General features: G+C 69.4%; 51 protein-coding genes and 3 pseudogenes (2 of these 54 only partly in view). 32 read left to right on the forward strand and 22 right to left on the reverse strand.

All coding sequences use genetic code 11. The features are described 5' to 3' along the window. The 13 genes from MQN93_RS03655 to MQN93_RS03715 all read left to right on the forward strand — a co-directional run. Positions 1-425 carry the 3' end of an NAD(P)/FAD-dependent oxidoreductase gene (locus MQN93_RS03655; protein WP_242708247.1) on the forward strand. Its footprint begins 727 nt before the window's first position, so the window shows 425 of its 1152 coding nt (coding positions 728-1152); its start codon lies off the left edge, out of view; it ends in the stop codon at positions 423-425. Continuing rightward, positions 422-724: a (2Fe-2S)-binding protein gene (locus tag MQN93_RS03660; RefSeq protein WP_242708248.1), complete on the forward strand. Its 303-nt coding sequence runs from the start codon at positions 422-424 to the stop codon at positions 722-724. Before MQN93_RS03655 ends, MQN93_RS03660 begins: the two co-directional genes overlap by 4 nt. Continuing rightward, positions 717-2150: an FAD/NAD(P)-dependent oxidoreductase gene (locus MQN93_RS03665; RefSeq protein ID WP_242708249.1), complete on the forward strand. Its 1434-nt coding sequence runs from the start codon at positions 717-719 to the stop codon at positions 2148-2150. Before MQN93_RS03660 ends, MQN93_RS03665 begins: the two co-directional genes overlap by 8 nt. Next, positions 2147-3037 (forward strand): dihydrodipicolinate synthase family protein, encoded by an 891-nt coding sequence (locus MQN93_RS03670; protein WP_016431509.1) that lies wholly within the window; start codon positions 2147-2149, stop codon positions 3035-3037. The genes MQN93_RS03665 and MQN93_RS03670 overlap by 4 nt, the downstream gene beginning before the upstream one ends. A gap of 3 nt (positions 3038-3040) precedes the next feature. Continuing rightward, positions 3041-4042, forward strand: a complete 1002-nt coding sequence (locus MQN93_RS03675) for a proline racemase family protein (protein WP_242708250.1) — start codon at positions 3041-3043, stop codon at positions 4040-4042. 42 nt (positions 4043-4084) lie between these two features. Then, a complete protein-coding gene (locus MQN93_RS03680) occupies positions 4085-4756 on the forward strand; it encodes a GntR family transcriptional regulator (protein ID WP_242708251.1) in 672 nt (223 codons plus the stop codon). Positions 4757-4850: 94 nt separating this feature from the next. Then, complete coding sequence (locus tag MQN93_RS03685) at positions 4851-5846, forward strand: LacI family DNA-binding transcriptional regulator (protein ID WP_242708252.1); 996 nt, start codon at positions 4851-4853, stop codon at positions 5844-5846. Between the two features lie 110 nt (positions 5847-5956). Next, positions 5957-7306 carry an ABC transporter substrate-binding protein gene (locus tag MQN93_RS03690; protein WP_242708253.1) on the forward strand — a complete coding sequence of 450 codons (1350 nt, stop codon included), beginning with the start codon at positions 5957-5959 and terminating at the stop codon, positions 7304-7306. Between the two features lie 2 nt (positions 7307-7308). Then, positions 7309-8265 (forward strand): carbohydrate ABC transporter permease, encoded by a 957-nt coding sequence (locus MQN93_RS03695; RefSeq protein ID WP_016431504.1) that lies wholly within the window; start codon positions 7309-7311, stop codon positions 8263-8265. Next, complete coding sequence (locus MQN93_RS03700; protein ID WP_242708254.1) at positions 8262-9140, forward strand: carbohydrate ABC transporter permease; 879 nt, start codon at positions 8262-8264, stop codon at positions 9138-9140. Before MQN93_RS03695 ends, MQN93_RS03700 begins: the two co-directional genes overlap by 4 nt. A gap of 30 nt (positions 9141-9170) precedes the next feature. Further along, positions 9171-10799: a glycoside hydrolase family 13 protein gene (locus tag MQN93_RS03705; protein WP_242708255.1), complete on the forward strand. Its 1629-nt coding sequence runs from the start codon at positions 9171-9173 to the stop codon at positions 10797-10799. Positions 10800-10855: 56 nt separating this feature from the next. After that, on the forward strand, positions 10856-13018 hold the full coding sequence (locus MQN93_RS03710; protein WP_242708256.1) for a discoidin domain-containing protein: 2163 nt from the start codon (positions 10856-10858) through the stop codon (positions 13016-13018). A 77-nt stretch (positions 13019-13095) separates the two neighbouring features. Then, entirely contained in the window at positions 13096-13491 is a 396-nt protein-coding gene (locus MQN93_RS03715) for a group I truncated hemoglobin (RefSeq protein WP_242708257.1), read from the forward strand. A 3-nt stretch (positions 13492-13494) separates the two neighbouring features. Here MQN93_RS03715 and MQN93_RS03720 read toward each other — a convergent pair whose 3' ends face one another. Genes MQN93_RS03720 through MQN93_RS03735 form a run of 4 tightly spaced genes read right to left on the reverse strand, consistent with a single transcriptional unit; the run spans position 13495 to position 16863 of the window. After that, positions 13495-14322, reverse strand: a complete 828-nt coding sequence (locus MQN93_RS03720) for an ABC transporter ATP-binding protein (protein ID WP_242708258.1) — start codon at positions 14320-14322, stop codon at positions 13495-13497. 20 nt (positions 14323-14342) lie between these two features. Next, positions 14343-15122, reverse strand: coding sequence for an ABC transporter permease (locus MQN93_RS03725; protein ID WP_037780891.1), 780 nt, complete (start codon positions 15120-15122; stop codon positions 14343-14345). Beyond that, positions 15122-15895, reverse strand: a complete 774-nt coding sequence (locus MQN93_RS03730; RefSeq protein WP_242708259.1) for an ABC transporter permease — start codon at positions 15893-15895, stop codon at positions 15122-15124. Before MQN93_RS03730 ends, MQN93_RS03725 begins: the two co-directional genes overlap by 1 nt. Further along, entirely contained in the window at positions 15892-16863 is a 972-nt protein-coding gene (locus MQN93_RS03735; RefSeq protein WP_016431496.1) for an ABC transporter substrate-binding protein, read from the reverse strand. The genes MQN93_RS03730 and MQN93_RS03735 overlap by 4 nt, the downstream gene beginning before the upstream one ends. A 155-nt stretch (positions 16864-17018) precedes the next feature. On the opposite strand from MQN93_RS03735, the gene MQN93_RS03740 reads away from it, so the two are divergent. Continuing rightward, positions 17019-17870 (forward strand): IclR family transcriptional regulator domain-containing protein, encoded by an 852-nt coding sequence (locus MQN93_RS03740; protein ID WP_242708260.1) that lies wholly within the window; start codon positions 17019-17021, stop codon positions 17868-17870. On the opposite strand, the gene MQN93_RS03745 is transcribed toward MQN93_RS03740, so the two are convergent. The 3 genes from MQN93_RS03745 to MQN93_RS03755 are packed head-to-tail and all read right to left on the reverse strand — an operon-like array spanning position 17785 to position 20029. Continuing rightward, complete coding sequence (locus MQN93_RS03745; RefSeq protein ID WP_242708261.1) at positions 17785-18720, reverse strand: PDR/VanB family oxidoreductase; 936 nt, start codon at positions 18718-18720, stop codon at positions 17785-17787. The genes MQN93_RS03740 and MQN93_RS03745 overlap by 86 nt on opposite strands. Continuing rightward, entirely contained in the window at positions 18717-18959 is a 243-nt protein-coding gene (locus MQN93_RS03750) for a hypothetical protein (RefSeq protein ID WP_242708262.1), read from the reverse strand. Before MQN93_RS03750 ends, MQN93_RS03745 begins: the two co-directional genes overlap by 4 nt. Beyond that, on the reverse strand, positions 18956-20029 hold the full coding sequence (locus MQN93_RS03755; RefSeq protein ID WP_242708263.1) for an aromatic ring-hydroxylating dioxygenase subunit alpha: 1074 nt from the start codon (positions 20027-20029) through the stop codon (positions 18956-18958). The genes MQN93_RS03750 and MQN93_RS03755 overlap by 4 nt, the downstream gene beginning before the upstream one ends. A gap of 1254 nt (positions 20030-21283) precedes the next feature. Here MQN93_RS03755 and MQN93_RS03760 point away from each other — a divergent pair. Next, a complete protein-coding gene (locus tag MQN93_RS03760; RefSeq protein WP_242708264.1) occupies positions 21284-21604 on the forward strand; it encodes a hypothetical protein in 321 nt (106 codons plus the stop codon). Between the two features lie 20 nt (positions 21605-21624). On the opposite strand, the gene MQN93_RS03765 is transcribed toward MQN93_RS03760, so the two are convergent. After that, entirely contained in the window at positions 21625-22155 is a 531-nt protein-coding gene (locus tag MQN93_RS03765; RefSeq protein ID WP_242708265.1) for a hypothetical protein, read from the reverse strand. A gap of 107 nt (positions 22156-22262) precedes the next feature. Between MQN93_RS03765 and MQN93_RS03770 the strand changes: the two genes are divergently transcribed. The 3 genes from MQN93_RS03770 to MQN93_RS03780 all read left to right on the forward strand — a co-directional run bounded on the left by MQN93_RS03770 (position 22263) and on the right by MQN93_RS03780 (position 23938). After that, the gene (locus tag MQN93_RS03770) at positions 22263-22670 is read left to right on the forward strand and encodes an SseB family protein (protein WP_242708266.1); all 408 of its coding nucleotides are present in this window, start codon (positions 22263-22265) and stop codon (positions 22668-22670) included. 271 nt (positions 22671-22941) lie between these two features. Continuing rightward, positions 22942-23031 (forward strand): potassium-transporting ATPase subunit F, encoded by a 90-nt coding sequence (locus MQN93_RS03775; RefSeq protein ID WP_242708267.1) that lies wholly within the window; start codon positions 22942-22944, stop codon positions 23029-23031. A 127-nt stretch (positions 23032-23158) separates the two neighbouring features. Continuing rightward, positions 23159-23938 carry a DUF4118 domain-containing protein gene (locus MQN93_RS03780; protein ID WP_308404241.1) on the forward strand — a complete coding sequence of 260 codons (780 nt, stop codon included), beginning with the start codon at positions 23159-23161 and terminating at the stop codon, positions 23936-23938. Between the two features lie 232 nt (positions 23939-24170). Here MQN93_RS03780 and MQN93_RS03785 read toward each other — a convergent pair whose 3' ends face one another. Next, on the reverse strand, positions 24171-24779 hold the full coding sequence (locus MQN93_RS03785) for a hypothetical protein (RefSeq protein ID WP_242708268.1): 609 nt from the start codon (positions 24777-24779) through the stop codon (positions 24171-24173). A 234-nt stretch (positions 24780-25013) separates the two neighbouring features. Between MQN93_RS03785 and MQN93_RS03790 the strand changes: the two genes are divergently transcribed. From MQN93_RS03790 to MQN93_RS03835, 10 genes are all read left to right on the forward strand, one after another. Continuing rightward, complete coding sequence (locus MQN93_RS03790; protein WP_242708269.1) at positions 25014-25154, forward strand: hypothetical protein; 141 nt, start codon at positions 25014-25016, stop codon at positions 25152-25154. Further along, positions 25151-25240, forward strand: coding sequence for a K(+)-transporting ATPase subunit F (gene kdpF / locus MQN93_RS03795; protein WP_033264828.1), 90 nt, complete (start codon positions 25151-25153; stop codon positions 25238-25240). The genes MQN93_RS03790 and kdpF overlap by 4 nt, the downstream gene beginning before the upstream one ends. A gap of 9 nt (positions 25241-25249) precedes the next feature. Continuing rightward, the gene (gene kdpA, locus MQN93_RS03800) at positions 25250-26911 is read left to right on the forward strand and encodes a potassium-transporting ATPase subunit KdpA (protein WP_242708270.1); all 1662 of its coding nucleotides are present in this window, start codon (positions 25250-25252) and stop codon (positions 26909-26911) included. A gap of 44 nt (positions 26912-26955) precedes the next feature. After that, a complete protein-coding gene (gene kdpB / locus MQN93_RS03805; RefSeq protein ID WP_242708271.1) occupies positions 26956-29055 on the forward strand; it encodes a potassium-transporting ATPase subunit KdpB in 2100 nt (699 codons plus the stop codon). A 5-nt stretch (positions 29056-29060) separates the two neighbouring features. Beyond that, on the forward strand, positions 29061-29672 hold the full coding sequence (gene kdpC / locus MQN93_RS03810; protein ID WP_242708272.1) for a potassium-transporting ATPase subunit KdpC: 612 nt from the start codon (positions 29061-29063) through the stop codon (positions 29670-29672). Between the two features lie 114 nt (positions 29673-29786). Next, positions 29787-30470, forward strand: coding sequence for a response regulator (locus tag MQN93_RS03815; protein WP_242708273.1), 684 nt, complete (start codon positions 29787-29789; stop codon positions 30468-30470). Between the two features lie 37 nt (positions 30471-30507). Continuing rightward, complete coding sequence (locus MQN93_RS03820; protein ID WP_242708274.1) at positions 30508-33054, forward strand: sensor histidine kinase; 2547 nt, start codon at positions 30508-30510, stop codon at positions 33052-33054. Between the two features lie 401 nt (positions 33055-33455). Beyond that, the gene (locus MQN93_RS03825; protein WP_242708275.1) at positions 33456-35354 is read left to right on the forward strand and encodes an APC family permease; all 1899 of its coding nucleotides are present in this window, start codon (positions 33456-33458) and stop codon (positions 35352-35354) included. Between the two features lie 56 nt (positions 35355-35410). Then, positions 35411-36094 carry a hypothetical protein gene (locus MQN93_RS03830; RefSeq protein WP_242708276.1) on the forward strand — a complete coding sequence of 228 codons (684 nt, stop codon included), beginning with the start codon at positions 35411-35413 and terminating at the stop codon, positions 36092-36094. Then, positions 36055-36531, forward strand: coding sequence for a CBS domain-containing protein (locus MQN93_RS03835; RefSeq protein ID WP_242708277.1), 477 nt, complete (start codon positions 36055-36057; stop codon positions 36529-36531). The genes MQN93_RS03830 and MQN93_RS03835 overlap by 40 nt, the downstream gene beginning before the upstream one ends. A 422-nt stretch (positions 36532-36953) precedes the next feature. Here the strand turns inward: MQN93_RS03835 and MQN93_RS03840 are convergent, their stop codons facing one another. The 4 genes from MQN93_RS03840 to MQN93_RS03855 all read right to left on the reverse strand — a co-directional run bounded on the left by MQN93_RS03840 (position 36954) and on the right by MQN93_RS03855 (position 44681). Further along, a complete protein-coding gene (locus tag MQN93_RS03840) occupies positions 36954-37112 on the reverse strand; it encodes a hypothetical protein (protein ID WP_242708278.1) in 159 nt (52 codons plus the stop codon). Next, positions 37113-41975, reverse strand: a complete 4863-nt coding sequence (locus MQN93_RS03845; RefSeq protein WP_242708279.1) for a DNA repair ATPase — start codon at positions 41973-41975, stop codon at positions 37113-37115. It abuts the gene before it with no gap. A 76-nt stretch (positions 41976-42051) separates the two neighbouring features. Further along, on the reverse strand, positions 42052-44130 hold the full coding sequence (locus MQN93_RS03850; protein WP_242708280.1) for a flotillin family protein: 2079 nt from the start codon (positions 44128-44130) through the stop codon (positions 42052-42054). Positions 44131-44246: 116 nt separating this feature from the next. Continuing rightward, positions 44247-44681 (reverse strand): hypothetical protein, encoded by a 435-nt coding sequence (locus MQN93_RS03855; RefSeq protein ID WP_242708281.1) that lies wholly within the window; start codon positions 44679-44681, stop codon positions 44247-44249. Between the two features lie 346 nt (positions 44682-45027). On the opposite strand from MQN93_RS03855, the gene MQN93_RS03860 reads away from it, so the two are divergent. Further along, positions 45028-46089, forward strand: coding sequence for a PucR family transcriptional regulator (locus MQN93_RS03860; RefSeq protein WP_372504256.1), 1062 nt, complete (start codon positions 45028-45030; stop codon positions 46087-46089). A gap of 12 nt (positions 46090-46101) precedes the next feature. On the opposite strand, the gene MQN93_RS03865 is transcribed toward MQN93_RS03860, so the two are convergent. From MQN93_RS03865 to MQN93_RS03875, 3 genes are all read right to left on the reverse strand, one after another. Next, a complete protein-coding gene (locus tag MQN93_RS03865) occupies positions 46102-46491 on the reverse strand; it encodes a GNAT family N-acetyltransferase (RefSeq protein WP_242708282.1) in 390 nt (129 codons plus the stop codon). A gap of 4 nt (positions 46492-46495) precedes the next feature. Then, positions 46496-47794 carry an ArsB/NhaD family transporter gene (locus tag MQN93_RS03870; protein WP_242708283.1) on the reverse strand — a complete coding sequence of 433 codons (1299 nt, stop codon included), beginning with the start codon at positions 47792-47794 and terminating at the stop codon, positions 46496-46498. An 84-nt stretch (positions 47795-47878) separates the two neighbouring features. After that, the gene (locus tag MQN93_RS03875; protein ID WP_242708284.1) at positions 47879-49120 is read right to left on the reverse strand and encodes a cation:proton antiporter; all 1242 of its coding nucleotides are present in this window, start codon (positions 49118-49120) and stop codon (positions 47879-47881) included. A 490-nt stretch (positions 49121-49610) separates the two neighbouring features. On the opposite strand from MQN93_RS03875, the gene MQN93_RS03880 reads away from it, so the two are divergent. Continuing rightward, positions 49611-50027, forward strand: coding sequence for a helix-turn-helix domain-containing protein (locus MQN93_RS03880; protein ID WP_242708516.1), 417 nt, complete (start codon positions 49611-49613; stop codon positions 50025-50027). On the opposite strand, the gene MQN93_RS03885 is transcribed toward MQN93_RS03880, so the two are convergent. The 4 genes and pseudogenes from MQN93_RS03885 to MQN93_RS03895 all read right to left on the reverse strand — a co-directional run bounded on the left by MQN93_RS03885 (position 49997) and on the right by MQN93_RS03895 (position 53964). Next, a complete protein-coding gene (locus MQN93_RS03885) occupies positions 49997-51883 on the reverse strand; it encodes an SMI1/KNR4 family protein (RefSeq protein WP_242708285.1) in 1887 nt (628 codons plus the stop codon). The two genes, MQN93_RS03880 and MQN93_RS03885, sit on opposite strands and share 31 nt — an antisense overlap. 605 nt (positions 51884-52488) lie before the next feature. Then, positions 52489-52866 (reverse strand): annotated as a pseudogene (locus MQN93_RS03890) (PucR family transcriptional regulator); the annotation flags it as partial. A gap of 69 nt (positions 52867-52935) precedes the next feature. Further along, a pseudogene (locus MQN93_RS44535) lies at positions 52936-53198 on the reverse strand (IS982 family transposase); the annotation flags it as partial. A gap of 55 nt (positions 53199-53253) precedes the next feature. Beyond that, a complete protein-coding gene (locus MQN93_RS03895) occupies positions 53254-53964 on the reverse strand; it encodes a TetR/AcrR family transcriptional regulator (RefSeq protein ID WP_242708286.1) in 711 nt (236 codons plus the stop codon). 58 nt (positions 53965-54022) lie between these two features. On the opposite strand from MQN93_RS03895, the gene MQN93_RS03900 reads away from it, so the two are divergent. Continuing rightward, positions 54023-54520 carry a cupin domain-containing protein gene (locus MQN93_RS03900; RefSeq protein ID WP_242708287.1) on the forward strand — a complete coding sequence of 166 codons (498 nt, stop codon included), beginning with the start codon at positions 54023-54025 and terminating at the stop codon, positions 54518-54520. A gap of 614 nt (positions 54521-55134) precedes the next feature. Here MQN93_RS03900 and MQN93_RS03905 read toward each other — a convergent pair. Beyond that, positions 55135-55470: a hypothetical protein gene (locus MQN93_RS03905; RefSeq protein WP_242708517.1), complete on the reverse strand. Its 336-nt coding sequence runs from the start codon at positions 55468-55470 to the stop codon at positions 55135-55137. Positions 55471-55699: 229 nt separating this feature from the next. On the opposite strand from MQN93_RS03905, the pseudogene MQN93_RS03910 reads away from it, so the two are divergent. Beyond that, positions 55700-56083, forward strand: a pseudogene (locus tag MQN93_RS03910) (flavodoxin family protein); the annotation flags it as partial. Positions 56084-56090: 7 nt separating this feature from the next. Here MQN93_RS03910 and MQN93_RS03915 read toward each other — a convergent pair. Then, positions 56091-56505, reverse strand: partial view of a YHS domain-containing protein gene (locus MQN93_RS03915; protein WP_242708288.1) — the 3' portion only. Its footprint extends 233 nt past the window's final position; 415 of the gene's 648 nt are visible here — the last part of the coding sequence; the start codon falls outside the window, past its right edge — the gene reads right to left on this strand; the stop codon is at positions 56091-56093.

Genomic DNA, 56505 nt, shown 5'->3' on the forward strand with positions numbered 1-56505 from the left:
CCGACTACGTGGCCGACGTGGCCAGCGACTCGGCCGCGCTGCAGACCTCGCCGGTCGTGGAGGGCACCGCCGCCGGGCCGGTCCTGATCGGCGCGAGCCGCGAACGGGTCGGCTTCGACCGGTCGTTCTCGCTGCCGGTGCTGCGCGCACTGGCGGCGGGCGCGACCCGCTTGTTCCCCTTCCTGGCCGGCGTCCGCGCCCTGCGCTCCTACGTCGGCTTCCGCCCCTACCTGCCCGACCACCTACCCGCCATCGGCCCGGACCCCCGCGTCCCCGGCCTCTTCCACGCCTGCGGCCACGAGGGCGCCGGCATCGGTCTGTCCACCGGCACCGGCCATCTGATCGCCCAGGCGCTGACCGCGAAGACACCCGATCTGGACCTGACGCCGTTCCGCCCCGACCGCTTCGCCGAGGAGGCCGCGTGAGCTCCCCGCTCGACCTGGCAGGCGCCCGCCCGGGCCCCGCCTTCACGGTCACGTTCGACGGCCGCGACATCGAGGCGCTGCCCGGCCAGACGGTCGCCGCCGCGCTCTGGGCGGCCGGCATCACCTCGTGGCGCACCACCCGGGGCGAGGGCCGCCCGCGCGGCGTCTTCTGCGGAATCGGAGTCTGCTTCGACTGCCTCGTGACCGTCAACGACCGCCCGGGACAACGGGCTTGCCTGCTTCCCCTGCAACCGGGCGACGCGATCCGCACCCAGGAAGGCACGGGCCACGATGACTGACCGGCCCCGTCTCGCCGTGATCGGCGCGGGACCCGCGGGACTCGCCGCGACCGTGGCCGCTGCCGCGCACGGGGTCCGCGTCACGCTGATCGACGCGGCTGCGCAGGCGGGCGCCCAGTTCTACCGGCAGCCCGCCGCCGCCCTGCGCGCGGGCCGCCCGCAGGCCCTGCACCACGACTGGCGGACCTGGCAGCGGCTGCGCGAGGCGCTCGACGCGCACGTGCGGGCAGGCGCCGTAGAGCACTTGACGGATCATCATGTCTGGTTGGTGGAGCGCGAGTCCGGCCGGTTCACCGTGCACGCCCTGCTCGGCCCCGAGGAGGAGGACGCGGTGGCCGTGAGCGCCGACGCCGTCGTCCTGGCCACCGGCGGATACGAGAAGGTGCTGCCCTTCCCCGGCTGGACGCTGCCCGGCGTCGTCACCGCGGGCGGGGCCCAGGCCATGCTCAAGGGCGCCCTCGTGGTGCCCGGCCGCACCGCCGTGGTCGCCGGGACCGGCCCGCTGCTGCTGCCCGTGGCGGTCGGGCTCGCGGCGGCGGGAGTCAAGGTCGCGGCGCTCGTCGAGTCGGCCGCCCCCCGGGCCTTCCTACGGCGCACCCGGGCACTGGCGGCCCAGCCGGGCAAGGTCGCCGAAGGCGCCGGATACGCGGCCCGATTGCTGCGACACCGGGTGCGAACGCTCGCCCGGCACACCGTCATTGAGGCGCACGGCATCGACCGGCTGGAGGCGGTGACCGTCGCCGCGCTCGACGGCGAGGGAGGGGTCAGGGCCGGCACCGAACGCCGTATCCCGTGCGACACCCTCGCCGTCGGGCACGGCATGCTCCCGCACACCGACCTCGCCGAGACCCTCGGCTGCCGCCTCGACGGCCTGCGCGTCCACGTCGACGGCGAACAGCGCACCGACGTACCCGGCGTCTGGGCCGCCGGTGAGGCCACCGGCATCGGCGGCTCGGCGCTCGCGCTGACCGAGGGGCATATCGCCGGACGCTCCGCCGCCGTACGCCTCACGGGCGGTACACCGGACCCGCAGGAGTGGGTCGCGGCCGCCAAGTCCCGTACGCGGCTGGGGGAGTTCGCCGCCGCGCTCGATGCCGTGTACGCCCCTCCCGCGAACTGGAGCGAGCAGGTCACCGACGACACCGTGGTGTGCCGCTGCGAGGAGGTCACCGCCGGCACGGTCCGCGAGGCCGTCGCGCAGCTCGGCGCCGGTGACCTGCGCACCGTGAAGCTGCTGACCAGGGCCGGCATGGGCTGGTGCCAGGGCCGGATCTGCGCACCCGGGGTCGTGGGCCTCGCGGGATGCGAACTCACCGCGTCCAGAAGGCCGTTCGCCCGTCCCGTACCGCTCGGCGTGCTCGCCGAGGAGCACTCGCAGTCGACGACCCGTGCGCACACTCACCCGACCGATGGAGGGCCCTCATGACCGACCACCGCCCCTGGCGCGGCGTCCTCGTCGCCACCGCGCTGCCGCTGAACGACGACCTCTCCGTGGACCACGGCAAGTACGCAGAGCACTGCGCCTGGCTCGTGGAGAACGGCTGCGACGGCGTCGTCCCCAACGGCTCGCTGGGGGAGTACCAGGTACTGACCCCCGAGGAGCGCGCCAAGGTCGTCGAGACGGCCGTCGCCGCGATCGGCGGTGAGCGTGTGATGCCCGGCGTCGCCGCCTACGGGTCCGCGGAGGCCCGCCGCTGGGCCGAGCAGGCCCGCGACGCCGGCTGCCACGCGGTGATGCTGCTGCCGCCCAACGCCTATCGCGCCGACGAGCGTTCGGTCCTCGCCCACTACGCGGAGGTCGCGAAGGCGGGTCTGCCGGTCGTGGCGTACAACAACCCGATCGACACCAAGGTCGACCTCGTGCCCGAACTCCTCGCGAAGCTGCACGGCGAGGGGCATATCCAGGGCGTCAAGGAGTTCTCCGGAGACGTCCGCCGCGCCTACCGGATCGCCGAACTCGCCCCGGAACTCGACCTGTTGATCGGCGCCGACGACGTACTGCTCGAACTCGCCATCGCCGGTGCGAAGGGCTGGGTGGCGGGCTACCCGAACGCGCTGCCCAGGTCGTGCGTCGAGCTGTACCGCGCGGCCGTCGCGGGGGAGCTGGACACCGCCAAGAAGCTGTACGAGCAGCTGCACCCGCTGCTGCGCTGGGACTCGAAGGTGGAGTTCGTACAGGCGATCAAGGTGTCGATGGACATCGTCGGGCGCTACGGCGGCCCGTGTCGTCCACCGCGGATGCCGCTGCTGCCCGAGCAGGAGGCCGTGGTGCGGGCCGCCACCGAGCAGGCCGTCGCGGCCGGACTGGCGTAGGCCATGCGCAGCAAACTGGTCCTGCACGCCGTGGACTCGCACACCGAGGGCATGCCGACCCGTGTGATCACCGGCGGCATCGGAGTCGTCCCCGGCGCCACGATGAACGAGCGGCGGCTGTACTTCCGCGAACACCGCGACGACATCAAGCAGTTGCTGATGAACGAGCCGCGCGGGCACTCCGCGATGAGCGGCGCGATCCTGCAGCCGCCGACCCGCCCCGACTGCGACTGGGGCGTCCTCTACATCGAGGTGTCCGGCTATCTGCCCATGTGCGGGCACGGCACGATCGGTGTCGCGACGGTGCTGGTGGAGACCGGCATGGTCGAGGTCGTCGAACCGGTCACCACCATCCGCCTGGACACCCCCGCCGGACTGGTGATCGCCGAGGTGGCGGTCCAGGACGGGGCGGCGAAGGCGGTGACGCTGCGGAACGTGCCGTCGTTCGCGGTCGCACTCGACCGGAAGGCCACGTTGGCTGACGGTCGGTCAGTAACATATGACATGGCATACGGCGGCAACTTCTACGCCATCCTCCCGCTGGACCAGCTCGGCCTCCCCTTCGACCGCTCCCGCAAGGACGACCTCCTCGCCGCCGGCCTGTCCCTCATGGACGCCATCAACGCCGTGGACGAGCCGGTCCACCCGGAGGATCCCTCCATCCGAGGCTGCCACCACGTCCACCTCCTCGCGCCCGGCTCGACCGCACGCCACTCACGCCACGCGATGGCGATCCACCCCGGCTGGTTCGACCGCTCGCCGTGCGGCACCGGGACGAGCGCGCGCATGGCCCAGCTGCACGCGCGCGGCCAACCCCCCCTGCACACCGAGTTCGTCAACGAGTCCTTCATCGGCACCCGCTTCACCGGCCGCCTGCTCGGCACGACCGAGGTCGCGGGCCGCCCGGCCGTGCTGCCCAGTTTCACGGGCCGCGCCTGGATCACGGGAACCGCGCAGTATCTGCTGGACCCGGAGGACCCCTTCCCCGCGGGCTTCGTGCTGTAGCCGCCTTCGATAGTGTCGGGCGACCCGAGGAGGACGATCACCATGGCCCCGCAGCGACGCCCCGCCCTGCCCCCGCTCGGCGGCAGGAAGCCCAACTTCCGCGAACGTACGGTGGATGTGCTGCGGGCCGCACTGATCGCCGGTGAACTGCGCCCGGGCGAGGTGTACTCGGCGCCCGGCCTCGCCCCGCGCCTCGGCGTCTCCGCGACCCCGGTGCGCGAGGCCATGCTCGAACTGGTCAAGGAGGGCATGGTCGACATCGTCCCGAACAAGGGCTTCAGGGTCACCGTCGTCTCCGACAAGCAGCTCGACGAGTACAAGCACGTACGGTCCCTGATCGAGATCCCGACGACTGTGGGCCTCGCGACCACCGCCGACCTCGACGCGCTGAGGGCGCTGCGGCCGCTCGCCATGGAGATCGTCAACGCGGCGGCCAAGGGCGACCTCATCGAGTACATCGGGGCCGACCTGAACTTCCACCTGAGTCTGCTGGCCCTCGCGGGCAACGACCATCTCGTGGAGGTCGTACGGGACCTGCGGCGCCGTTCGCGGCTGTACGGGCTGACCGCCCTGGTCGAGGCGGGCCGGCTGCAGGCCTCCGCCGAGGAGCACCTGGAACTCCTCGACGCGCTGCTCGCACGGGACCCGGAGCGCGTACGCGAGGTGATGACCAGGCACCTCGGGCACGTCCGCGGTCTGTGGGCGGCCCCCTGACCGGTCCACCGGCGCCGCCCGCGACGGCCTGCCCGACACCTCACCCGCCACCATTACGCAAGCAGTTTGCATTTCTTGCGCTATTCTTGCGCTCATGACGCGACGACTTGCTGAGGTGGCGAAGAAGGTCGGGGTCAGTGAGGCCACGGTCAGCCGGGTGCTCAACGGCAAACGCGGGGTCTCCGAGTCCACCCGGCAGGCGGTGCTCTCCGCCCTGGACGTGCTCGGCTACGAGCGGCCCACGCAGCTGCGCGGCGAGCGTGCGCGGCTCGTGGGCCTCGTCCTGCCCGAGCTGCAGAACCCGATCTTCCCGGCGTTCGCCGAGGTGATCGGCGGCGCCCTGGCCCAGCTCGGCCTCACCCCGGTGCTGTGCACCCAGACCAAGGGCGGCGTCTCCGAGGCCGACTACGTGGAGCTGCTGCTGCAGCAGCAGGTCTCCGGTGTCGTCTTCGCCGGCGGACTGTTCGCGCAGGCGGACGCCCCGCACGACCACTACCGGCTGCTCGGCGAGCGCAACATCCCGGTGGTGCTGGTCAACGCCTCCATCGACGACCTCGGGTTCCCGGGCGTGTCCTGCGACGACGCGGTGGCGGTGGAGCAGGCCTGGCGGCATCTGGCCTCGCTCGGGCACGAGCGGATCGGCCTGGTGCTCGGCCCTGCCGACCACATGCCCTCGGTGCGCAAGCTCGCCGCGGCCCGGGAGATGGGGGACCTCCCGGAGGAGTTCGTCGCCCGGACCATGTTCTCCATCGAGGGCGGTCACGCGGCGGCCTCCCGGCTCATCGACCGGGGCGTCACCGGCTTCATCTGTGCGAGCGACCCGCTCGCCCTCGGGGTGATCAGGGCCGCCCGGCGCAAGGGGCTCGGCGTCCCCGCGCAGGTCTCGGTCGTCGGTTACGACGACTCCGCGCTGATGAACTGCACCGAGCCCGCGCTGACGACCGTCCGCCAGCCCATCGAGGCGATGGGGAGGGCGGCCGTCGAGCTGCTGAACGCGCAGATCAACGGCAGTTCCGTAGCCGCGGAGGAGCTGTTGTTCGAGCCGGAGCTGGTGGTCAGGGGGTCGACCGCGCAGGCGCCTCGCAGCTGAGATCCATTCAGCTGTCGAATAATTTCAAATTGTGCGCGACATCTTGCGTTCGGATGTCGGCGGTGCTTGAGTGTGCGACGCCCACCGCTCCTGCCCAGAGGGGTCCACCGATGAGAAGCACCGGGTTCCGCCGTACCTTCGCCGCGCTCGGCGTCTGTTCGCTCGCTCTGACCGCGTCCGCCTGCGGATCGAGCGACGACGACTCCTCCAGCGGCAAAACGCGCATCACGGTCAACTGCGAGCCGCCCAAGAGCGCCAAGGTCGACCGGGGGTTCTTCGAGCAGGACGTCGCCGCCTTCGAGAAGAAGAACCCGGACATCGACGTCGTCGCGCACGACGCGTTCCCCTGCCAGGACCCGAAGACCTTCGACGCCAAGCTCGCCGGCGGCCAGATGGAGGACGTGTTCTACACGTACTTCACCGACGCCAAGCACGTCGTCGACATCAACCAGGCAGCCGATCTCACGCCGTACATCAAGGAGTTGAAGAGCTACGACACCATCCAGAAGCAGCTGCGCGACATCTACACCGTCGACGGGAAGATCTACGGCGTCCCGCGCACCGGCTACTCGATGGGTCTGATCTACAACCGCAAGCTCTTCGAGAAGGCCGGACTCGACCCGGACAAGGCGCCCACCACCTGGGAGGAGGTCCGCGCCGACGCCAAGAAGATCGCGGCCCTCGGCGGCGGCACCGTCGGCTACGCCGACTACAGCGCCCAGAACCAAGGGGGTTGGCACTTCACCGCCGAGATGTACTCCCAGGGCGGCGACGTCGTCAGCGCCGACGGCAAGAAGGCCTCCGTCGACACCCCCGAGGGCCACGCCGTCCTGCAGAATCTGCACGACATGCGCTGGAGCGACAACTCGATGGGCAGCAAACAGCTCCTCGTCATCAACGACGTGCAGCAGATGATGGGTTCGGGCAAGCTCGGCATGTACCTCTCCGCCCCCGACAACATCCCGATCCTGGTGAAGGAGAAGGGCGGCAACTACAAGGACCTGGCGCTCGCCCCGATGCCCGGCGGCAAGGGCACGCTCATCGGCGGCGACGGCTACATGTTCAACAAGCACGACACGCCCGCCCAGATCCGCGCCGGCCTGAAGTGGCTCGACCACATGTTCCTCACCCCCGGATCGGGCTTCCTCGGCGACTACGCCCGCGCCAAGAAGAACGACGCCCCCGTCGGACTGCCCGAGCCGCGCCTGTTCACCGGCGCCGCCGACGCCAAGGACCAGCAGGTCAAGAAGGCCAACGCCAATGTGCCGGTGGAGAACTACCAGACCTTCCTCGACGGCAACCAGCAGCTCCAGATGAAGATCGAGCCGCCGAACGCGCAGCAGATCTACTCCGTCCTCGACGGCACCGTCTCCGCCGTCCTCACCAAGAAGGACGCGAACATCGACCAGCTGCTCAAGGAAGCCTCCGGCAAGATCGACAGCATCCTGGCGCGGGGTTGAGCATGACGAAGACGGCCGAGCGGCGACCGGTCGGCAAGGTCGCCGTACGCCCGGTGCAGGCGCCGCCCCCGGCAGGGGACCGGAGGCGGCGCCGCCTCGCCGACCAGGCCCGCGCCTACGGCTTCCTGCTGGGCGGTCTGATCTGCTTCGCCCTGTTCTCCTGGTACCCGGCGATCCGCGCCGTCGTGATCGCCTTCCAGAAGTACACGCCGGGCTCCTCGCCCGAGTGGGTCGGCACCGCCAACTTCACCCGCGTCTGGCACGATCCGGAGTTCTCCGCGGCCTGGCGCAACACCCTGACCTTCACCCTGCTCGCCCTGCTGATCGGCTTCGCGATCCCCTTCGTGATGGCCCTGGTCCTCAACGAACTCCGGCACGCCAAGGCCTTCTTCCGGGTCGTGGTCTACCTCCCGGTGATGATCCCGCCGGTGGTCAGCGCCCTGCTGTGGAAGTGGTTCTACGACCCCGGCGCGGGCCTGGCCAACGAGGCGCTGCGCTTTCTGCACCTGCCCACCTCGAACTGGTCCAACGGCGCCGACACCGCCCTCATCTCCCTGGTGATCGTGGCCACGTGGGCCAACATGGGCGGCACCGTCCTGATCTACCTCGCCGCCCTGCAGTCGATCCCCGGCGAGCTGTACGAGGCCGCCGAACTCGACGGGGCCAACCTGCTCCAGCGCATCCGGCACGTGACGATCCCGCAGACCCGGTTCGTCATCCTGATGCTGATGCTCCTTCAGATCATCGCCACGATGCAGATCTTCACCGAACCGTTCGTGATCACGGGCGGCGGCCCGGAGAACGCCACGGTCACCGTGCTCTACCTGATCTACAAGTACGCCTTCCTCTACAACGACTTCGGCGGCGCCTGCGCGCTCAGCGTGATGCTCCTCGTGCTGCTCGGCGCCTTCTCCGCCGTTTATCTGCGGCTCACCCGCTCCGGAGAGGAGGACGCATGAGCGCCACCCGCACCCTGGTCTCCCCGGCGACGCTGGCCCGCCCGCGCGGCAAGGCCCTCTACTGGACCGTCTTCACCGCCGTCGTCCTGCTCTTCGCCTTCGCCTTCCTCTTCCCCGTGTACTGGATGGTGACCGGCGCCCTGAAGTCACCGGACGAGATCGCGCAGACACCGCCCACCCTCGTGCCGAAGCAGTGGCACCTCGGCGGCTACACCGACGCCTGGGACCTGATGCAGCTGCCCCAGCACCTGTGGAACACCGTGGTCCAGGCGGCCGGCGCCTGGGCGTTCCAGATCGTGTTCTGCACGGCCGCCGCCTACGCCCTGTCCAAGCTCAAGCCGGCCTTCGGCAAGGTGATCCTCGGCGGTATCCTCGCCACGCTGATGGTCCCGGCGCAGGCCCTGGTCGTCCCCAAGTACCTGACCGTGGCCGACCTGCCGTTCATCCACACCAGCCTGCTCAACGACCCGCTGGCCATCTGGCTGCCGGCCGTCGCCAACGCCTTCAACCTCTATCTGCTCAAGCGGTTCTTCGACCAGCTTCCCCGCGACGTGCTGGAGGCCGCCGAGATGGACGGCGCCGGAAAGCTGCGCACGCTCTGGTCGATCGTGCTGCCCATGTCGCGGCCGGTCCTCGGAGTCGTGTCGATCTTCGCCCTGGTGGCCGTCTGGCAGGACTTCCTGTGGCCGCTGATGGTCTTCTCCGACACCGGCAAGCAGCCGATCAGCGTGGCACTGGTCCAGCTGTCGCAGAACATCCAGCTCACCGTGCTCATCGCCGCGATGGTCATCGCCAGCATCCCGATGGTCGCGCTGTTCCTGGTCTTCCAGCGGCACATCATCGCCGGGATCAGCGCGGGCAGCACGAAGGGCTGACGCCCTCCCTTCGACAGAAAGGCATGCACAGTGGGACAGCCCTCCCCTGCCCAGAAGGACCAACCCGTCGACGCTCGGGGCGACAAGGACTGGTGGCGCTCCGCCGTCATCTACCAGGTCTACGTCCGCAGCTTCGCCGATGCCGACGGCGACGGCACCGGTGACCTCGCGGGCGTCCGCTCCCGGCTGCCGTATCTCGCCGAACTCGGCGTAGACGCCCTGTGGTTCACCCCCTGGTATCTGTCACCGATGAAGGACGGCGGCTACGACGTCGCCGACTACCGCGCCATCGACCCGTCGTTCGGGACGCTCGCCGAGGCGGAGAAGCTCATCGCGGAGGCCCGCGAGCTGGGCATCCGCACCATCGTCGACATCGTGCCCAACCATGTCTCCGACCAGCACCCGTGGTTCAGGGCCGCGCTCGCGGCCGGGCCCGGCAGCCCCGAGCGCGAGATGTTCCACTTCCGGCCCGGACGCGGAGCGCACGGCCAACTCCCGCCCAACGACTGGCCGTCGCAGTTCGTCGGCTCCACCGAACCGGTGTGGACGCGGCTGCCCGACGGCGACTGGTATCTGCATCTGTTCACGCCCGAGCAGCCCGACCTCAACTGGGCCCACCCGGCCGTGCGCCAGGAGCACGAGGACATCCTGCGGTTCTGGTTCGAGCGGGGCGTGGCGGGCGTCCGCATCGACTCGGCGGCACTGCTCGCCAAGGACCCCGAACTGCCCGACTTCATCGAGGGCGTGGACCGCAACCCCTTCGTCGACCGCGACGAACTCCACGACATCTACCGCTCCTGGCGGGCCGTCGCCGACGAGTACGACGGGGTGTTCGTCGGCGAGGTGTGGCTGCCCGACGCCGAGCGCTTCGCCCGCTATCTGCGCCCCGACGAGCTGCACACGGCCTTCAACTTCTCCTTCCTGTCCTGCCCTTGGGACGCGGGCAGGCTCCGTACGTCGATCGACACGACGCTCGCCGAGCACGCCCCGGTGGGGGCGCCGGCCACCTGGGTGCTGTGCAACCACGACGTCACCCGGACCGTCACCCGCTACGGCCGCGCCGACACCGGGTTCGACTTCGCGGCCAAGGCCTTCGGCACCCCGACCGACCTGGACCTCGGCACCCGGCGCGCCCGCGCCGCCGCCCTGCTCTCGCTCGCCCTGCCCGGCGCCGTCTACCTCTACCAGGGCGAGGAGCTCGGCCTGCCCGAGGCGGACATCCCGCGCGAGCGCATCGAGGACCCGATGTACTTCCGCTCCGGCGGCACCGACCCCGGCCGCGACGGCTGCCGGGTCCCCCTGCCGTGGTCCGCGGAGGCGCCGTACGCCGGTTTCGGCTCCCGTCAGGAGCCGTGGCTGCCGCAGCCCGCCGGCTGGTCCGCGTACGCCGCCGACCGCCAGGCCGCCGACCCCGCCTCGATGCTCACCCTCTACCGCGAGGGCATCCGGCTGCGCCCCCTCTTCGGCACCGGCCCGCTCACCTGGCTGCCCGCACCCGAGGGCGTCCTCGCCTTCGGCCGGGCCGGCGCCCTGTGCGTGGTGAACCTCGCCGACACCCCCGCCGAGCTGCCCGCCCACACCGAACTCCTCCTCGGCAGCGGCCCCTTGGACGCCGAGGGACGGCTGCCGAAGGACACCGCGGTCTGGCTGCGCAGCTGAGCCCGCACCGCATCCGTACCGCTATCCCCGCACCCCCACCTCGAAGGGATCAGCACATGCACAGAACTGTCAGGGGCATGCCCGCCGCCATGGTGGTGGCCCTCTCCGCCGGACTGCTCACCGCGACCGCCCCCGCCGCCCACGCGGCAGCGGGCGCGAGTCTGCCCTTCACCTCCGTGGAGGCCGAGTCCGCCACCACCACCGGCACGAAGATCGGCCCCGACTACACCCAGGGCACCGTCGCCTCCGAGGCGTCCGGACGCCAGGCCGTGCGCCTGAACTCCGGGCAGCGCGTGGAGTTCACGGTGCCGCGGGCGAGCAACGCGGTGAACGTCTCCTACAACGTCCCCGACGGCCAGTCGGGCTCGCTGAATGTGTACGTCAACGGCACCAAGCTCGCCAAGACGCTGCCGGTGACGTCGAAGTACTCGTACGTCGACACCGGTTGGATCGCCGGCGCCAAGACGCACCACTTCTTCGACAACGCCCGCATGCTGCTCGGGCAGAGCGTCCAGGCGGGCGACAAGGTCGCCTTCGAGTCCACCGGCACCCAAGTCACCGTAGACGTCGCGGACTTCGAGCAGGTCGGCGGGGAAGCCGGCCAGCCCGCGGGCTCGGTCTCGGTCACCTCCAAGGGCGCCGATCCGAGTGGGAACGGCGACTCCACCCAGGCCTTCCGGGACGCGATCGCCGCCGCGCAGGGGGGAGTGGTGTGGATCCCGCCGGGCGACTACAAGCTGACGTCCTCGCTCAGCGGCGTCCAGAACGTCACGCTGCAGGGTGCGGGCAGCTGGTACTCGGTCGTGCACACCTCCCGCTTCATCGACCAGTCCAGCTCCTCCGCCTCCGTGCACCTCAAGGACTTCGCGGTGCTCGGCGAGGTCACCGAGCGCGTCGACTCCAACCCGGACAACTTCGTCAACGGCTCGCTCGGACCGAACAGTTCGGTCTCCGGGATGTGGCTCCAGCACCTGAAGGTCGGCCTGTGGCTGACGGGCAACAACGACAACCTCGTCGTCGAGAACAACCGCATCCTCGACACCACCGCCGACGGCCTCAACCTCAACGGCAACGCCCACGGGGTCCGCGTCCGCAACAACTTCCTGCGCAACCAGGGCGACGACTCGCTCGCCATGTGGTCCCTCAACGGCGCGGACAGCAACAGCAGCTTCGAGAACAACACCATCTCGCAGCCCAACCTCGCCAACGGCATCGCCATCTACGGCGGCACCGACATCACCGTCAGCGACAACCTGGTCTCCGACACCAACGCCCTCGGCAGCGGCATCGCGATCTCCAACCAGAAGTTCCTCGACCCCTTCTCCCCGCTGTCCGGCACCATCACGGTCTCCGGGAACACGCTCGTGCGCACCGGCGCGATGAACCCCAACTGGAACCACCCGATGGGCGCGCTGCGCGTCGACTCCTACGACAGCGCGGTGAACGCCACCGTCAACATCACCGACACGACGATCACCGACAGCCCCTACGGCGCCTTCGAGTTCGTCTCCGGCGGCGGACACGGCTACTCGACCGGCAACGTCAACGTCAGCGGGGCGACGGTGAAGAACACCGGCACGGTCGTCGTCCAGGCGGAGACCCAGGGCACGGCGAAGTTCAGCAACGTCCAGGCCACTGGGGTCGGCGCGGCCGGCATCTACAACTGCCCCTACCCGTCCGGCTCCGGCACCTTCACCATCAACGACGGCGGCGGCAACTCCGGCTGGAGCAGCACCTGGAGCGACTGCTCGACGTGGCCGCAGCCCGGCCAGGGCAACACCGACCCCGACCCGAACCGCAACCTCGCCAAGGGCCGCCCGGCCACCGCGACCGGCTCGCAGGACGTCTACACCCCGGGCAAGGCGGTCGACGGCGACGCCAACACCTACTGGGAGTCGACCAACAACGCCTTCCCGCAGTCCCTGACGGTCGACCTCGGCTCCGCGCAGGCCGTACGCAAGCTGACGCTGAAGCTCCCGCCGTCGTCCGCCTGGGGCGCGCGCACCCAGACCGTCACCGTGCTGGGCAGCACCGACGGCTCGAACTACTCGACCGTCGTCGGCTCCACCGGGTACCGCTTCGACCCGGCCACCGGCAACACGGCCACCGTCTCCCTCCCGGCCGGCACCAACCTGCGGTACCTGCGCCTGACGGTCACGGCCAACACCGGCTGGCCGGCCGCGCAGTTCAGCGAGGTGGAGGCGTACGTGACGAGCTGAGGCGGTGTGAGGCGGTTCTGACAGCCCGGTAACCGCTTGCTCACGCGGCGGCAAGACGGCGTGGCGACCCTGACGTCATGACCGACACCACCGCCGGCACGCCGGCCCCGGCAGCCACCCCGACCCTCTTCGAGCAACTCGGAGGGGAGGAGGCCGTCGGGGCCGTCGTCGACCTCTTCTACGACAAGGTACTGAGCGACCCGGATCTGCAGCCGTACTTCACGGGGGTGGACCTGGACCGGCTCAAGCAGCACCAGCGCCGCTTCATCGGCCAGGCGCTCGGGGCCACCCGCCCCTACTCCGGGCGCTCGATGCGCACGGCCCACGAACACCTGGCCGTCACGGAGGACGCCTTCGGCCGGGTGGTGACCCATCTCGCCGGGGCGCTTACTGAGGCGGGCGTGGACGAGGAGACCATCGGCACGATCGCGCAGCGACTGCTGCCGCTGAAGCAGGAGATCGTCACCGCCTGACGCTCAGGGACGGTCGGCAGGCTCCGCGTCGGCCTTCCCGCCCGCCGGGTCCGCCTTCCCGCGCTTCGCCGCCTGGATCTGTTCGTAGACATGGGTGCGCAGTTCGGCGAAGCGTGGAGCCACGCGGGTGGTCAACTGGTCCCGTTCGTCGGGCAGATCCACCTTCAGCTGCTCCTGCACGACGGTGGGGGAGGCCGACAGGACGACCACCCGCTCACCGAGGTAGACGGCCTCGTCGATGTCATGGGTGACGAACAGGATCGTGATGCCGCGCTCCCGCCACAGGCCGCGCACGAGGTCCTCCAGATCCGCGCGGGTCTGCGCGTCGACGGCCGCGAACGGCTCGTCCATCAGCAGGACGTCGGGCTCGTAGGCGAGGGCGCGGGCGATGGCGACGCGCTGCTGCATACCGCCGGACAGCTGCCAGGGGTAGGCACCGGCGGCGTCCGCGAGACCGACCGAGGCGAGGGCGTCCGCGACCAGCTCCCTGCGCCTGGCCTTGCTCAAGTCCTTCTGCTTCAGCGGGAGTTCGACGTTCTCGGCGACCCGCATCCAGGGGAAGAGGCTGCGTCCGTACTCCTGGAAGACCAGCGCCATCCCGGGCGGCGGCCCGCTCACCGGCTTCCCCGCGAACAGCACCCGCCCCGCCGTCGGCGCGAGCAGCCCGCCCAGGCACTTCAGCAGTGTGGTCTTGCCGCAGCCCGACGGGCCGACGACACACACGAGTTCGCCGGACTCCACCGTGAAGGTCAGGTCGCGCACCGCCTCCACGCGGCGGCCCGACCCCTCGTAGACCTTCCGCAGTCCGGAAATGTCGAGCAGCGCGTCCATGGACCGCCCTTTCACGAGGTTCACGCCGACCGCCGGGTGGATGCGCGCAGGCCGTGGTACCAGGCGAGCACTCGCCGTTCGACCAGCTGGAAGACGACGGACAGGACAAAGCCGAGCAGCCCGAGGACGAGGATGCCGGTCCACATGTCGGGGATGGCGAAGCTGCGCTGGAACTGCACGACGGTGAAGCCGATGCCGTTGCTGGCGGCGAACATCTCGCTGATCACCATCAAAATGATGCCGATGGACAGCGCCTGGCGCAGCCCCGCGAAGATCTGCGGGCCGGCCGAGGGCAGCACCAGCGAGCGCAGCCGGGCGGCGCCGGTGATGCCGTAGGAGCGGGCCGTCTCCAGCATCACCGAGTCGACCGCGCGTACGCCCTCGACCGTGTTGAGCAGGATCGGCCACACACAGCCGCTGGCGATCACGACGACCTTCATCGAGTTGCCGATGCCGGCGAACAGCATGATGACCGGGACCAGCACCGGGGGCGGGACGGCCCGCAGGAACTCCAGCACCGGTTCGCAGAGGGCGCGCACCCGCCGGTAGGAGCCGATGACCGTGCCGAGCGCGACGCCCACGACGGCGGCCGTGGCATAGCCGCCGAGCAGCCTGAGCACGCTCGGCAGCACGTCCGAGCGCAGCCGGTCGGCGGTCCACACGTCGGGGAAGGTCGTCAGGATCGTCCGCAGGGGCGGCCAGTAGGGGTTCACGCTGCCGCTGGAGGCGGCCCACCACACGGCGATCAGCACCGCGGGCAGCGCGAGGACGAACACCGCCCTCAGCAGCACGCGCCCGATCACACCGCCACCTCCCCGCGCACCGACTGGTGCCAGGCCAGCGCCCGCCGCTCGACCGTGCGCGCGCCGACGTTGATGAGCAGCCCCAGCAGTCCGGTGACGACGATCAGCGCGTACATCTCGGGCACCGCCTGCGAGCTCTGCGCGACCGCGATCTGCTGGCCCAACCCCGGTGCGCCGATGACGAGTTCGGCGGTGATGGCGAGGATCAGCGCCACCGCGGCGGCCAGCCGCACCCCCGTCATGACGTACGGCAGCGCGGTCGGCCACAGCACGTACCGCACCCGCGCCCAGGTGCCGAGGCCGTACGAGCGCGCCGTCTCCTCGGCGACCGGGTCGACGTCCTGGACGCCGTAGAGGGTCTGGATGAGGACCTGCCAGAACGACGCGTACACGACGAGCAGCAGGACGGAGCGCAGTTCGGTGCCGTACAGCAGGACCGCCAGCGGGATGAGGGCGACCGAGGGGATGGGGCGCAGGAACTCGATCGTGGAGGCCGTCGCCTCGCGCAGATACGGCACGACGGAGACGAGCACGCCGACAACGACTCCCGCGCCGACCGCGATCGCGAGTCCGATCGCCCAGCCGGTGAGGGTGTCGCCGAGCGCCGACCAGAACGCACCGTCGGTGATCTCGTCCCCCAGGGCGGAGGCGATGCGGCTGGTCGGCGGGAAGTAGCTCTCCTTGACCAGACCGGTCCGCGGCACCACCTCGCCCAGGGCGAGGAAGGCCGCGAGTCCGGCCGCACCGAGTGCGGCGTTCAGCCCTTTCACGGCATCAGCTTGTCGACGTCCGGGGTCGACTTGAACAGGCCGTCCTGCTCGCCCTGCTTTGCCAGCGCCTCGATCGAGGCCTTGTTGGGCTCCGCGGGCCAGCGCGGCAGCGTCATCTTGGACAGCAGGGCCGAGGGGATCTTGGTGTAGGTGCCGACGATCTTGCGGACCTCGTCCGGGTGCTTGTCGGAGTAGGCGAGGGCCTCCTTGGTCGCCTCCTGGAACCTCTTCACCACGTCGGGGTTCTTCTGGGCGTACTGCTGCGAGGTGAAGAACATGGCGACGGTGAGATTCTCGGCGGCGTCGACGAAGGGGGACCCGACGTTCTTCGCGCCCTCGCTCTTGGCCTGCGTGAAGGCGGGCTCCACGATGAAGGCGCCGTCGACCTGGCCCTTGTCGAGCGCGGCCGGCATCTGGTCGAAGGGCAGCTCGACGAACTTGATCTTCGAGGGGTCGCCGCCCGCCTTGCGGACCGAGGCGCGCACCGTCGTGTCGCCGATGTTGTTGAGGTTGTTGACGGCGACCTTCTTGCCCGCGAGCTGCTTGGCCGAGGTGATGCTGCTGCCCTTGGGGACCAGCAGACCGCAGAAGTCGGCGTTCTCCTTGCCGGTGGAGTTGTTGCCCTCGGCCACGGCCTTGACCGGCACGTTGTTGGTCTGGGCGATCAGCAGCGAGGTCACGTTGGAGAAGCCGAACTGGTACTGGCCGCTGACCACGCCGGGCACGATGGCCGCGCCGCCCTGGGCCTGGCTGATGGTGAGCTTCAGCCCGTGCTTGGCGTAGAAGCCCTTGGCCTGGCCGACGTAGAGCGGGGCGGTGTCGACGATCGGGATGGTGCTGACCTTGATGGTGGTGGTCCCGCCGGACGAGGCGCCGCCGTCCGACGAGCCGGAGCCCCCGGACGAGCCGCAGGCCGTCGCGGCGAGCAGGAACGTGCCGGTGGTGAGACCGGCGATCAGACGGCGCATGGCTCCTCCTGTGCAGAGAACGGTGCAGCGGTGTTCCGACAGGTTGTGCGCAAGGCGCACAGTAGTGCGCAGACCTGCTCAGCGGGAAGGTAGAAGCGGCAACGGCTCCGGTCAATAGGTTCGCTGACAACATTGTTGACACTTTGGGGGTGGTCATGCCAGAGGGAGCCCGAGCACCGCACTTCGTGAGGTCCTTCGAACGCGGCCTCGCCGTCATCCGCTCCTTCGACGCCGAGCACCCCGAGCGCACCCTGAGCGAGGTCGCCGACGCCTGCGGACTGACCCGGGCCGCCGCCCGCCGGCTGCTGCTGACCCTCCTCGACCTCGGCTACGTCCACCAGGACGGCCGCCTCTTCCGCCTCACCCCGCGCGTGCTGGAACTCGGCTACTCCTATCTCGCCGGCATCACGCTGCCGCAGATCGCCGAACCGCATCTGGAGCAACTCGTCGAGCAGGTACGGGAGTCGTCGTCGCTGTGCGTCCTCGACGGCGACGACGTCGTCTACGTCGCCAGGGTCCCCACCCGCCGCATCATGTCCGCGGCGATCACCGTGGGCACCCGCTTCCCGGCCCATCTGACCTCCACGGGCCGAGTGATCATGGCCCATCTGCCGCAGGAGGAGAGCGACGCCCGGCTCGCCCGCATCGAACTGCTGCCCCTGACGGAACACAGCGTGATGTCAACCGCGGCCCTGCGGGCGGAACTTCAGCGGGTACGGCGGCAGGGGTACGCCCTCGTCGACCAGGAGCTGGAGGAGGGGCTCCGGTCGGTGGCCGCCCCGGTGCGCGACCGGAGCGGCGAGGTGGTCGGGGCCGTCAACATAGCGGTCCCGGCGGGCCGCACCTCCGTCGAGTCGATCCGCCGGGACCTGCTGCCGCACCTGCTGGAGACGGTCGCCCGGATCGACGCCGACCTCGGGGTCACAGGTCCAGCACGAGCCGCTTCCCGCGGCAGCGGGACACACAGATCATCATCGTCTCCCCGCTCTCCCGTTCCGCGTCGGTGAGCACCGAGTCACGGTGGTCCGGGGTGCCGTCGAGCACGTCGGTCTCACAGGTGCCGCAGGTGCCCTCGGTGCAGGAGTACAGCACCTCGACGCCGGCGGCACGGACGGCGTCCAGCACGGAGACGTCCGGTGCGACGGTGACGGTACGGCCGCTCTGCGCCAGCTCGACCTCGAACTCGCCGTTGACACCGGCCGGTTGCTCCTTCGGCGTGAACCGCTCCACCCGCAGCCGGTCGGCCGGGCAGCACACCTCGACCGCGTCCAGCAGAGGGCCGGGGCCGCAGCAGTACAGGAGCGTGCCCTCGGGCAGATCGGCCGTCACCGCGTCCAGGTCCAGCAACCCGGACTCGTCCTGCGGACAGAGGGTCACCCGGTCCCCGTACCGCGCCAACTCCCGCGTGAAAGCCATGGAGTTGCGGGTGCGCCCGCCGTACACCAGCGTCCACTCCGCCCCCGCCGCCTCCGCCACGGCCAGCATCGGCAGGATCGGGGTGATGCCGATGCCGCCCGCGACGAAGCGGTAGCGGGTGGCGGGTTCCAGCCGGAAGTGGTTGCGCGGTCCGCGCACCCGCACCTTGTCGCCCTCGCACAACTGCTCGTGCACCCGGGCGGATCCACCGCGCCCCTCCGGCTCCCGCAGCACCGCGATCCGCCACGCCGAACGGTCCGCCGGGTCGCCGCACAGCGAGTACTGCCGCTCCAGCTCCGGTCCGAGCACCACGTCGACATGGGCGCCCGGCTCCCAGGCCGGCAGGTCCTCACCGAGCGGATGGCGCAGGGTGAGGGCGAGCACGCCGTCGGCCGCGGACTCCCGGCGGGCGACGACGAGTTCGGCTTCGTACACGGTCATGACGCGCTGCTCTCCTGCGGGTGGTGTCCTTCGGGATACGGCCGGAGTCCTTCGGGATGGTGCCCCTCGGGATGGTGCCCCTCGGGATGGTGCCCCTCGGGATGGCCCAGCATCCACTCCCACATCGCGACGGGGTCCTGGGCGGTGTGCTCGGCGCCGCAGTGACAGGTGCCGTGCAGGGTGTCGGTGCCCGGCAGCCAGTCGATGCGGTAGATCTCGCCGGTGGGGCTGTTGCTCACTGGACCTTCTCCACGGGCTTCTCGCCCTCCTCGACCAGGCGGGCGAGGATGCGGCGGGCGGCCAGACCGCCGGTGTCGATGTTGATGCTCAGCTCCTGGTACCCCGTCCGCTCCGAACCCAGGGTCTTCTGGAGCACGTTGAGCGCGTCGACGTCCTGCATGACGACGGTGTGGTTGTTGGCCCGCAGGAACTCGGTGACCTCGGCGTCGTCGACCGCCCAGTCGCGCGAGACCATCCAGAAGTCGTACACGTGCCCGTCGGCGGAAGGTGTGATGGCGTACGTGATCTCGGTGTGGAAGCCGTTCGGATCGCTGCCGTCGGCCTCCGGCACCACGCCGACCGGCGCGATCCGGCTGTGCAGCAGATACAGGCACGGGGCGTGGTACTCGATGTCCTGCCAGCGGGTGATCCGCCCCTGAATGCCGGTGGACCTGGCGTAGAACGGCGGGCAGGCGGCGTCGTCCATGTGCCGGCTGACCCGCACGATGCCGGCGCCCTCGTCGACCTCGGTGGTGATCGGCGTCTCGGCGACCTCGGGGGTGCCGATGTAGCCGCCGTGCAGATAGGTCTCGTGGGAGAGGTCGAGGAGGTTGTCGACCAGCAGCCCGTAGTCGGCGTCGATCGGCTCCATGCCGCGCACGGTGACCCAGCCGGGGGAGTCGAGATGCCGGGCGCGCGGGATGGTCTGCGGGTCGGCGAGCGCGGGGTCGCCGATCCACACCCACACCAGCGAGTCCTGCTCGACGACGGGGTACGAGGCGACGCGCGCGGTGCGCGGTATCCGCTTCTGCCCGGGCACGTACACACACGTACCGCTCGTGTCGTACGTGAACCCGTGGTACCCGCACACGAGTTTGTCGCCGTCGAGCCGGCTCGGCTTCTCGTGCAGCGGGAAGCGCCGGTGCACACACCGGTCGGCGAGCGCGACGGGCGTCCCGTCCTCCTCGGTCCGGTAGAGCACGAGGGGCTCCCCGAGGATCGTCCGTCCGAGCAGTTCCTCGCGCCCGACCTCGCCCGCATAGGCGGCGACGTACCACTGGTTCCTGGCGAAGGCGGTCATGTGCGGCATGGCGTTCCCGTCCCTGTCGGCGGGGCGTCGTCGCCCCGCGTGCCGTGGTTGGAATCAGGTTCGTGAGGGCTGTGGTTGCCGCGCAAGGCGGCTTCTGCCAGGCGGAAGTGTCCCTACGAAAGAGCTGATCAGAGCCTTGCCGTGCGCCCTGCTTATCCCTGGGAGCGGCTATGGGGGGACGCCGCTTGGTGGATCACTCCAGATAGGCGGCCGCTGATGGGTGGGCGAGCACGATCGATCGTGTGACTGTCGCAGTTGTCCGAGAATGGAATCCTTGTAGATTAACGCGCCAAATTTTTGCCGGGCCTTGAGCGGTACACCGGCAGAACTTGCATCTTTCCAGTTCAAGACTGATCAGTGCGGTGGCGAAGGCGCGCCGGGTCGAATCCGGGTCGAATCGGCCCGTCATGGCGTACCTGGCTGGGTTATCGCAGGTCACGGAGGTGGCAAGCAGGATCAATCCGCTGGGGAAGAAGTGGACAGCTGTACGGCACAGCCGTTGGTGTCCTCGCAGAAGTAGGTTCGGGCAGCAGGCCGGGGCAAGCTGAGGCGGTGATGGCCGCCGTGAGTGGGTGGGTTCGCGCCGGTTCGGGGCTCTTGTTCACGACCTCAATGTGCGTTGCCAGCGATGTCGTCGTGTACGAGTGGCAGGCCGTTGACGCGTTGGCTGTTGGTTCTGGCAGCGCTGAACCAGTTCCGGATGCCGTCGACTGCATGGGAGCATCCCTCCCGAGCGCGACAAGCCTCTCAAGAATGTCGAGTACGTGGACGACCTGTTCACCTGGACCGAGACCGAGAGCCTGAGTGAGGGCAATGCACTGACCACGAGCAGGACGAAGAAGCGGGTCACCAAGGGGTGATTGCGGACTGAAGGTACGCCCAGCGCTGCCCAGCGCCTCGCTCGCCGGCCCGCCCTCCCTCATCAGGGGCTGGTTCGTTCCTGAATCGGCGCGGCTCCTGCGCATCCGCCGCACCGCTCTGCGCTCCGCCGGGCTGCCGGGCGCGCGCCGTCTCGCGGGCACCTCGCTCGCCGGGAAGCGGAGACCCGTCTTGCGTCAACCGGGCAGACCGTATGACGCTGCTCCTGGCGCGGTAAACCCGAAGCAGGGAACGGCCCGGTGCTACACCTTCCGCATACTCGAGAGGTCCAGATGACACCAGATTCCCGGCCCAACTCCGGCGCCGTGAGCGCTCGGCTGCGCGATGCCCTGCACACCGCCGACTTCGGTTGCTCGTCGACATCCTGCACTGAACGTGTGCTGGCACCCGGCCGACGAAGGCAGCGCCGGGTGCCACACCCGCACCCATGTCCGGAGGTGGTGCGCCCGCCCGTACATCCTCGGCCTGTGGGCAGCCGTCGAGGAGACCTTCACCTACCCGGCGGCCGGCGTCCTCGGCCTGCGGATCCACGGCACGGTGGCTCCTGCTGGCCCGCAGACCGTGGTGTACCACGTGTTCGACGTCAACGATGGCCTCGTCACCCGCATCACCGGCTACGCCGACCGCGCCCAGGCGCTCGACGCGGCATTCCCCGGCGTCGCGACCGGGCGTGGTCCGGAAGATCGGTGGCGGTGAGGTCCGCCTGAGCGCCGCGGTCAGGACGACGAAACGCGTGCCTGAAGGTGGACCAGCCCCGCCACCCCGAACTGGAGGGACAGCGGGAGCGTGTGCCCGGCGGTGATGCCGCGGACATGGTGCAGCAGCACGCTCGGCCCGCCGCCGTGGAAGGTGACCGTGTTGCCGGGCAGCAACAGGATCCCCGCGGTGGACAGGGACCCGTTGCCCTCGGTCGACTTCCCGCCAACCAGGACACCTCGCCCCTTGTCCGGTGTCGCGACCATGCCGAGATGTTCGGGCACCGCTCCGCCGTTGCGCACTGACATGGTGAGCATGCCGTCACCGGAACGATCGAGGTGCGCCACGGCGTCCGTGATCGTCAGGTCGACGTCGGCGGTGTGCACACTGAGGCGGCCGGTGGATGAGGTGACTCCCGGGCTGGCTCCGGCGCGGGAGGTGTCTGAGGTGCTGTGAGGGCTGGCGCTCGTGCAGCCCCCGGTAAGAACGGCGAGGGTCACGGACAGGGAGGCGATCAGTGTGGCGCGGGTACGTGCGGCAGTTCCTGTCATCTTTGCATTGTGCCAATATAGGTTGCAGGCAGATCGCCGGCCCGACAACAGAGATGCCCGCCGACCCACCCGCGGAGACTCGCGGGATCGGCCAGACGGAGGGAATCATGGCCGACGTTCCGGATCAGCCGTCCCCACAGGCGGCGCTGAGGACGCTGGCTGACGCCTCGGCGAGCGACCAGGCGGTGCGGTCCGCACTGAGCATGCTGGCGGTGACGCCGGTGCTCGTGCCCGTGATCGACCGCCGGGACCTTCAACCTCCTAACGCTGGTCCGTGGTCGTTCGTCCTGCCTGTGTTTCGTCACGCCGAGGACCTGTGTGCGGTGCCGGTGTTCACCTGCGAGGAGCGGTTGGGTGCCGCCCTGCCGAACGTCCTTGCCTACCGGCTGGTGCCGTTGGGCCGGCTCGCCGCCATGTGGCCCGCACCCGAGCTGTACCTGGTCATCGATCTCGGACATCCGGATGCGTTCGTCCTGCCCGACGAGGTCGTCCGCACCGTGCTCGCCCAGCCATGACGGTTCGCGGCACTCCAGAGGAAGGTGGCCGCATCCTGTGGGGAGGTGTTGCACCCGCGTAGTCCTGCCCCGCGTGAGCACGTGTGTCGATACGCATGTCCCTGTATCCCCGGCTCCTCAGGTGTTAGAGCTCCGTCCAGGTATCTGGACCGCGCGTCAGGAATCCGTCAAAACTGTGTCCTGTGGCCCGCGGTAGCGCTTCGGTGAGGAAAATCGGCCCTGGTGCGGTACGGGACAGGCCACCGCCGACGGCTGAAGGAGCTGAGCATAGGTGAGTGCCGGACATGTGGTGGGAGTGATCGTCGCCGTGTCTCTGGTCGGGTATCTCGTCCTGGCGGTCAGGTTCCCGGAGAAGTTCTGAAAAGGGCCGATGAGCGACGTACGGCCGGGACGGCTGGCGGTCGCCCTCGGCACGGTCGCCGAGAATACGGCGGGTCTTGTCGCACGCGGAGAGTAGGAGGCGGTGCGTGAGCGCAGGAACCGAGGCCGTGACCACGGAAGGCGAGGACAGGATGGGATGTGCGCTGCGTACCCGGGTGGCGTCCGTCGCCGCGCTGGTGGGGCCGTTCCTGGTGGCTTCGGTGCTGGCGCCCGTCCGGACCGATCTGTCGAACACGAACATGGCACTGGTCTTGGTCGTGGTGGTCGTCACTGTCGCGGCGGTCGGCCACCGGATCGCCGGCGCGGTCGCGGCGCTGTCGGCGGCGGTGTGGTTCGACTTCTTCCTCACCGTTCCCTATGAGCGGTTCACCATGAGCCGCACCGACGACATGGAAACAGCCGCGCTGCTGCTGGTCGTCGGCCTCGTCGTTTCCCAACTGGCTGCTCGCGCCAGGAGGCTTGAGCTGGTCACCGTGACAGACGCCGACCACCTGCGCCGCATCCATGAGACGGCGGACCTCGCCCGGAGCATCGGTTCGGCCGATGTGGTCGTCGAGCATGTGCGGCGTCAGCTGATCGAGTTGCTGGGATTGCGGGGCTGCCGGTTCGAGTACGGCACGCTGCTGGGGCAGCCGCCGAGGCTGGAGCAGGACGGGACGGTGGTGGTCGGGCGGCGGCCCTGGGACGTTGGTACGAGCGGTTGGCCGGAGGCGGAGATCGAGTTGAGGGCCTACGGCAACGGGCACTACTTCGGGCGGTTCATGCTCGATCCCGCTCCGGGGCCCATGCCGGCGCTGAAGGCCCGGCTGGTCGCGGTGACGCTGGCCGACCAGGCGGGCGCGGCCCTGGACACAGCAGGGCTGGCAAACGGGCGTGCACGGACCTGACGATTTCGAACGGCCGTGCCGCGGCATACGCAATGACGATGATGCCGGCGTAGCGGCGCTCGCTGCTGCCTCTCGTGGTGGCCGTAGCGAGAGATCTTGAGCTCGTGGTGTGGATCCGGGGGACCCGGAACGGGGTGGTGCCGAGCACGACACGGTGGCCTGGTCGGCTGGTGGTGGGCGTGCGGCCGCACCCGGTGGGGTGAGGGTGTCGGGCACTGGCGGTGCAGTGTGCCTATGAGTCGCAGGGGTCTTTCGGCTCTTCGGTGAGGCCGGAGACGTGGAAGACCGCCCGCGCCGTCTCGCGGTCGATGCGTTGCGCCAGTGCGCTCAGGGATGCCCGGCATGACACCGTGTGGCCTGCGGCAGGCGACGTTCGGGCGTCGGTGTCGAGGCGGTGCCACAAGTCCGGGTTGTCGACCAGGACCTGAGTGTCGAACTCGACGCGTCCGCCGAACGCGTCGCGCAGGACCAGGCGTTGCCCCGCGTGCCCCGTGGCGCGCACCTCGACCAGACGGTCGGTTCGTACCCGGTGGGTGGCCAGAAGTGTTCGAACGGCCAGCCAGCCTTCGTCGGCCGCCACCCGGTCCGGCATCAGGGTGTGGAACAGGAGCAGAGCGAGTCCGCTCCACAGGCCGGCCCGTTGGGCGGTGAACGTGCCGGCAGCAGCATCCGTCAGGAGCAGCAGCCCCAGGAACGAGCCGGTGGCCAAGAGCGCAGTGCGCAGATCCGGAGCCCACCGGCGGTCCACGAGCCGGTTCTGGCGGAGCCCGGGGGCACCGCTGCCACGGCCGGATCGGTCGGCCTCATGGCCGTTCCTGTACCGGTGCGTGCGGTGTCCCATACCGGGCACGGTAGGCACGGGAATCGGCCTGGCCCACCTTCTTGACGCGTCACTAACGGGTTGCCGACCGCTTTTTAACGCCCCGCCCTCCACCTGGGATCGGGTCCGGCACAGGGCGCTGGTCCGTACGGGCGGGATCACTGGCGCAGCGGGCGCCGGTGGCGGCGTAAGAGGTTCGTCAAGGCTGCCCGGGCTGCCGTATGAGGGCCGTTAAGGGGCGTCGCATTCCGCCGGATGGCGGGTTCTCTGTACTGGTCCGATTCTTACTCGAACCTCATTCAGGAGTTCACGATGGCCGACGTGGCCTTCGTCGTTGCCACCATTGCGGTGTTCGTTCTGGTGGCTTTCGTCGCCAGGGGGGTGACGAAGCTGTGACCGCCGAGAACATTGTCGGCCTGGTTGTGGCCGTCGCGCTGCTGGGTTATCTCGTCCTCGCCCTCGTCTTCCCGGAGAGGTTCTAGAGCCGCGTCATGAGTTCCGAACTTGCTGACGTGCTCGTGGCCACCGCGCTGATCGGCGCGCTCGCCCTCGTGCACCGTCCCCTCGGCGACTACATGGCCGCCGTCTACAGCTCCAGGAAACACCTGCAAGTCGAGAAGTGGATCTACCGCTCGGTCGGGGCGAACCCCGATGCGGAGATGCGCTGGCCCGCCTATCTGCGCGGCGTGCTTGTCTTCTCCGCCGTATGCGTGCTCTTCCTCTACCTGCTGCAGCGGGTGCAGGACAAGCTGCCGCTGTCGCTGGGCTTCAAGGCCATCAGCCCGGACCAGGCGTTCAACACCGCCGCGTCCTTCGTGTCCAACACGAACTGGCAGTCCTACTCGGGTGAGGTGGCCATGAGCCACGTCACTCAGACGATGGGCCTGGCCGTGCAGAACTTCGTGTCCGCGGCCGTCGGCATCGCCGTGGCGGTGGCGCTCGTGCGCGGCTTCGCGCGCTCGCGCACGGGTGAACTGGGTAACTTCTGGGCCGACTTGGTGCGCGGCACCATCCGCATCCTGATCCCGATCTCGGTCATCGCGGCCGTGATCCTCATCGCGGCGGGCGCCATCCAGAACTTCGCCGGCATCCATCACATCACCACGCTGAGCGGCGACAAGCAGGCCATCAGTCCCGGCGCCGTGGCCTCGCAGGAGGCCATCAAGGACCTGGGCACAAACGGCGGCGGCTTCTTCAACGCCAACAGCTCGCACCCGTTCGAGAACCCCAACGGCTTCACCAACTGGCTGGAGATCTTCCTGCTGCTGGTGATCCCGTTCTCGTTGCCGCGCACCTTCGGAAAGATGGTCGGCTCGGTCAAGCAGGGCTACGCGATCGTCGCCGCGATGGGCATCATCTGGTTCCTCGCCGTGGTCGCCGTCACCTGGCTCGAGTACGCCCACCCTGGCACAGCGTCGCACCTGGCGGGTGGCGCGATGGAGGGCAAGGAGCAGCGCTTCGGCGAGGGCAACTCCTCCCTGTTCGCGGTCTCCACGACGATGACGTCCACCGGCTCGGTGGATTCCTTCCACGACTCCTTCAGCGGCCTGTCCGGCGGGGTACTGCTGCTGGGCATGATGCTGGGCGAGATCGCGCCCGGCGGTGTCGGCTCCGGCCTGTACGGCATGCTGATCATGGCGGTCATCGCGGTGTTCATCGCGGGTCTGATGGTCGGCCGCACCCCTGAGTACCTGGGCAAGAAGATCGGCACCCGTGAGATCAAGCTGGCGGCCTGCTACATCCTCGTCACCCCGGCCCTGGTGCTGATCGGGACAGCGCTGGCGATGGCCCTGGGCAAGGGCCAGTCGTCGATGACCAACGCCGGCGCGCACGGCTTCTCCGAGGTGCTGTACGCCTACACGTCCGCGTCGAACAACAACGGCTCAGCCTTTGCCGGTTTCGCGGCGAACACCGAGTACCACAACTCGATGCTGGGCCTGTGCATGCTGCTGGGCCGCTTCCTGCCGATGGTGTTCGTCCTGGCGCTGGCCGGCTCGCTGGCCGGGCAGCAGCCCATTCCGGCGACCGCGGGCACTCTGCGCACCGAGAAGCCGTTGTTCACCGGCCTGTTGGTGGGCGCGATCCTGGTCATCACGGGTCTCACGTTCTTCCCGGCGCTGGCGCTGGGTCCGTTGGCCGAGGGGCTGGCGTGATGGTGACGAATTCCCAGAAAACCGACGCAAAGAAGCAGGACGACATGTCCACTGGCACTCCGACGCTCGCGCCCCACCAGGACGCACCGACGGGACACAAGGCCCCCGAGGGACGGGTCGGTGCAGGTCTCTTCGATCCCGGGCAGCTGGTCAGGTCGTTGCCCGACGCCTTCCGCAAGCTCGACCCCCGGGTGATGGTCAAGTCGCCCGTGATGTTCGTGGTCCTCGTTGGCTCGGTGCTGACGACGATCTTCTCGTTCACGGATCCGGGTGACTGGTTCGGCTGGACCATCAGCGCCTGGCTGTGGCTGACCGTGGTCTTCGCCAACCTCGCCGAGGCGGTCGCCGAGGGCCGTGGCAAGGCCCAGGCCGACACGCTGCGCAAGGCCAAGACGGACACCGTCGCCCGGCGGCTCGCGGCGGGAGCCGAAGAGCGGGTCCCCGGTACGGAGTTGGCGATCGGCGACCTCGTCGTGTGCGAGGCCGGGGATGTCATACCCGGCGACGGCGATGTGGTCGAGGGCGTCGCCTCGGTCGACGAGTCGGCCATCACCGGTGAGTCGGCGCCCGTCATCCGCGAGTCCGGCGGCGACCGCAGCGCCGTCACCGGTGGCACGAAGGTCCTCTCCGACCGCATCGTCATCAAGATCACGACGAGGCCGGGCGAGACCTTCATCGACCGGATGATCAGCCTCGTCGAGGGCGCGGCACGGCAGAAGACGCCGAACGAGATCGTCCTGAACATCCTGCTCGCCTCGCTGACCATCGTCTTCCTGCTGGCCTGCGCGACGCTGCCGCCGTTCGCCAACTACGCGGGTACGCACCTGACGATGGTGGTGCTGGTGGCCCTGCTGGTCTGCCTGATCCCGACCACGATCGGCGCCCTGCTGTCCGCCATCGGCATCGCGGGCATGGACCGGCTGGTGCAGCGCAACGTGCTGGCCATGTCCGGCCGTGCCGTCGAGGCCGCAGGCGACGTGTCGACGCTGCTGCTGGACAAGACCGGCACCATCACCCTCGGCAACCGTCAGGCATCCCAGTTCGTGCCGGTTGCGGGTATCTCCGAGGCCGACCTCGCGGATGCCGCCCAGCTGTCGTCGCTGGCCGACGAGACGCCCGAGGGCCGCTCCGTCGTCGTACTCGCCAAGGAGAAGTACGGCCTGCGCGAGCGGCACCAGGGCGAGCTGGCCGACGCCGAGTGGATCGCGTTCACCGCGCAGACCCGCATGTCGGGCGTCGACGTGGACGGGAAGAGGATCCGCAAGGGCGCCACGGCCTCGGTGATCACCTGGGTCACCGAGCGGGGCGGCGAAGTCGCCCGGGACACCCAGGAGTTGACCGACAAGATCTCCGCGGCAGGGGGCACCCCGCTGCTCGTCGCGGTCGAGGACGCCGGCGGCGCCCGGGTGCTGGGCGTCATCCACCTCAAGGACGTCGTCAAGGACGGCATGCGGGAGCGGTTCGAGGAACTGCGCCGCATGGGCATCAGGACCGTCATGATCACGGGTGACAACCCGCTGACGGCCAAGGCGATCGCCGAGGAGGCGGGCGTCGACGACTTCCTCGCCGAGGCCACGCCCGAGGACAAGATGGCGCTGATCAAGCGGGAGCAGGCGGGCGGCAAGCTCGTCGCGATGACCGGTGACGGCACCAACGACGCGCCGGCCCTCGCGCAGGCGGACGTCGGGGTCGCGATGAACACCGGCACGTCGGCCGCGAAGGAGGCCGGCAACATGGTCGACCTCGACTCCAACCCGACCAAGCTCATCGAGATCGTCGAGATCGGCAAGCAACTCCTCATCACCCGGGGCGCGTTGACGACGTTCTCCATCGCCAACGACGTCGCGAAGTACTTCGCGATCATCCCGGCGCTGTTCGCTGCCGTCTACCCGGGCCTCGACAAGCTCAACATCATGGACCTGTCCTCACCCGACTCCGCGATCCTGTCCGCGGTCGTCTTCAACGCGCTGATCATCGTCGCGCTGGTCCCGCTGTCGCTCAAGGGCGTGCGCTACCGGCCGGTCAGCGCCGACAAGATGCTGCGCCGCAACCTCGGCATCTACGGCCTCGGCGGACTGGTCGCGCCGTTCATCGGCATCAAACTCATCGACCTGCTCATCTCGCTCATCCCCGGAATCGGGTGAAGGACATGAACGCCTCTCTCGCGAACTCGGCGCGCATGGTGTGGGCCGCGCTGCGCATGCTGCTCGTCCTGACCGTCGTGACCGGGATCGTTTACCCCCTCGTCGTCACCGGTATCGGCCAGGCACTGTTCCACGGCAAGGCCAACGGGTCGATCGTCAAGGTCGACGGCAAGGAGGTCGGCTCGAAGCTGATCGGCCAGAGCTGGAACATCAAGGGCGCCGACAAGCCGGACCCGACATGGTTCCAGCCCCGCCCCTCCAACAGCGGCTACGACCCGCTTTCGACCGGCTCCAGCCAGCTCAGCGCCAGCAACCCGAAGCTGGTCGCGGCGGTCAAGGCGGCCAAGAAGCAGGTCGCCGCCTTCAACGGCGTGCCCGCATCGCGGGTGCCGGCCGACGCGGTCACCGGCTCGGCCTCCGCCATCGACCCGGACATCTCCCCGGCCTACGCGGACATTCAGGTCAAGCGGGTCGCCGAGCACAACGGGCTGAGCGTGGCGCGGGTGCAGATGCTGGTCGACGAGCACACCACGGGCCGTACGGCCGGCTTCATGGGTGAGCCCCACGTCAACGTCCTGGAACTCAACATCGCGCTGAAGCAACTCGCCGAGAAGTAATGGGCTTACGGAGATGGACGGCCGGGAGCCGGCGGACCGGGCGTGCCCGGCCTGCCGGCGCCCGCCGCCCCACCGCAGGTGCAGACCCACTGACGACAGGAAGGCCGCACGCCGATGACCCGGGTGCTGCTCGTGGAGGACGACCCTCAGCTCGTACGAGCCCTCGTGATCAACATGCAGGCCCGGCAGTACGGCGTTGACGCTGCGCCGGACGGTGCCACGGCCCTGCGGCTGGCCGCCGCCCGCCAGCCGGATGTGGTGATCGTGGACCTCGGCCTGCCGGACATGGACGGCGTCGACGTCATCCAGGCGCTGCGCGGCTGGACCCGCGTCCCCATCCTGGTGCTGTCCGCGCGCCGTGCCTCGGACGAGAAGGTCGCCGCCCTTGATGCCGGGGCGGACGACTACATCACCAAACCGTTCAGCATGGACGAACTGCTTGCCCGGCTGCGGGCCGCCGTCCGCCGCACCGAGGAACTGCCGCTCGTCCCCGAGGCGACGCTGGTCAAGACCGACGACTTCGCCATCGACCTGCTGGCCAAGAAGGTCTTGCGCGGGGAGCACACCGTGCGCCTCACCCCGACGGAATGGCACCTGCTGGAGATCCTGGTCACCCATCCCGGGCGGCTCGTCACGCAGAAACAGCTGCTCCAGGAGGTCTGGGGGACCTCGCAGCGCAACAAGACCAACTACCTGCGGGTTTACATGGCGCAGCTGCGCCGCAAACTGGAATCGGATCCCGCCCACCCCCGTTATTTGATCACCGAACCGGGCATGGGGTACCGCTTTGAGGCATGACGGCCCAGGGGCCGGCACGGACGAAGAGACGAGAGAGATGACACGCGGCAGGCTTCGGATCTACCTCGGTGCGGCACCGGGCGTCGGCAAGACGTACGCGATGCTCTCCGAGGCGCACCGGCGCGTGGAGCGGGGCACCGACTGCGTGGTCGCCTTCGTGGAGCACCACGGCCGGCCGCGCACCGAGGTGATGCTGCACGGCCTGGAGCAGGTCGCCCGCAAGGAGCTGGAGTACCGCGGCGCCGCCTTCACCGAGATGGACGTCGACGCCGTGCTCGCCCGCCGCCCCCAGGTCGCCCTCGTCGACGAACTCGCGCACACCAACGTCCCCGGCTCCCGCAACGCCAAGCGCTGGCAGGACGTGGAGGAACTGCTCGCCGCCGGCGTCGACGTCGTCTCCACCGTCAACATCCAGCATCTGGAGTCGCTCGGGGACGTGGTCGAGTCGATCACGGGCGTACGGCAGCGGGAGACGGTCCCGGACGAGGTGGTGCGCCGCGCGGACCAGATCGAGCTGGTCGACATGTCGCCGGAGGCACTGCGCCGCCGCATGGCGCACGGCAACATCTACCAGCCGGACAAGGTGGACGCGGCCCTGTCCAACTACTTCCGGCCCGGCAACCTCACCGCGCTGCGGGAGCTGGCGCTGCTGTGGGTGGCCGACCGGGTCGACGAATACCTGAAGCAGTACCGCAGCGAGCACCGGGTGTCGAAGATCTGGGGCTCGCGGGAGCGGATCGTGGTCGGCCTCACCGGCGGCCCCGAGGGCCGCACCCTCATCCGCCGTGCCGCACGGCTCGCGGAGAAGGGCGCGGGCGGTGAGGTGCTGGCCGTCTACATAGCCAGCAGCGACGGCCTCACCGGCGCCTCCCCGAAGGAACTCGCCGTCCAGCGCACCCTCGTCGAGGACCTGGGCGGCACCTTCCACCACGTCGTCGGCGACGACATACCGGCCGCGCTGCTCGCCTTCGCGCGCGGCGTCAACGCCACCCAGATCGTGCTCGGCGTCTCCCGGCGCAAGAGCTGGCAGTACGTCTTCGGGCCCGGCGTCGGCGCGACGGTGGCCCGCGACTCCGGACCCGACCTCGACGTCCACCTCATCACCCATGACGAGGCGGGCAAGGGGCGCGGACTGCCCATCGCGCGGGGCGCGCGGCTGGGCCGCTCACGCCTCATCTGGGGCTGGCTCGCGGGCATCGCGGGACCCATGCTGCTGACGCTACTGCTGACCCACACCGACGCGGATCTCGGCCTGACGAACGACATGCTGCTGTTCTTGACGCTGACGGTCGCGGCGGCCCTGCTCGGCGGGCTGCTGCCGGCGCTGGCCTCGGCGGCGTTCGGGTCGATGCTGCTGAACTGGTTCTTCACCCCGCCGGTGCACCGCATCACGATCGCCGACCCGAAGAACATCCTCGCCCTGGTGATCTTCGTGGCGGTGGCCGTGTCTGTCGCCTCGGTCGTCGACCTCGCCGCCCGGCGCACCCACCAGGCCGCCCGGCTGCGCGCCGAGTCGGAGATCCTGTCCTTCCTCGCGGGCAACGTCCTGCGCGGCGAGACCAGCCTGGAGGCGCTGCTCGAGCGGGTCCGGGAGACCTTCGTGATGGAGTCCGTGGCGCTGCTGGAGCGCGCGAGCGAGCGCGAACCCTGGACGTGCGCCGGCCGGGTGGGTCCCGGGCAGCCGGTCAACCGGCCCGAGGACGCGGACGTGGACATGCCGGTCGGGGACCATATGGCGCTCGCGCTGACCGGCCGGGTGCTGCCGGCCGAGGACCGCCGGGTACTGGCCGCCTTCGCCGCACAGTCCGCCGTCGTCCTCGACCGCCAGCGACTGCAGCAGGAGGCCGACCAGGCCAGGGTCCTGGCCGAGGGCAACCGGATGCGCACCGCCCTGCTCGCCGCCGTCAGCCACGACCTGCGCACCCCGCTCGCCGGCATCAAGGCGGCGGTCACCTCCTTGCGCTCCGACGACGTCGCCTGGTCCGAGGAGGACCAGGCCGAACTGCTGGCCGGCATCGAGGAGGGCGCCGACCGCCTCGACCACCTCATCGGCAACCTACTCGACATGTCGCGGCTGCAGACCGGCACGGTCACCCCGCTGATCCGCGAGGTCGACCTCGAGGAGGTCGTACCGATGGCGCTGGGCGGCGTACCGGAGGACAGTACGGAGCTGGACATCCCCGAGACGCTGCCGATGGTCTTCGTGGACAAGGGGCTGCTGGAGCGCGCGGTCGCCAACGTCGTTGAGAACGCCGTGAAATACAGCTCCTCCGACGAGAAGGTGCTCATCTCCGCCAGCGCCATTGCCGACCGCGTCGAGGTACGGGTCGTCGACCGGGGCCCCGGGGTTCCCAACGAGGCGAAGGACCGCATCTTCGAGCCGTTCCAGCGCTACGGCGACTCCCCACGCGGCAACGGCGTCGGCCTCGGCCTCGCCGTCGCCCGCGGCTTCACCAAGGCCATGGGCGGCAGCCTGCACGCCGAGGACACCCCCGGTGGTGGCCTCACCATGGTCCTCAGCCTCCCCGCCGCGGAGGGCAGGTCCCAGGCCGCATCGGACCTTTCCGAGACCACCGTCTCGTAGAACGCCACGCGCGGCCCAACGACACTGCGCTGGGAAGCTGTTGGCTTCAGCATCCATCGCCGGCCTGCGTGCCGCGGGGCCCGATCGGGAACGCGAGATCGGCGGGCGGGCAACCCGGAGTCCCCGGCTGCGTCAAGTACACCGACCGCGCGTTGACGAGGTCACCACGCAGACGCCGAAGCCATCCACCGGAGACTTCAGCGATGGGCTGGCCGATGCCGCGGAGACGCCCGCGCTCATCGAGGACCGGGGGCCGACGGGACCTGGCGTGACGCCGCGCGCGGGATCTTAACGCTGCCTTGATGCCTTTCTGACGTGCGGCACTGCCGCGTGTGCCCCCCTCGTACCTAGCATCGCCAGGTGTGAGGTTGCTGCCCAAACAGATACTCGTCGGGCGTCCCATGCGGACGAGCCAGCTCACCGAGACCCTGCTGCCCAAGCGGCTGGCCATCCCGGTCTTCTGCAGTGACCCGCTGTCCTCGGTGGCTTATGCCACTGAGGAGATCCTGCTGATTCTGGCCTTCGGCGGCACGCAACTGCTGCACCTGGCCTGGTACGTGGCGGCAGTGATCGTCGTGCTGCTGGTGGTGGTGATCTCCTCCTACCGGCAGACGTGCTACGCCTATCCCAACGGCGGGGGCGCCTACGCGGTCAGTGCCGAAAACCTCGGCCGTTCCGCTTCCCTGACCGCAGCCAGCGCCCTGCTGGTGGACTACGTCCTGACCGTGGCGGTCTCGGTCGTCGCGGGGGTGGCCGCCATCACGTCGGCCGCGCCATCCCTGGGCAAGTACGCGGTGGAGCTCTCCGTGGGCGCGGTCGCCTTGCTGACACTGATGAACCTGCGGGGCGTGAAGGAGTCGGGGCGGGTGTTCGCCGTCCCCACCTACGGATTCGTTCTCGGCATCTACGTGATGTTCGCCTTCGCCGCCGTCCGCCTGGCCACCGGGCAAACGATCCGCGCCGAGTCCGCCCACCTGTCCATCCACGCCACCGGCACCTACACCGGCCTGGCCCTGATTTTCCTCGCCATGCGTGCCTTCGCCTCCGGCTGCACCGCGCTGACCGGCGTGGAAGCGATCAGCAACGGCGTGCCTGCCTTCGCCAAGCCCAAGAGCCGCAACGCTGCACAGTCACTGGCCATCATGGGCCTGATGTCGATCAGCATGTTCGTCGGCATCACCACGCTGGCACTGCTCTACAAGGTCCATGTCGCAGACAACCCCACCGAACTCGGCCTGCCCGCCGGCATGTCCACCCCGACCGCGCTGGCCCAGATCGCCAAGGCGTCCTTCGGCAATGTCACGTTCCTCTTCTACTACGTGCAGGCGTTCACCGCGGGCATCCTGATCCTGGCCGCCAACACCGCCTTCAACGGCTTCCCGCTGCTCGCCGGGCTGCTGGCCCAGCACCGCTTCCTGCCCCGCCAACTGCACAACCGCGGCGACCGGCTGGTCTTCTCCAACGGCATCATCCTGCTCGCGCTCGCCGCGATCGGCCTGATCATCGCGTTCGACGCAGACGTCTCCTCGATCATCCAGCTCTACATCGTCGGCGTCTTCGTGTCCTTCACGCTCTCCCAGGCCGGCATGGTCAAGCACTGGTCCAAGGAACTCGCCGGCATCAGCGAGGCCTCGGCGCGGCACCGGATCCGCCGCTCCCAGGCGATCAACGCCACCGGCGCGTTCTTCACCGGGGTCGTCCTGGTGATCGTGCTGGCGACGAAGTTCCTGCACGGCGCCTGGATCGTCACCATCGCCATGCCGCTGCTGTTCGTCGCCATGCGGGGCATCCGCCGTCACTACGACCGGATCGCGCGGGAACTGGCCGTCGCACCGACCACAGGCTCCCTGCAGCCGTCCCGCAATCATGCGGTCGTGCTGGTGTCCCAGATCCATGCGCCCACCCTGCGGGCGATCGGCTACGCCCGCTCCATCCGACCGCACCAGATCGAAGCCCTCAACGTCTCCGTCGAACCCCACGAGAGCGACGAGCTGAAGCGCCAGTGGGACGAGCACAATCTGGACGTGCCGCTGGTGGTCCTCGACTCCCCCTACCGGGAGGTGACCCGACCGGTCCTCGACTACATCCGCCGCGTCCGGCGCGAAAGCCCCCGCGATGTGGTCACGGTCGTCATCCCCGAGTACGTGCTGGGCCGCTGGTGGGAGCAGGTTCTGCACAACCAGAGTGCCCTGCGGCTCAAGGCCCGCCTGCTGTTCATGCCCGGCGTGATGGTCACCAGTGTGCCCTACCAGCTGGATGCCGCCCTCGACCGGTCACCCGGAAAGTCCGCCGTCGGCTGACCCGTAGGCCACGGATCCGCCGCAGGGGAGCCGTCAATAAGCCGTACGCTGGAAACGTGTACCGAGCCGAACGCCGAGGGGGCACCTCGGTGTGCGTGCAGGAAACCAAGCCAGCCGATCTTCCTGAGTTCCTGGCGCAGAACTCGCTCGGCGCGCAGGTGGTTGACCCGCCCCAGTGGTGCGAGGACGCCAACGGCATCATCCTCGGCACCCGCACCCAGATCTGCCTGGTGACCGGGCTCACGTACACCACGACGCGGACCGTGAACGGAACGACGACGGTCACCGGCGAAGCCGACATGGTCGTCATCAGCTACAGCTACAGCGACACAGGGCTGCCCACGTTCGCCCACCAGCTCGAGCTCTCGATGTACAGCGGATGGGGCGACGCCCAGAACGCCGACCGCCGCCCGTCCTTCCACTCGATCTGCTGGACCCGCAAGTCCCCGACCACCACGTGCCGTGCCACTCGTCCTCCGTACCGACTCCAGAACATGACAGACCTCCCGGACACGGTCGGTAAACAAGCCCAGGACGTGCTGGCCACAGTCCCAGACGGACATCACGGGCAGGACTACGGGCGGTCGGTAAAACACGGCGGGCGTGGCCGCGTATGTTTCGCGTCAATGGCCTGGTCCGTGCTGCGATTGTGTACGACGCTGAACCACAGGAACGTTTTTGAGCGAATGAGGAGCCTGCCGTGCGCGCTCGTGACCTGGCGGTCGAATACCCCACGGTGAGCGTCGACAGCGACGCGATGGAAGCGGCCAGGCTGATGGCCGAGCACAAGCTGCCGGGCCTGCTGGTGCTCGACGAGCGGGGCGAGCCGAAGGCGATCCTGCCGGCCTCTCAGATGATCAAGGTGTTGGTGCCTGCCTATGTCATCGAGGATCCGACGCTTGCGGCTGTCGTCGACGAGAAGCACGCCGACCGGATCTGCCAGGCGTTGGCCGGCCGCCGGGTGGGGGAGTGCCTGCCCAGCAAGGCGGCCCCGCCGCCGATCGCCGACCCGGACGACACCGCGCTGGAGGTGGCCGCGCTGATGGCACAGGTGCGCAGCCCGCTGGTGGCGGTGGCAGACAAGGCGAAGGACGGTGCGCGTCTTCTCGGTGTGATCACCGCCGCGCACCTCCTGCACCAACTGCTGGGCGCCTCAGGCGCGTCGAGCCTCAAGTAGTAGGGCCGTCCACGCGCGTCGGGTCAGTCCATGCCGCACCGCAGGGTCGTCTTCCGGACGTATCCGTGAGAACCAGTCGCGGGGCACGTCCCTCGGACACCCGAACGATTATCAGATGGTCGGCCCAAATCCGCCGGTGGGTCACATGGCCACATGAGATGAGTGCGCCGTTGGCCGCGCTCACCCTTGGCGGCGTCAGGACGACCGCGAACAGCACGGCGAGACCGCTCCCCACCCGCGTTCGGGTCAATCGTACGAGTGTTGCATCGAGGACCATCAGCATCGCGAACGGCAGCAGCCCGCAGAACGCCACACGGCACGAGTCCCGCGCCCAGCGACGGTCATGGATCAGGCTAGGCACGGGCCCGCAGTTCGTCTTCGGCTTTGACGAGACATTCTCGGACCGAGGACAAGTGGTCGAATCAATCGCCTTCACGCAGTCCCCGGATGGCCGCCGACTCGATCCGCCGTGTTTCGGCGCCGCCTTCCATGCGCCTTCGGTCGCGGCGGATGAGAACGGCGGTGCCGCTTGCGATGATCAGGACAGCGGCGGTGAGCGGGATCAGGAAGCAGACCATCATTCATTCCTCCTGTCGCCCGGCCGCATGCCGGCCATGTGGGTCGGTGGCGCGGTTGATGGCGGACTCGACTGCGGCAAGGCGGTCGGCGAGCAGGCCGAGGGTGGACACGGCTCGGGTGAGCTGGTCGTCTTCCGGGCTGCCGAGCGCCTGTTCCCGGATATAGGCGGCCCTGATCTCGGCCCAGCGGTCTGCCTGTTCGGCGGTCAGCGTGCCGCGAAGTTCGGCCAGCTTTAGAAGGCTGGCCTCGGCTCCGGTGGTGAGGGTCTGGGCCTCGGCCGTGTAGTGGTCGTCGATCACGGCGTCGCGTTCGGTGTCGTTCATGACGGGCTGGATGCGTTGCGCGATCTTGTTCATGTTGCGGTAGGAGCCCTGGAGCTGGAAGGGCGGCTCGGTGCGGGCGGCGTCCGTCTGGGCGGCGGAGGTGATGTAGGCGGCGTTGACCGCCAGGACTGTCTCGCGGACTGCGAGCAAGTGTCGCAGTACGGCCAGGATCCGCTCCAGCTCGGCAGGTGCGTAGGGGTGCGTGAGCTGGTCGGCGCGTGCCGTCGGGTCGCCCTCGGAGAGGCGGAGCAGCAGGTCGAGGTCGCCGCGGTCGCGGCCGGCGAGGGGAGCGAGCACCGGGTTGGCGGTGAGGGCGTTCTCAATGAAACTGAGCGCGAAGACATCCTGCTTGCCGGTGAGGACGTTGCCGAGGTTCCACACGTCGGCGCGGTTGGCGAGCATGTCCGGGACGCGGAAGCGGGTGCCGGACTCGGTGTAGGGGTTGCCCGCCATGCAGAGGGCGAACCGCTTGCCGCGCAGGTCGTAGGTGCGAGGTTTTCCGTCACGGACGCCCTCGATGCGGCGGGTGGCGTCGCACAGCGGGATGAACTTCTGCAGCAGCTCGGGCGATGTGTGCTGGATGTCGTCCAGGTAGAGGAGGGTGTTGTTGCCCGCCTCCAGCGCAAAGTTGATCTTCTCGATCTCCTGGCGGGCCGTGGCGTTCGGGGCCTCGGCCGGGTCGAGTGAGGTTACGGTGCGGCCCAGCGCCGGGCCATTGGCCTTGACGAGGATCAGTCCGAGGCGGTCGGCGACGTACTCCATGAGCGTCGTCTTGCCATAGCCGGGCGGGGAGAGAAGCAGCAAGAGTCCGCCGGTGTCGGTGCGCTTGGAGTCACCGGTGGTGCCGAGCTGTTTGGCGAGGCTGTCGCCGATGAGCGGGAGGTACACCTCGTCGATGAGCCGACCCCGGACGAACGCGGACATGACCCGTGGCCGGTGCTCGTCCAGGCGCAGCCTGGTGCGTTCCGCGGTCACCAGGGCCACGCGCCGGCGCTGGTAGGCGCGGTGGCCGGGGAGGTCGGTCGCGCGGAAGTCGCGGGTGCGGGCGAGGAGTTCGTCGACGCGGAGCACGAGTCTGCCGCCTCGGATGCGTGGATGAGTGCCGAGGAGGCCGTCGACGGTTTCGGTCAGCGGCGCGTCGCAGTCGTAGCGGGGCAGATCGCTGCAGAGTTCGGCGGCCACCGCCTCAGCCAGGTCGCCCTGGGCGAGGTCCGTGCCGGTGGATGCGGCGTACGAGGACAGCCAGGCCTCGACGAGTTGCCTGCGGGCGGCCAGGTCGCCGAGTTGGGCGAGATCGTCGTCGTATGCCGAAGTGCCCACGGTGCGGCGGAACTTGTCGAGCAGGGTGCGGGTGCCGCTGCTGATGACGAAGCCGTCGGGGGTGCTGGTCAGCTCCTCGAAGAGGTAGGCACCGGCGGCGCTCGCGTCTTTGCTGCCGCCCGACGCGGTGATGGCCTCCGCCAGTTCCTGCTGCAGGTCGGCGATGGCGGGTCCCAGCCCGAAGGTGTCCCGGGCACGGGCCAGTGACACCGCGCGCCGGGTCCAGCTCTCGCGTGACGCGGGTGTCGTGCCGTGCGCCCAGAACAGCTGGGCGGCGGCGCGGGCGGCGGGTTCGTGCCGGAGCAGGCCCGCGCCCTCGTGCAGGCGCAGCACGGCGGTGAGGATCAGGACCGCGTCGTGGTCGTGAACCCCGCGCTCGTAGCCTTCGTCGTACGCGGCCTCCGTGGCCTGCCGTACGAGCGTGTCGAGGTCGGCCCCGGTCAGTGCGGCGGGACCGTGCTCGTCGAGCAGGCGCGTGGCAAGGTGTTCGGCGCGGTAGACCACGGGTGACTCCGACGGCAGGGCGCGGTCCCAGTAGGGGCGGGTGGCGGCGAAGTCCGGGTCGGTGAGGGGACGGCGGTAGTCGGTGCCGGTCAGGGCGAAGGCCAGGCCGTCGCCGTGCGGGACCAGAGTGAGGTCGAGGGGCTGGGTGTTGACGGCGAAGCGGTGGGTGCCCAGGCGGAGGGTGCGGCCGCCGTCGGCATACAGGTCGGTGCGGTCCCGCAGGGAACGAAGGGCCTCCTGGCGGGCGGCCTTCAGGCGCCCGTCCAGCTCCTCCGCACGTACCTGGTCTCCGAGTTGGCGTAGTTCGTCCGCGGTGCGGCGGACCTTCGCAGGCATCGGGTCGGAGGTGAAGTACGTGGCGACGGCGTCCGTGTCGGCGAGCGAGGCCGCCCGGCGGGCGAGGGTCCGCAGGACGCGGGTGGCCGAGTCGGCGAGGCGTTCGGCGCGGCGGGCGCGGGTGTCGGCGAGGGACTGTTTGCGGGAGGCGAAGACCTCGTGGATGTCGTCACGTTTGTCCGCGAGCTCGCCGAGGAAGTCGTCGAACTCCGCGAAGCGGGACTCCAGGTTCTCCACCTGCACGAGCAGGTGGGCAAGTTGCTCGTCGCATGATTCGGGGCTGTCGGCGGCCGCGAGCGCGCCGGTGACGGCCTGACCGAGCAGCGCGAACTCGGCGGCGAACTCCGCCCGTCCTTCGCGGTCGAGGAGCGCGCGACGACGGACGTCGAGTGTGGCGCGGGCACGGTTGACCCCGCCGAGGACCTCGGCGATGCGTTCCAGGATGGAGGTGCGGACGGTGGCGTCGGCGATGTCGAGGCCGGCGACTACCTCCGCCACCGTCCGCAGCCCGTCGGCCAGTTCGTCGAGGCGGGTCGCGAGCGGGGCGGCTCCGGCGACCGTGGTGATCGCCTCGGCATCCGCGACGAGCTGTTCGACGGCGGCGTGGTGGGCGGCGAAGGCGTCCTCACGGGCCAGGTGGGCGACGGCCCGTTGGCCGAACGCCGCGACGTCGGCGTCGACGTCCGCGGCGATCTCGTCGATGCGGCCGATGTCGGCGTACCGCAGGTCCTTGAGGGTGAGCAGATGCCCTTGCGCGTACCGCAGTTCGGTCAGCCCCGACACCCAGGCAGAGGCTTCGCGGGGAGCCTCACCCCGCAGCCGGCGCACCACCCGGGCGATCCGCGAGGTGGCGTCGGTGAGCGCGTCGGCGGCCTGACGGGTCAGCGCCTGTACGGTCTCGAACTCGGCCAGCACCTGCTCGGCCGTCTCCCGTACCTGCTCCAACGGGGCGCGCAGATCGCCCAGTTCGGGCTCTGCCAGCCAGTGGTGGGAGTCGGCAGTCCGGACGCAGGCGGCAGCCAGCGCCGCGTAGACCTCGGTGGTCGGTGTGGTCTCGGCGACGGCACGGGTGATGGACAGGCAGTCGGAGATGCCGCGGACGAGGTCGGCGTTGCCGACGCGGCCGAGCGGGCCGGTGCCGACGGGCCGGGTGGCAGCGTGGGTGTCGGACACGTACGGGGAGTTCCACAGCTGCACCGGGTGCACGCGCTGCGGTTCGTCCCCGTCGGCGCGCAGCACGACGAGCGCGCCGTCCTCGAAGAGCGCCCAGCCGTGACAGGCCAGCGGGGTGGAGACTTCCTTGCGGATCAGGTTGTAGGGCAGGAGAAGGCTGCGGCCCGCCGCGCGTGCCTGGAACGCGAACAGCACGTCCTCGCCATTCGGGGAGCGCACCACGCGTTCGAACTCCAGGTCCGCCGTGTCGATACCGTCGAACGTCTTGTACAGGCCGGTGGCCAGGCAGTAGCCACCCGGGAAGACGATGCCCTGGTCCTCGGGCAGGCGACGGCAGGCCCGGCCGATGCCGTCGAGGCGGACGACGGCTTTGGTGAGGGTGTTGAAGACCAGGTAGCGGTGGGTGTCCTCCTTGTAAGGGAGGATGCGCAGCAGGATCAGGGCGCCCGCACGCGCGTAGGCGATGCCGGCATCGGCGAGGGACTGCAGCGGCTCGTCGACCGGCTCCTCGTAGATGCCCTCGCCGGTCTCGGTGTCGTCCTCGGCCTTGACGGTGAGGGTGCCGCCGAGCGTTTCGACGAAAAGCTCGCCTTCGACGGAGACGTGCGGATGACGGCCCAGAACGTGGTCCTCGCGAGTGGTGTCGGTCCACTCGACGTCGTGGGAAGGCGGCAGGACGTGGTCGCGGTCACCGCGCGCGTCCAGGAAGGCCACCCGGCCCTCGTCGGACATCGCCCAACGCAGGACGCGGATGTCCCCGGCCTTCTCGCCCGTCTGGAAAACGGCCAGCAACTTGCCGTCAACATGGCGGAGTTGGAGAAGGCGGGCGTGGCGGTAGTAGCGGTGGAGCGCCGCGAACTCGTGGACGAAGACGGGATCGTCCAGCAGGCCGGGCACGGCGTCGTCGGGCAGCCGGTTCAGGTCCCGGTCGTGCAGGGTGAAGACATCACCCACGGCCGTCTCGGACGCCCGCCCGGGGAAGACGCTGTGCCCGAACAGCAGCCTCCCGCCGACGGCGACGATGTCGCGGGGCACACAGGTGTGCTCGGTGCGCAGCCGCTCGGTGCGGATGAGTTGCAGCCGCATCGAGCCGAACTCCTCGCCGCGGCGGGCGTTGAGCGCCTCGGCGCGCCGGCCGAGCTCGGCCGCCTGCGCGGCGAGCCGGTCACGCAGCACCTCGTACGTACCGGTGTCCAAGCCGGTGGTCATGGGGTCCCTCTCAGAAGGTCAGGAGAAGACGTGGTCCGCAGCCGCCCCCGTGCGGCGGCTGCAGACCATGGGCGGGTCAGACCGTGGCGTTGCCGTTGAGCGCCGCCAGGGAGGTGTCCGCGACACCCAGCTCCCCGGCCTTGTCCAGGAGTTGCTGGAGCTGTCCGGCATCCGCGCCACCGCGGTTCATCAGCTTCATCAGCAGGGCGGACACGGTCAGGTTCTGCACATCGGCCGTCGACACCGAACCGAGGATGTGGCTGAGGTCGTCCGTGAAGCTCGCGGTGCCCTCCAGCCAGGGCTTGGCCAGAGCCTGCGCGGTCTCGGAGTGCTGGACGAAACCGTCGACGCCCTTGCCGAGCGCGATCGAGGACACCAGCCGGTCGAAGAAGACCGACTCGCCACCGACGATGTTGATGTCGGCGTTCTCCAGCCCGGTCGCCAGCACCGTGGCCTGCGCCTCGGCGACCTGCTTGTGCGCGTCGAGGCCCGCGAGGCGGATCTCCTTCTCCGCCTGCAGCCGCAACCGGTACTCCTCGTGGCCACGGGAGGCGTCGTCGAGGGCAGCCATGGCCGCCGCCTTCTCGGTGAGGCCGGCCGCCTCCGCCTTCAGCTTCTCGCCGATGCCCGCGGCCTCGGCGAGTGCCTTGGCCCGGCCGCCCTCGGCTTCGGCGCGCATGCACGCCTCGGTGCCCTCGGCCTCCGCCCGCAGGCGGGCCGCGGTCGCCTCGGCCTCCGCGCGACCGGCCTTCTCGATGACGTCCGCCTCCTTGTCGCGGACCTGGACCGCGGCCAGGCCCTCGGCCGCGCACTCGGCCTGGACTCCCTCGGCCAGCCGCAGCTTGGCCTGCGCGTCGAGGTCGGAGGTCTTCAACCGGGCCTCGGCCAGGGTGAGTTCCTCGGCGGCCCGGTGGACGGCGGCCTGCTCGGCAGCCTCCGCGGCCTTGATGTCCTTGACCAGGTTCTCCTGGGCCTCGGCCTCGGCGGCGATGACGACGGCCTGACGCTGTCGCTCCGCCTCCTCCACGGCACGCAGGGTCTTGATGGACTCCTCCTGCTCGGCGACCGTACGGTCCACGGCGACCCGCTCGCGGATGACCTCGGCGATCTCCCGCTTCTCCGCCTCGACCTCCTTGGACGCGGCGATCTGCGTCAGCTGTGTCTCCCGCTCGCGGGCGATGACTTCCAGGAGGCGGTCCTTCTCGATGCGCTCGTTCTCGACAGCGATGACCCGCTCGCGGTTCTTCGCCGCGACGGCGACCTCACGTGCCTGGTTCTCGCGCTGGACGCCGAGTTGTTCCTCGGTCTTGAGGAACGCGGACTGTGCCCGCAGCCGCTCCTCCTCCACCACCTGCGCGGTCTCGGCCTCCTCACGGGCCCGTACGGTGTCGATCTCCCGCCGCTGCTTGATCTCGGCGTCGGCCTGGCGGCGCTCCAGCTCCAGGATGGCCTCCCGGGCGTCCACGTTCTGCCGGGTGATCTCCTTCTCCTCCGTGCGCTGTGCCTCGTTGGTGCGCACGTGCTCGACCGCCGTCAGTTCGGTGATCTTGCGGATGCCCTGGGCGTCGAGAACGTTGGCCGGGTCGAGCTGGGTCAGCGGAGTCTGCTCCAGGTAGTCGATGGCCGCGTCTTCCAGGTGGTAGCCGTTGAGGTCGACACCGATGACCTCGATGATCCGGTACCGCAGCTCTTCGCGCTTGGTGTAGAGGTCGGTGAAGTCCAGTTGCTTGCCGACGGTCTTCAGCGCTTCGGAGAACTTGGCGTGGAACAGCTCCTGCAGCGTCTTCTGGTCGCTGGCGCGTGCCGTGCCGACGGCCTGAGCGACCTTGATGACGTCCTCGACCGTCTTGTTGACCTTTACGAAGAACGAGATGCGGATGTCGGCGCGGATGTTGTCCCGGCAGATCAGCCCGTCCTTGCCGGCTCGTGTGATCTCGATGGCCTTGACCGAGATGTCCATCACCTCGGCCTTGTGCAGCACAGGCAGGACGACCTGTCCGGTGAAGGTGACGTCGACCTTCCGCACCTTGGAGACGATCAGCGCTTTGCCCTGTTCCACCTTGCGGAACAGGCGGGAGACGACGAGCAGCACGGCGGCTGCGATGAGCAGGCAGGCGGCGACGAGGGCGCCGATGCCCACGGTGATGGCATTCATACGAAGTCCTTGGAGTCTGCGAAGAGTTGAGGCCTCGTTGGCGGGGTGCGAGGTCAGGACGGGCGCGAGCAGGCGTAGGTGTGGCCCTCAGGGGTCCGACTGCCGGGGGCGGCCGGTCAGCGTCGGGAGTGGCTACGGCCGGGAGCGCCTGGCGTACCTGCTGCTGTATCTCGTCGGTGCGGCTCGCACCGGTCGCGCAAGAGCCTGGCGAGTGGGGCCGCGAGAGCATGTGTCACCGGCCATGCGACGAGCCCGGACAGCGCGAGGAGCCCGACGCGGGCCGCGGCATCGCCGAACCATGTCAAGCGCGTCGGCTCCATCAGGACCATGCCGGTGAGGGTGACGAGCCAGGCAATCACGATCGCGCCGGAGGCACTGACGGCGACCGGCACGCCGTGCAGCGCCCTGGCCCATGACGGGGCGTCGGCGTCAAAGCCGCGTGCGTCGGCCCGGCCCAGCAGGACCAGGAGCCAGTAGCCGAGAACGACCACCACGGCGGAAGTGAGGATGACGGTGGGGAACTGTGCGGCGGCCTCGACGACCTGCCCCATGACCTCACCCCCGGATTTCGCGGCTCCAGTCCCGGTGCCACCACTGTTGCCAGAGCACGGCACCGGGACTGCTCCCCTGTTTCTGCCAGGCCCATCTTGAACTGCCCCGGCTCTGCCTGGCATTGCCGTTTTCCGGCAGTCTTGACGCCTTCTTGATGCCGGACACCGACACATCGGGCCGGGTACCGAACGTGGGCGTGGTGGTCGATGACGGCGGCGACGGCTTGTGCCGTCTGTCACCGGCCGGTGCTGTGACGGCCGGTGCTCTCACCAGCCGAGATCTGTCACTCTTGTGCGGCAGGCGTAGGGAATACGCCAGCGGGGCGTCAAGGACACGGGAGGACGGGTGACAGGGCGGGAGATCCGCGACGAGGATCTGGAGGAGTACGTCCAGATCCTGGCCGATGTCTGTGCGACGGGCCGACGCCTTTCACGGGACGAGCTGGAGTCGCTGCGGGCCCGGGGGGAAAACGCCGCGGAAGCCGGTGTCGGACTGCGGGCTCTTGTTCGGCGGCATCTGACCGCTACCCGTGAGAACTGGCCGGCCTTGTCCGCCACGGACGGAAACCGGGTACTCGCTGCCGTGGAGCAGGCGATCGATGCCTTCGCGGAAGGCCATGAACGCGCCCAGCGACTCGCCGTACGGCAGCAGGAAGCCGTGCGCCGGGAGTTCATCGACGACCTGCTCTACGGCCGCAGCGACCTGGGCCGGCTGGCCGAACGCGCGGAACGTTTCGGCCTGGTCCTCTCGCGTGCGCACGCGGTCGCCGTCGCCCAGGGCAGCAAACCCGTCGAGGACACCCACCCGGCCACCCGGCAGGTGGAGAGCGCCGTGGTCGGACGGTTCGGCGAGCGGCGCATCCTGCTCACCACGAAGGAGGGACGACTGATCTGCATCGCGCCCGGTGACCAGGACGACGTCCTGGCCTTCTTCGCCAAGCACGCCTACGCGGCCACCGAAGGGGGACAGGTCGCCGTCGGCCGGCCCCACCCGGGCGCCGGGGGAGTGGTCCACTCCTACGAAGAGGCCCTCAACGCTCTCGATCTGGCCGGCCGGCTGGACATCCGTGAACCGGTGCTGCGCGCCGCCGACCTTCTCGTCTATCCGGTCCTGACCCGCGACCGGCAGGCCATGGCCGACCTGGTCCACAACACGCTCGGCCCGCTGCGCGCCGCTCGAGGCGGCGCCGGTCCGCTCGTGGAGACGCTGACCGCCTATTTCGACTCGGGGTGCATTGCGGCGGAGGCGGCCCGCCGTTTGAACCTGAGCGTGCGCGCGTTCACCTACCGTCTGGAGCGCATCCACAAGCTCACCGGCGCGGACCCGGCCGACTCCGTCCACCGCTACACCCTGCAGACAGCGGTGATCGGCGCCCGGCTCCTGGGCTGGCCGGACGACGACGTGTGACTGAGCCGGCGGTCAGCGAAGGCGCCACCAGCTGATGGCTCGCCGCCATCCACGGATGAACCGTCCTGCCAGATGGGCACACGGTGGTTCACGTTGCGGAAAGGAGACCGATGTCTCCTCGGTCATCGCCGTGAAGAACAACCGTCCTGTCCGCGTTTGCACCGTGGTGGTCCACCGAACGCCCGGACAGCGCGTGAGCAGCACGCGGACGAGGTCACTCCCGAGGCCCTGGCGCTGCCATGCATCGAGGACCCAGACGTCGAGGATGCGCCCCGTGCGGCACCGGCGGCAGGTGCGGTATCGAAGCCGCCCGATGATGGTGTTCCGGCCGTCGAGGAGCAGTATCTCGGTCGTGGTGCGTTGATCCGAGCTGTCCTCAGCCTCTGCAGGTATGTCGGGCACGGGATCAACCGAACGCGAAGTAGCGCAGCCACACATAGCCGAGAGCCAGGCCCACGGTGACGACGGTGACGACCAGGCCGTACTTGGTGAACTGCCAGAAGGAGATGGGCTGGCGGTTGCGCTCGGCGATGCCGAGAACCACGACGTTGGCACTTGCGCCGATCGCGGTGGCGTTACCGCCCAGGTCGGCCCCCAGCGCCAGGGCCCACCACATGACGTGGTCGCCCGCGCCGCCCATGTTGTGGACGAGGTCGCTGGTGATGGGGGCCATCGTCGCGACGTACGGGATGTTGTCGACGATGCCGGACAGGACGGCGGAGGCGCCCAGCAGCGTCGTGGAGCCGCCGAGTTCGTTGTCACCGATCACATCGGCCAGGCTCTTGGAGATCTCGCCGATCACACCGGTCTCGATCAGTCCGCCGATCATGATGAACAGCCCGGCGAAGAAGGCCAGCGTGGGCCACTCCACCTCCGACAGGACGTCCCTGGTCTCCGCAGTGGAGACGGCGATGAGCAGTCCGGCGCCGAGCAGGGCCACGATGCTCGGCGCGTAGTGCAGCACCGGGTGCAGCACGAATCCGGCGACCACCAACGCGAGGACGATCAGTCCCTGAACCAGCAGGCGCGGGTCCTTGATCGCCTCGCGTTCCTCCAGCGCCATGATCTCGGTGGCGCGATCCCCGTCGTAGACGAAGGACTTGCGGAACATCACCCGGCACAGCGCGAGGAGGGCGACCACCAGGACGGCCACGATCGGGGCCAGGTGAACCAGGAAGTCGTTGAAGTTCAGGCCGGCGCGGCTGGCGATGATGATGTTGGGCGGGTCGCCGACGAGGGTCGCGGTGCCGCCGACGTTGGAGGCGAACACCTCGGCGATCAGGAAGGGGGTCGCCGCAAGCGCCAGCCGCTCGCAGACCAGCAAGGTCACCGGCGCGATCAGCAGAACCGTGGTTACGTTGTCGAGCAGAGCGGATGCCACTGCGGTGATCACGACGAGCATCGCCATGACCCGGAAGGGTTTGGCCCGTGCTCGCTTCACCGACCAGATGGCCAGGTACTCGAACATGCCGGTCTTCTTCAGAACGCCGACGATCATCATCATGCCCATCAGCAGGAAGATGACGTTCCAGTCGATGCCGCTGTGTTCGGAGTAGAAGGCAGACTTGTCGTCGGTCGCCCTGATCGCGAGCATCAGTCCCGCGCCGCCGAGTGCCACGGCGACGCGGTGGATCTTCTCGCTGATGATCAGGGCGTAGGCGCCGACGAAGACGACGACCGCCGCCCAACTGTGGAAGTTGTTCACGGTCCTCCGATGAAGTGTTCCAACAGGGCGTCAGTGGCGACCAAGTCGTCGTCCGTGGACGCGGTGGCGTCGGGCCTGGGCAGGTCAGGGGTGGACATGGGCGCGGCCTTCCGTGGGCTTTCTGTCCGTGTCCTTGTCCGGCTCCGGGATACCGGCCAGGTCCTCGACGTCGAAGGCCCGGGCGATCGGTACGTCCGTGGAGCTGTGAGCGACGATCGAGAACGCGATGCACACCGCGATCAGCGTGAACGCCTCCTCCGCGCGCGGGATGCCGGACTGCAGCACCAACAGCCCGTAGACCACCGACGCGAAGCCTTTCGGGCCGAACCAGGCCGCCACCAGCTTCTCCTTGCGGGAGATGCCCGTGCCGAGCAGTGAGATCAGCAGCGACGCCGGGCGGATCAGCACGATCGCCAGGAGCACCGCCACGTAGCCGCCGAACGACAGGTCGGCGAACAGATGCGGGGTGAGCAGCGCGCCGAACACCAGCAGCGCCGCGAACTTCGCCAGTTCCGCCAGCGCCTCGCCCAGCGGCTCGAAGGACGCCTTGGCTTCCGGCGAGACGTGCGCGAGAGCCGCGCCCGCGGAGAATGCCGCCAGGTAGGGGTTGGCGTGGGTCAGGTGACAGGCCGCGTACAGGATGATGCCGGTGGCCAGTGGAAGCAGCGGCTGCAGCTTCGGCTCGGCACCCAGCAGGCGGAAGCGGATGAGGGCATTGACGAGCAGGGGAAGGGCGATGCCGAGGACCAGGCCCAGCATCAGTTCCAGAGCGATCTTCGAGCCGGATGCCTCTGCGCCGCCGGCGGTCGGCCCGGCGGTTGCGATCAGGATGAGCACGACGGGCAGGGCCAGCCCGTCGTTGATGCCGCTCTCCACGTTCAGCAACTGCCGCAGCTTCGCCGGGACTTCGGCCCGCCCGACGATGGCCGAGGCGAAGACGGGGTCGGTCGGCGCCAGCACCGCGCCGACGAGGAACGAGGTCGTCCAGTCCAGGCCCACCAGGTAGTGGGTGATCAGGGCCATGAAGACGAAGGCGAGAGGCATGCCCAGGCCCAGGGCGCGCGCCGGGTTCTTCCAGCCGGTGCGCAGTTTGGGCAGCGCGACGTGCATGCCGTCGGTGAACAGCACCGCGAACAGGGCGAGGTCTGCCGTCCCGGACACGATCTCGCTGTCCGGCGTGATGTGGATCAATCCGAGGAAGCCGTCACTGACGAGCGCACCGCCGACCAGGAAGAGGAAGGAGGTGGAGAGCACCGTGCGTGCTGCCAGACCGGACAACAGCACCGCCACGAGAAGTGCGACGCCGAACACCACCACGAGCACCATGGCGTACGCCCCCGATCGGAAGAGAGATTCGTCCCTTGCTCGCCGACCAGGCTTCCCGGCACACCAAGTGGAACCTTACCTGCACTTGATGCGTTTTTGACAGATCACTAACTGGCACTGCCCAGAGCCGAACGTTGCCGGGTTCCGGCAGCATCCTGAGTGCGGACCTGCTTGTGGTGGGGGCGGCGGCGTGTTCCTGATGGAGCTGTGCTGTGGGGCCGCTGCCCTGGCCCGAGTGCCGTACGCCCCTTGGGGCTCGGGAGGTCTTCGGGCCGCCTGGTGCTGGGTTCCTCTTTCGCTGGGTGTATGTCCTGGTGGCGGGCTGGTTCGGGTGTTAGGGGGCGGGTGCTGGACGGTGGTGTTACGGGCGCGGCCGAGCCGTGACGAGAACGAGCAACGGGTCGTGCGTCGGCTGTCGCGAGCACGCAAGGCGCCGCGGGATCTTGCGCTGCGCGCTCGGATGGTCGAGCTGAGCTGGCGCTCGCAGCGGATGCCGGCCATCGCGGATGAGTTGAGGTGCAGTCCCAAGACGGTGTGTCGCTGGTTGCACCGCTTCAACCGCTTGGGCCTGCAGGGACTGGAGGATCTGGGTGGGCAGGGCCGCAAGCGGCGGATCACCGAGGCGGAACGCTCACGGATCATCGGCCTGGTCATGCAGTCGCCGCCGGGTCGGCCGGCCGTGCAGGCGGACGGAGAGCTCGCTGCGGCGGCCGAATGCGGGCCGCCGGAGTGGGCCTTGCATGCTCTGGCCGCCGAGGCCCGGCGGCTGGGCATCGAAGCCGGCCGCAGTCAGGTCCGCCGGATCCTGCTTGCCGGGGGGTGCGCCGGCGTCGCACCCGGTCCTGGACCCGGTCGAGAGACGCGGACTTCGAGGATTCAGGGCCGGTGCCGCACGAAGCTGAGGTAGGCGAAGCGCTCGCCCGTGCGTGGCGTCCGGGTCCAGGAACGGGTGGTGAAGGTGCGGAGCCTGCCTTGGGTCAGCGCGAAGCGGGGGAGCGAGAGCCCGAGTTCGGCGTGCAGGGCCTCCAACATACGCTTTTCGTTGTCGAGCGCAGTGTCCTCCGGGCGCAACAGCCGTGCAGGGTCCAGGGCCTTGGGTATCGCGCCGAAGCGCTGGATCCGCTTATCCCGCACGGTGAAGGCGTAGAGTTCCTCGCCCTGTTCGGCCACCGACAGGTGGAACGCGGCCGGGTGGTCACCCGGGGACGAGCGTCTCGGGTCGGACCACACCACAACCGCGCGGCCGGATGAGGAGGCGGCCGCCGCGGGGGACAGGAAGAGCTCGTTGAAAGAGTGGTGGGAGTGGCCGTCGAAAGCGAAGGCCCACCCCTCGCCCGTGCAGCCGACGGCGACGACGGCCCGATCCTCCCAGAGTTCCACGCCGTCCCGCTCGTGGGGCCTGGGCGCCCGCCAGGAAGCCCTCTGCGGATCCACGGGCGCGCTCAGTTCGGCGCCTTCCTCGCCGATCAGGGCGGGCAGGCGGGCGGGGTCGATCCCCTCGACCCAGACACAGCGGTAGCCGTCGAACCGTTGCCGGTTCGCGACCGGCTCCGCCAGCCAGGTGAGGCCCGGCGGGTCGAGATCGGGCACCGGCTCGGGCGCGGGTCCCGTCTCTCCGGCCCGCGGTGTCGCAAGGATTTCCCGCCCACGCTCGGGAGTGATCAGCGGTCCCAGCACCGGATCGGCGAGCACACCGAGAGGGGCGATCAGCAACGGTCCCGGCGCCTCCCACAGCGGGAGCGCGTCCCGCAGCACCCGCCACGCGGCATCGGCCGCCCCCCAGCGGGCCGCCTCCCACGCCTCGGCGACGGCCCGCCCCCATGGCCCGGGAGGCGCGTAACGATGGGTGCCGTCCCGCATCGCGCTCAGTACGCCCTCGGCGGTTACCCGGGCGACCCCGCGAGCGGTCATCATCCCGAGCCAGTGCTCGTCTCCGCCCAGCCGCCATTGGCCGCGCGCCGGCATCATGGCCTGCACGGGCAGAATCTCGGGCAGGTAGCGCAGGTCGGCCACCAGGGTGCCGTAATCCCGGGATTCCCTCGGAGCCAGCAGATGCCGCAGCTGGTTCAGCAGGACGGCGCTTCGCGGCCTTCCGAAGGACACCGCCTCCTCGAGCAGGGGCATGGCCTCCACGTACCGTCCGCGCAGGGCCAGCAGGCGAGCCTGCTCCACATGCGCGTCCTGGGCGCGCGTGGTCGCGTTCACGAAGTCGGGTCTGTCCGCGCGGTCGGAGTGGAAGCCGCGATACATGGCCTCCATGTACGCGCGGAAGGACGGGTAACGGTCCGGCAGTTCACCGCTCCAGCCCTTGTAGATGTAGAGCGCCCACTCGCCGTCCTGGTCGCTGTCGCCCGGGTCGAGCAGGGCGTACGACATGTCGGAGGCCGTCTCCAGCCGTAGCGCCCGTCGCCACATCCCGGCCAGCAGGATGTCCTCCCTGCGCGGGTTGTCGCCAAGATCCTGCTCGTACAGCCGGGTCATGTCGTACGGGTCCTGGAACCAGTCGATGTCCGAGGTGCCGCCGAGCTGATAGATCCCGGCCGTCTGGTCGACGTGCCACCCGTCGGTCACGGCCAGGAACCCCCGGTACGAGGGGGGCAGCCGCTGCCCCAGCCGTTCCTCGGCCGCGGCGATCGCCGCCTCGTCCGCCCCGGGCCTGCCCAGGCGGACGAGGATCTGCTCGCCGTCCTCATCCGCGCGCGGAACCCACTCCTGCTGCCACCGTCCCAGGAAGCCGTGCCAGTTGAAAGACTCGCTGCTCATGGCGGGATGATGCCACCCGGCACTGACAACGCTGGCGACCTGTTCTCATCTACCGCGACGGCGGGCCGCTCCAGGAGCGACCCGCGTTTCCGCAGGTGAGATGTATGCGGTTACCGCGGCAGGCCCAGACAGACCGTCACCCAACGCTACGTGACCGTCTGCCCATAGCTATACGGGAACCGAACCGTGGCACTGTCCGCAGGTCAGGGACCGCATGAGCGGTGAGATCCATTGAGCAAGCCTGGGCCAGCGTCATCAAGATCGATGCCGTGGCCGGAACGGCAGCGTGACGTGAGACGTTTCAGCGAGGACGCCCGGGCCTGCAACTCCCAGCGTCAGCAGGCCGCCCTTGCCATGGCCCCGAATGGACTGCGGGCCGCCGTGACGAACGGCAGTGCGGACAGGACGGCGAACCGGCCGCTCTCCTCGGACACATCCCCCTCCAGCACCCCCGGCCCGTCCCTCGCGTCTCAAGACGGGGCATTCATGCCCTCAGTTCCGTCGCACACGCCCGCAGGGGGTAGGGCCATAGTCGCAGACGTCCGGGCGCCCGCGAATCGGGCAGAGGGGGCGGCATCAATGCCCGTCTGTCCATCCCGCTCGCATCACACTTGGTTGTCAGGCCACCCCAGCAGCCGCGCGCCGATCACCGCGGTCTGCAGGGTGTAGCGATGGACCGCGTCGGCGGGGTTGCTACCGGTGAGCTTGTGAATGCGTTCCAGGCGATAGGTCAAGGCGCGCACACTCAGACTGAGCCGGCGCGCCGCCTCCGCGGCGATGCACCCGGAGTCGAAGTACGCGCTCAGGGTGTCGATCAGCGGCTGGGCACCGCCGCGTGCGCGCTCCAGCGGGCCCAGGGTGTTACGGACGAGATCAGCCGTGGCCTGGCGGTCGCGGGTGAGGACCGGGTAGACGAGTAGATACGCTGCGCGCAGGACGGGATCGTCCAACTCCAGGAGGTCGGCCAGGTCGAGGGCGCCCAGTCTGTGTGGGACGAACCGGCCGACGGGAGCCGCAGTCGGCGTCCGGTCTGGACGACAAGCCCGATGTGTTCAGTGATCGAATGCGACGAGCGAGCGCGTGCTCGGACGCCGGGCTTGTGGTTGCGCCAGATATCGGCGGCCATGGCGAGGATGCGCTGAGCGACACGGACGGCGACGCCCTCGAAGGTCCGTCCGCCGTGCTGCTCCAGGTCCAACTGCCCCTTGAGGGTGTCGTTCATGGACTCGATCAGCTGTCGCACCGATTTGAGCAGGCCATCGCCCTTGGGCCTCTTCTCCCGCTTCAACGAGGGCCGCAGCAGGTCGGCGGGTCGGCGGGTCGGCCTGCTGCTGACCTGAGCCTGTGGCCAGATCCGCCGTGTTTCCGCGCTACGAGTCGTCTTCGTTGCGTACCGCGCTGCCGGATACGGGCCCGGGGGCGTCGAGGCCGAGGCCGTGGTGCATCTGGTCGGCGATCCAGGCGGTGTACTCCTGCTCGCTCCAGTTGCACGCCCGCACCAGCGACCGGTAGTGGGAAGGATCGTTGAACACCCACACCACGTCGACGGCGCGTTCGTGATCGAGGCCGTGCGGCCCGGGTTCAAGTGCCTCGATGAGATCGATCACCATGGTGGCTCCCGCGCGCCGGTTGCGCTGCATCGTCTCCCATAGGTCGGCCAATTCGGCGCCCTCGTCGGCGGCCCGCCGCACCACCTCGAAGACCTCCGCAGCGCGTCCGCCGATGATGCGGCAGACCTCGGCGTAGGCGTTCAGGACCGCTTGTGGAGTCCGTGCTGCGCGCACTGGCCGGAACCAGGGGCGCTCTGCTACCGGCACGGGTTCGTCGTCGCCCGCGAGTGCCTGGTCCACCACCTCGCGCAGCAACGCGGCCTTGGAACCGAAGGCGGCAAAGACGGTCGGCCGCGCCACCGCCGCATCCGCGGCGATGTCGGCGAAGGAAGTGGCCGCGTAGCCGCGGGCGACGAAGAGCCGGGTCGCTGCCGCGACGATCGCCTGCCGGGTCTGCCGGGCTCGCTGGTCACGCAACGGCGAGTCGTATCGGCGCCGCCCGCGGCCGGCCGCACTGCTGTTGACGCCCATAAACCGACATACTAGCGTCATATTAACTAGATGGCGTCTATCCAACTGGGAGGCGGCCATGTCGTCCGTCAACCGTCCCTACGTCCTGGCCGGCGCCGAGGGCCAGGCGCTGTGGTTCCTCGGCAACCTCGTCACCGTCAAGACCACGGGAGCACAGACCAGGGGCCGACTCACCGTGGCGGAGTTCCTCAACCCGGCCGGCTTCGCCCCGCCCCTGCACCGGCACCTGGAGGAGGACGAGATGTTCTACGTCCTGTCGGGCACGGCCCGCTTCCTGTGCGACGGAGAGGAACTCACCGCCTGCCCAGGGGACTTCGTGCTTCTGCCGGTGGGTCTGCCCCACACGTTCGTCGTAGGCCCCGAGGAACCCTTGCGCTGCCTGCAGATCACCACACCGTCCGGCTTCGAGGACTTCGCCACGGACGTCGGCGTCCCGGCCCGCGAGCGCAGGCTCCCCGACGCGGCGCCGTTCGACCCCGCGGCCCTCGGGCACGCCGCGGCACGCCACCACATCGAGATCCTCGGCCCGCCACCGAACAGCCACACCAGCGCATAGCCACGCGGGCGCGACAGGGGCAGGCCGCGGCGGCGAGAGGCGCCCGCGCCAGCGGGGTGCCCCTCCCCGCGGATGCCCGCACCGGTATGAGTGGGGAGGCTGCCCCGCGAGTGGGCGCCAGGACCCTCGATGGGGCACGGCACGACGGGCCGTCACCGCCTTCCTCCCCTCGCCTGGGTCTTCACCTGCACGTTCGCTGAGAGTTCCTATACGAGAGATGCCAACAGAACTCAGGCTGGCGTCCGGGTCGGATGATCATCACGCACGTCGCGACTGCACTCGCGGCGCTCTCCGGCGACTGGCCTGGCCCGGGTATTGGCCATGTACGAAGGTGACAGATCGCATCCGGAGCCGGGGCGCGGCGACCAACAGCCGCTCCTGCAGGTGGGTGGCGGTGATCATTCCGAGGAGGCGCATGCCGTCCTTCTGCTCCTGCACGGCCGCTACGAGAGGGCTGGTCGCTGTTCTGCTCGGTTCTCCTGTCGGCCATGAGCTTCGTTGCGGCGGCCGGGTTCGCCAGCTGCCGGCGGTATGTCGTATGGCTTGTCCGTCCGGCAACGATCTACCTGAGCGAACACCTGCACAGCGCAAACAAACATACGAGGCGCTGCGCGTCACAGGAGCCGCTCGATCTGCCGCAACTCCTTGCGGACGCCGGGCAGATCGGTGCGGTTCCGGTCGAGGACGACGTAGAGGAAGAGACCTTCGTACGTGCGGCGGTTCAGGAGCCGGATGAGGTGGTACTCGGTGTCCAGGGTGATGAGGATGTCCTCCAGCTGTGTCGGTGCGTAACCGACCAGGTCCAAGGCCGAGAGTTTGGCCCGTACGACGTCCGTGGCTCCGCTCGCGGCTCGATCGAGGTCGAGGCCGTCCGGCTTGCCGAGACTGCCGAGCGTCATGCGGCTGACGTAGTCGACGACCGCGACGCCGAGCGCGCCGTCCAAGCGCATCGCCCAGTGCAGCGCGATGGTGATGGCGGACACGGTCAGTCCCCTCGTCGTACGGTGCGGAGCCGGTGTTCCGGCCATCTTTGCATCGTGCCACGATTCGTGGTGGCTGGCCCCGGCAACGGTTGAGCAGGTGCACGGCGCTGAGACTGGACCGGGTGGGACACGAGGGCTGCCGCCAGGCGATGGAGATCACCCGGGCCGCCGTGCACCGGGATGTCGGCCAGGGTGCCGCGTGGGGGCCTTGAACATCCTGGCAATTGCCGGGCCGATCTGGCTCGGAGACAACGGCTCGGTCACGAAGAAGGTCATCGAGCGCCTCTACGGCTGCCCCGGTCTGATGAACGTCCGCTACAGCCTCCAGCACCTCGGCTACACCATCCTGCCGCAGGCCGACGTCGGCTGGATCGCTCGGTGGGCTCCCGACCGTCGTACCGGGACCCCGGTTCGGGTGATCCGCAGAACGACTTCACCAACCGCAACACACCTTCATGACCTGGAACCTGATGCACCTGGCCGCCATGCTCTAGCGCGCCAAGGGCATCCCGCCCACGGCAACCAGCGCTCGGAGTGGGACGCGGGCTGCCGCTCCGAGGCGCCGCCCCTGGACAAGCGCTGGGGCCTTAAGCGGTCAGTGGTATGCCGCGTTCGTCGGCGAAAATGCGTCGGCACTGGCCGTTGCAGAAGCCGTAGAGAGTGTCCTCGAATTCGAGGGTGAGGTCGGTGGAGTTCAGGTCGACGGTCATGCCGCACACCGGGTCGATGACCGTGCCCGGGGGCAGGCCGGCGGTGGTCATGTCCGCGATGGCGTCGCGGTGCGGGGCGGTCATGTGCTGGATGAGGTCGAGGCTGCCCATGGGCCGTCCGCACATGCCGAGGCTGCCCTCGGCGATGCCGACGACCTGGACGAGAGCGTGCGGCTGGTCGCGGAGCCGGTCGGGGGCGCGGCCCGCCTCCGCTTCGGTCTCGGCGAGCGCCTGGGTGAGGCGGTCGATGGCGTGGGCGCTCAACTCCTTGCGCCAGGCGGTCGGTGCGCTG

Origin of the sequence: Streptomyces spinosisporus, assembly GCF_022698145.1 — a bacterium.
GTDB classification, from domain to species: Bacteria; Actinomycetota; Actinomycetes; order Streptomycetales; family Streptomycetaceae; genus Streptomyces; species Streptomyces spinosisporus.

Bases quoted from the DNA above. Each gene is read 5' to 3' on its own strand.
- MQN93_RS03665 (WP_242708249.1), top strand. From the start codon at position 717: ATGACTGACCGGCCCCGTCTCGCCGTGATCGGCGCGGGACCCGCGGGA.
- MQN93_RS03670 (WP_016431509.1), top strand. From the start codon at position 2,147: ATGACCGACCACCGCCCCTGGCGCGGCGTCCTCGTCGCCACCGCGCTG.
- MQN93_RS03675 (WP_242708250.1), top strand. From the start codon at position 3,041: ATGCGCAGCAAACTGGTCCTGCACGCCGTGGACTCGCACACCGAGGGC.
- MQN93_RS03680 (WP_242708251.1), top strand. From the start codon at position 4,085: ATGGCCCCGCAGCGACGCCCCGCCCTGCCCCCGCTCGGCGGCAGGAAG.
- MQN93_RS03685 (WP_242708252.1), top strand. From the start codon at position 4,851: ATGACGCGACGACTTGCTGAGGTGGCGAAGAAGGTCGGGGTCAGTGAG.
- MQN93_RS03690 (WP_242708253.1), top strand. From the start codon at position 5,957: ATGAGAAGCACCGGGTTCCGCCGTACCTTCGCCGCGCTCGGCGTCTGT.
- MQN93_RS03695 (WP_016431504.1), top strand. From the start codon at position 7,309: ATGACGAAGACGGCCGAGCGGCGACCGGTCGGCAAGGTCGCCGTACGC.
- MQN93_RS03700 (WP_242708254.1), top strand. From the start codon at position 8,262: ATGAGCGCCACCCGCACCCTGGTCTCCCCGGCGACGCTGGCCCGCCCG.
- MQN93_RS03710 (WP_242708256.1), top strand. From the start codon at position 10,856: ATGCACAGAACTGTCAGGGGCATGCCCGCCGCCATGGTGGTGGCCCTC.
- MQN93_RS03715 (WP_242708257.1), top strand. From the start codon at position 13,096: ATGACCGACACCACCGCCGGCACGCCGGCCCCGGCAGCCACCCCGACC.
- MQN93_RS03720 (WP_242708258.1), bottom strand. From the start codon at position 14,322: ATGGACGCGCTGCTCGACATTTCCGGACTGCGGAAGGTCTACGAGGGG.
- MQN93_RS03735 (WP_016431496.1), bottom strand. From the start codon at position 16,863: ATGCGCCGTCTGATCGCCGGTCTCACCACCGGCACGTTCCTGCTCGCC.
- MQN93_RS03740 (WP_242708260.1), top strand. From the start codon at position 17,019: ATGCCAGAGGGAGCCCGAGCACCGCACTTCGTGAGGTCCTTCGAACGC.
- MQN93_RS03745 (WP_242708261.1), bottom strand. From the start codon at position 18,720: ATGACCGTGTACGAAGCCGAACTCGTCGTCGCCCGCCGGGAGTCCGCG.
- MQN93_RS03755 (WP_242708263.1), bottom strand. From the start codon at position 20,029: ATGCCGCACATGACCGCCTTCGCCAGGAACCAGTGGTACGTCGCCGCC.
- MQN93_RS03765 (WP_242708265.1), bottom strand. From the start codon at position 22,155: ATGACAGGAACTGCCGCACGTACCCGCGCCACACTGATCGCCTCCCTG.
- MQN93_RS03770 (WP_242708266.1), top strand. From the start codon at position 22,263: ATGGCCGACGTTCCGGATCAGCCGTCCCCACAGGCGGCGCTGAGGACG.
- MQN93_RS03785 (WP_242708268.1), bottom strand. From the start codon at position 24,779: ATGGGACACCGCACGCACCGGTACAGGAACGGCCATGAGGCCGACCGA.
- MQN93_RS03790 (WP_242708269.1), top strand. From the start codon at position 25,014: ATGGCGGGTTCTCTGTACTGGTCCGATTCTTACTCGAACCTCATTCAG.
- kdpA (WP_242708270.1), top strand. From the start codon at position 25,250: ATGAGTTCCGAACTTGCTGACGTGCTCGTGGCCACCGCGCTGATCGGC.
- kdpB (WP_242708271.1), top strand. From the start codon at position 26,956: ATGTCCACTGGCACTCCGACGCTCGCGCCCCACCAGGACGCACCGACG.
- kdpC (WP_242708272.1), top strand. From the start codon at position 29,061: ATGAACGCCTCTCTCGCGAACTCGGCGCGCATGGTGTGGGCCGCGCTG.
- MQN93_RS03815 (WP_242708273.1), top strand. From the start codon at position 29,787: ATGACCCGGGTGCTGCTCGTGGAGGACGACCCTCAGCTCGTACGAGCC.
- MQN93_RS03820 (WP_242708274.1), top strand. From the start codon at position 30,508: ATGACACGCGGCAGGCTTCGGATCTACCTCGGTGCGGCACCGGGCGTC.
- MQN93_RS03825 (WP_242708275.1), top strand. From the start codon at position 33,456: ATGCGGACGAGCCAGCTCACCGAGACCCTGCTGCCCAAGCGGCTGGCC.
- MQN93_RS03840 (WP_242708278.1), bottom strand. From the start codon at position 37,112: ATGATGGTCTGCTTCCTGATCCCGCTCACCGCCGCTGTCCTGATCATC.
- MQN93_RS03845 (WP_242708279.1), bottom strand. From the start codon at position 41,975: ATGACCACCGGCTTGGACACCGGTACGTACGAGGTGCTGCGTGACCGG.
- MQN93_RS03850 (WP_242708280.1), bottom strand. From the start codon at position 44,130: ATGAATGCCATCACCGTGGGCATCGGCGCCCTCGTCGCCGCCTGCCTG.
- MQN93_RS03855 (WP_242708281.1), bottom strand. From the start codon at position 44,681: ATGGGGCAGGTCGTCGAGGCCGCCGCACAGTTCCCCACCGTCATCCTC.
- MQN93_RS03875 (WP_242708284.1), bottom strand. From the start codon at position 49,120: ATGGTGCTCGTGGTGGTGTTCGGCGTCGCACTTCTCGTGGCGGTGCTG.
- MQN93_RS03880 (WP_242708516.1), top strand. From the start codon at position 49,611: ATGCCGGCCATCGCGGATGAGTTGAGGTGCAGTCCCAAGACGGTGTGT.
- MQN93_RS03885 (WP_242708285.1), bottom strand. From the start codon at position 51,883: ATGAGCAGCGAGTCTTTCAACTGGCACGGCTTCCTGGGACGGTGGCAG.
- MQN93_RS03895 (WP_242708286.1), bottom strand. From the start codon at position 53,964: ATGGGCGTCAACAGCAGTGCGGCCGGCCGCGGGCGGCGCCGATACGAC.
- MQN93_RS03900 (WP_242708287.1), top strand. From the start codon at position 54,023: ATGTCGTCCGTCAACCGTCCCTACGTCCTGGCCGGCGCCGAGGGCCAG.
- MQN93_RS03905 (WP_242708517.1), bottom strand. From the start codon at position 55,470: ATGCGCTTGGACGGCGCGCTCGGCGTCGCGGTCGTCGACTACGTCAGC.